The 57,671-nt window shown below is 43.6% G+C and carries 51 protein-coding genes (1 of these 51 cut by a window edge); 42 read left to right on the top strand and 9 right to left on the bottom strand.

From position 1 onward, the window contains the following. Positions 1-66: 66 nt before the first annotated feature. Positions 67-981 carry a LysR family transcriptional regulator gene (locus tag OGM16_02880; protein ID UYJ47239.1) on the bottom strand — a complete coding sequence of 305 codons (915 nt, stop codon included), beginning with the start codon at positions 979-981 and terminating at the stop codon, positions 67-69. 289 nt (positions 982-1,270) lie between these two features. Between OGM16_02880 and OGM16_02875 the strand changes: the two genes are divergently transcribed. From OGM16_02875 to OGM16_02850, 6 genes are all read left to right on the top strand, one after another. Next, the gene (locus tag OGM16_02875) at positions 1,271-1,480 is read left to right on the top strand and encodes a ferrous iron transport protein A (protein UYJ47238.1); all 210 of its coding nucleotides are present in this window, start codon (positions 1,271-1,273) and stop codon (positions 1,478-1,480) included. Positions 1,481-1,549: 69 nt separating this feature from the next. After that, complete coding sequence (locus OGM16_02870) at positions 1,550-1,768, top strand: ferrous iron transport protein A (GenBank protein UYJ47237.1); 219 nt, start codon at positions 1,550-1,552, stop codon at positions 1,766-1,768. A 67-nt stretch (positions 1,769-1,835) separates the two neighbouring features. Next, complete coding sequence (feoB, locus tag OGM16_02865) at positions 1,836-4,022, top strand: ferrous iron transport protein B (GenBank protein ID UYJ47236.1); 2,187 nt, start codon at positions 1,836-1,838, stop codon at positions 4,020-4,022. A gap of 321 nt (positions 4,023-4,343) precedes the next feature. Continuing rightward, complete coding sequence (locus OGM16_02860) at positions 4,344-4,562, top strand: FeoB-associated Cys-rich membrane protein (protein ID UYJ47235.1); 219 nt, start codon at positions 4,344-4,346, stop codon at positions 4,560-4,562. A 103-nt stretch (positions 4,563-4,665) separates the two neighbouring features. Next, positions 4,666-4,812, top strand: coding sequence for a hypothetical protein (locus OGM16_02855; GenBank protein ID UYJ47234.1), 147 nt, complete (start codon positions 4,666-4,668; stop codon positions 4,810-4,812). Between the two features lie 39 nt (positions 4,813-4,851). Then, positions 4,852-5,214, top strand: a complete 363-nt coding sequence (locus OGM16_02850; GenBank protein ID UYJ47233.1) for a heavy-metal-associated domain-containing protein — start codon at positions 4,852-4,854, stop codon at positions 5,212-5,214. 317 nt (positions 5,215-5,531) lie between these two features. On the opposite strand, the gene OGM16_02845 is transcribed toward OGM16_02850, so the two are convergent. Both OGM16_02845 and OGM16_02840 read right to left on the bottom strand, forming a co-directional pair. Further along, the gene (locus tag OGM16_02845; GenBank protein ID UYJ47232.1) at positions 5,532-7,217 is read right to left on the bottom strand and encodes an ABC transporter ATP-binding protein/permease; all 1,686 of its coding nucleotides are present in this window, start codon (positions 7,215-7,217) and stop codon (positions 5,532-5,534) included. Beyond that, a complete protein-coding gene (locus OGM16_02840; protein ID UYJ47231.1) occupies positions 7,214-8,953 on the bottom strand; it encodes an ATP-binding cassette domain-containing protein in 1,740 nt (579 codons plus the stop codon). The genes OGM16_02845 and OGM16_02840 overlap by 4 nt, the downstream gene beginning before the upstream one ends. A 256-nt stretch (positions 8,954-9,209) precedes the next feature. On the opposite strand from OGM16_02840, the gene rfbA reads away from it, so the two are divergent. The 13 genes from rfbA (at position 9,210) to OGM16_02775 (ending at position 26,138) form a co-directional block, all read left to right on the top strand. Then, positions 9,210-10,109, top strand: a complete 900-nt coding sequence (rfbA, locus tag OGM16_02835) for a glucose-1-phosphate thymidylyltransferase RfbA (protein ID UYJ47230.1) — start codon at positions 9,210-9,212, stop codon at positions 10,107-10,109. A gap of 79 nt (positions 10,110-10,188) precedes the next feature. Next, positions 10,189-11,211, top strand: a complete 1,023-nt coding sequence (gene rfbB / locus OGM16_02830) for a dTDP-glucose 4,6-dehydratase (protein ID UYJ47229.1) — start codon at positions 10,189-10,191, stop codon at positions 11,209-11,211. A 137-nt stretch (positions 11,212-11,348) separates the two neighbouring features. After that, a complete protein-coding gene (gene rfbD, locus OGM16_02825; protein ID UYJ47228.1) occupies positions 11,349-12,209 on the top strand; it encodes a dTDP-4-dehydrorhamnose reductase in 861 nt (286 codons plus the stop codon). A gap of 3 nt (positions 12,210-12,212) precedes the next feature. Continuing rightward, a complete protein-coding gene (gene glmM, locus OGM16_02820; GenBank protein ID UYJ47227.1) occupies positions 12,213-13,565 on the top strand; it encodes a phosphoglucosamine mutase in 1,353 nt (450 codons plus the stop codon). 573 nt (positions 13,566-14,138) lie between these two features. Continuing rightward, positions 14,139-15,806 carry a 2-isopropylmalate synthase gene (gene leuA, locus OGM16_02815; protein UYJ47226.1) on the top strand — a complete coding sequence of 556 codons (1,668 nt, stop codon included), beginning with the start codon at positions 14,139-14,141 and terminating at the stop codon, positions 15,804-15,806. A 356-nt stretch (positions 15,807-16,162) separates the two neighbouring features. After that, positions 16,163-16,756, top strand: coding sequence for a biotin transporter BioY (locus tag OGM16_02810; protein UYJ47225.1), 594 nt, complete (start codon positions 16,163-16,165; stop codon positions 16,754-16,756). 59 nt (positions 16,757-16,815) lie between these two features. Beyond that, positions 16,816-17,634 carry a Cof-type HAD-IIB family hydrolase gene (locus OGM16_02805; GenBank protein UYJ47224.1) on the top strand — a complete coding sequence of 273 codons (819 nt, stop codon included), beginning with the start codon at positions 16,816-16,818 and terminating at the stop codon, positions 17,632-17,634. Positions 17,635-17,657: 23 nt separating this feature from the next. Continuing rightward, positions 17,658-18,443, top strand: coding sequence for a conjugal transfer protein TraX (locus OGM16_02800; GenBank protein ID UYJ47223.1), 786 nt, complete (start codon positions 17,658-17,660; stop codon positions 18,441-18,443). A 131-nt stretch (positions 18,444-18,574) separates the two neighbouring features. Then, on the top strand, positions 18,575-19,678 hold the full coding sequence (gene glf, locus OGM16_02795; protein ID UYJ47222.1) for a UDP-galactopyranose mutase: 1,104 nt from the start codon (positions 18,575-18,577) through the stop codon (positions 19,676-19,678). A 446-nt stretch (positions 19,679-20,124) separates the two neighbouring features. Further along, positions 20,125-21,360, top strand: a complete 1,236-nt coding sequence (locus OGM16_02790) for a DUF3798 domain-containing protein (protein UYJ47221.1) — start codon at positions 20,125-20,127, stop codon at positions 21,358-21,360. Between the two features lie 77 nt (positions 21,361-21,437). Next, entirely contained in the window at positions 21,438-23,054 is a 1,617-nt protein-coding gene (locus OGM16_02785) for a sugar ABC transporter ATP-binding protein (GenBank protein UYJ47220.1), read from the top strand. Continuing rightward, complete coding sequence (locus OGM16_02780) at positions 23,051-24,916, top strand: ABC transporter permease (protein UYJ47219.1); 1,866 nt, start codon at positions 23,051-23,053, stop codon at positions 24,914-24,916. Before OGM16_02785 ends, OGM16_02780 begins: the two co-directional genes overlap by 4 nt. Continuing rightward, positions 24,909-26,138, top strand: coding sequence for an ABC transporter permease (locus tag OGM16_02775; protein UYJ47218.1), 1,230 nt, complete (start codon positions 24,909-24,911; stop codon positions 26,136-26,138). The genes OGM16_02780 and OGM16_02775 overlap by 8 nt, the downstream gene beginning before the upstream one ends. A 92-nt stretch (positions 26,139-26,230) precedes the next feature. Here OGM16_02775 and OGM16_02770 read toward each other — a convergent pair whose 3' ends face one another. Continuing rightward, positions 26,231-28,063, bottom strand: a complete 1,833-nt coding sequence (locus OGM16_02770; GenBank protein UYJ47217.1) for an aminotransferase class I/II-fold pyridoxal phosphate-dependent enzyme — start codon at positions 28,061-28,063, stop codon at positions 26,231-26,233. A gap of 82 nt (positions 28,064-28,145) precedes the next feature. After that, positions 28,146-29,105 carry a glycosyltransferase gene (locus OGM16_02765; GenBank protein ID UYJ47216.1) on the bottom strand — a complete coding sequence of 320 codons (960 nt, stop codon included), beginning with the start codon at positions 29,103-29,105 and terminating at the stop codon, positions 28,146-28,148. A 223-nt stretch (positions 29,106-29,328) separates the two neighbouring features. On the opposite strand from OGM16_02765, the gene OGM16_02760 reads away from it, so the two are divergent. Next, entirely contained in the window at positions 29,329-30,216 is an 888-nt protein-coding gene (locus tag OGM16_02760; protein ID UYJ47215.1) for an Rpn family recombination-promoting nuclease/putative transposase, read from the top strand. 238 nt (positions 30,217-30,454) lie between these two features. On the opposite strand, the gene OGM16_02755 is transcribed toward OGM16_02760, so the two are convergent. Then, on the bottom strand, positions 30,455-31,147 hold the full coding sequence (locus OGM16_02755) for a YHYH domain-containing protein (protein ID UYJ47214.1): 693 nt from the start codon (positions 31,145-31,147) through the stop codon (positions 30,455-30,457). Between the two features lie 217 nt (positions 31,148-31,364). Here OGM16_02755 and OGM16_02750 point away from each other — a divergent pair, with 217 nt between their 5' ends. From OGM16_02750 to OGM16_02735, 4 genes are all read left to right on the top strand, one after another. Further along, positions 31,365-32,828, top strand: a complete 1,464-nt coding sequence (locus OGM16_02750; protein UYJ47213.1) for an oligosaccharide flippase family protein — start codon at positions 31,365-31,367, stop codon at positions 32,826-32,828. A 62-nt stretch (positions 32,829-32,890) separates the two neighbouring features. Continuing rightward, positions 32,891-33,772, top strand: coding sequence for a LicD family protein (locus OGM16_02745; GenBank protein ID UYJ47212.1), 882 nt, complete (start codon positions 32,891-32,893; stop codon positions 33,770-33,772). Positions 33,773-33,918: 146 nt separating this feature from the next. Continuing rightward, entirely contained in the window at positions 33,919-34,197 is a 279-nt protein-coding gene (locus OGM16_02740) for a helix-turn-helix transcriptional regulator (GenBank protein ID UYJ47211.1), read from the top strand. Then, complete coding sequence (locus OGM16_02735; GenBank protein UYJ47210.1) at positions 34,184-35,311, top strand: type II toxin-antitoxin system HipA family toxin; 1,128 nt, start codon at positions 34,184-34,186, stop codon at positions 35,309-35,311. Before OGM16_02740 ends, OGM16_02735 begins: the two co-directional genes overlap by 14 nt. Before the next feature lie 55 nt (positions 35,312-35,366). On the opposite strand, the gene OGM16_02730 is transcribed toward OGM16_02735, so the two are convergent. Next, a complete protein-coding gene (locus tag OGM16_02730; protein UYJ47209.1) occupies positions 35,367-37,271 on the bottom strand; it encodes a LysR family transcriptional regulator in 1,905 nt (634 codons plus the stop codon). A 255-nt stretch (positions 37,272-37,526) separates the two neighbouring features. Between OGM16_02730 and OGM16_02725 the strand changes: the two genes are divergently transcribed. The 8 genes from OGM16_02725 to OGM16_02690 all read left to right on the top strand — a co-directional run bounded on the left by OGM16_02725 (position 37,527) and on the right by OGM16_02690 (position 45,627). Then, a complete protein-coding gene (locus tag OGM16_02725) occupies positions 37,527-38,429 on the top strand; it encodes a sugar ABC transporter permease (protein ID UYJ47208.1) in 903 nt (300 codons plus the stop codon). A gap of 5 nt (positions 38,430-38,434) precedes the next feature. Then, positions 38,435-39,283: a carbohydrate ABC transporter permease gene (locus OGM16_02720; GenBank protein UYJ47207.1), complete on the top strand. Its 849-nt coding sequence runs from the start codon at positions 38,435-38,437 to the stop codon at positions 39,281-39,283. After that, positions 39,280-40,203: an amidohydrolase gene (locus OGM16_02715; protein ID UYJ47206.1), complete on the top strand. Its 924-nt coding sequence runs from the start codon at positions 39,280-39,282 to the stop codon at positions 40,201-40,203. The genes OGM16_02720 and OGM16_02715 overlap by 4 nt, the downstream gene beginning before the upstream one ends. A 21-nt stretch (positions 40,204-40,224) precedes the next feature. Further along, positions 40,225-41,601 carry an ABC transporter substrate-binding protein gene (locus tag OGM16_02710; protein UYJ47205.1) on the top strand — a complete coding sequence of 459 codons (1,377 nt, stop codon included), beginning with the start codon at positions 40,225-40,227 and terminating at the stop codon, positions 41,599-41,601. A 156-nt stretch (positions 41,602-41,757) separates the two neighbouring features. Beyond that, on the top strand, positions 41,758-42,903 hold the full coding sequence (locus tag OGM16_02705) for an L-alanine-DL-glutamate epimerase (protein UYJ47204.1): 1,146 nt from the start codon (positions 41,758-41,760) through the stop codon (positions 42,901-42,903). Between the two features lie 46 nt (positions 42,904-42,949). Further along, a complete protein-coding gene (gene garR / locus OGM16_02700; GenBank protein UYJ47203.1) occupies positions 42,950-43,843 on the top strand; it encodes a 2-hydroxy-3-oxopropionate reductase in 894 nt (297 codons plus the stop codon). A gap of 28 nt (positions 43,844-43,871) precedes the next feature. Next, entirely contained in the window at positions 43,872-44,771 is a 900-nt protein-coding gene (locus OGM16_02695) for a dihydrodipicolinate synthase family protein (GenBank protein ID UYJ47202.1), read from the top strand. A gap of 1 nt (position 44,772) precedes the next feature. Next, the gene (locus tag OGM16_02690) at positions 44,773-45,627 is read left to right on the top strand and encodes an aldo/keto reductase (protein UYJ47201.1); all 855 of its coding nucleotides are present in this window, start codon (positions 44,773-44,775) and stop codon (positions 45,625-45,627) included. 65 nt (positions 45,628-45,692) lie between these two features. Here the strand turns inward: OGM16_02690 and OGM16_02685 are convergent, their stop codons facing one another. After that, positions 45,693-47,195, bottom strand: coding sequence for a L,D-transpeptidase family protein (locus OGM16_02685; GenBank protein UYJ47200.1), 1,503 nt, complete (start codon positions 47,193-47,195; stop codon positions 45,693-45,695). A 170-nt stretch (positions 47,196-47,365) separates the two neighbouring features. Between OGM16_02685 and OGM16_02680 the strand changes: the two genes are divergently transcribed. The 10 genes from OGM16_02680 to OGM16_02635 all read left to right on the top strand — a co-directional run bounded on the left by OGM16_02680 (position 47,366) and on the right by OGM16_02635 (position 57,325). Continuing rightward, positions 47,366-48,373, top strand: a complete 1,008-nt coding sequence (locus tag OGM16_02680; protein UYJ47199.1) for a glycosyltransferase family 8 protein — start codon at positions 47,366-47,368, stop codon at positions 48,371-48,373. Positions 48,374-48,381: 8 nt separating this feature from the next. Further along, entirely contained in the window at positions 48,382-49,329 is a 948-nt protein-coding gene (locus OGM16_02675; GenBank protein ID UYJ47198.1) for a glycosyltransferase, read from the top strand. Between the two features lie 127 nt (positions 49,330-49,456). Continuing rightward, a complete protein-coding gene (locus OGM16_02670) occupies positions 49,457-50,143 on the top strand; it encodes a glycosyltransferase family 2 protein (protein UYJ47197.1) in 687 nt (228 codons plus the stop codon). Positions 50,144-50,154: 11 nt separating this feature from the next. After that, entirely contained in the window at positions 50,155-51,471 is a 1,317-nt protein-coding gene (locus tag OGM16_02665) for a lipopolysaccharide biosynthesis protein (protein ID UYJ47196.1), read from the top strand. Next, entirely contained in the window at positions 51,468-52,460 is a 993-nt protein-coding gene (locus tag OGM16_02660) for a glycosyltransferase (protein UYJ47195.1), read from the top strand. Before OGM16_02665 ends, OGM16_02660 begins: the two co-directional genes overlap by 4 nt. Beyond that, positions 52,457-52,855, top strand: a complete 399-nt coding sequence (locus OGM16_02655) for a DUF2304 domain-containing protein (protein UYJ47194.1) — start codon at positions 52,457-52,459, stop codon at positions 52,853-52,855. Before OGM16_02660 ends, OGM16_02655 begins: the two co-directional genes overlap by 4 nt. A 14-nt stretch (positions 52,856-52,869) precedes the next feature. Beyond that, positions 52,870-54,651 (top strand): DUF2142 domain-containing protein, encoded by a 1,782-nt coding sequence (locus OGM16_02650; protein ID UYJ47193.1) that lies wholly within the window; start codon positions 52,870-52,872, stop codon positions 54,649-54,651. Positions 54,652-54,984: 333 nt separating this feature from the next. Then, positions 54,985-55,539 (top strand): dTDP-4-dehydrorhamnose 3,5-epimerase, encoded by a 555-nt coding sequence (rfbC, locus tag OGM16_02645; GenBank protein UYJ47192.1) that lies wholly within the window; start codon positions 54,985-54,987, stop codon positions 55,537-55,539. A gap of 39 nt (positions 55,540-55,578) precedes the next feature. Then, complete coding sequence (locus OGM16_02640; GenBank protein ID UYJ47191.1) at positions 55,579-56,391, top strand: ABC transporter permease; 813 nt, start codon at positions 55,579-55,581, stop codon at positions 56,389-56,391. 334 nt (positions 56,392-56,725) lie between these two features. Next, complete coding sequence (locus OGM16_02635) at positions 56,726-57,325, top strand: M48 family metallopeptidase (GenBank protein ID UYJ47190.1); 600 nt, start codon at positions 56,726-56,728, stop codon at positions 57,323-57,325. Between the two features lie 17 nt (positions 57,326-57,342). Here OGM16_02635 and OGM16_02630 read toward each other — a convergent pair whose 3' ends face one another. Then, positions 57,343-57,671 carry the 3' portion of an Rrf2 family transcriptional regulator gene (locus OGM16_02630; GenBank protein ID UYJ47189.1) on the bottom strand. It continues 109 nt past the right edge of the window, so only the last 329 of its 438 coding nucleotides appear in the window; the start codon falls outside the window, past its right edge; the stop codon is at positions 57,343-57,345.

Below are 57,671 nucleotides of genomic sequence, written 5' to 3'. Positions count from 1 at the left end.
CGTTTTCTGCGAATACGTCAAAAAGCGATGGATTTCCATCGCTTTTTACGAAAACCGGCTTTAAGGTCACAGGACAACTGATTCAATCTGCATTAAAAGATCCACAAAACGGCTGGCTGTATCAGAAAGAGTATATTTTTGGCGTACGATCCATCCTATTTCAAGCCGCCGCCCGTTTTTAATAGGAATAGAAACGATATCGCTGTAGTTATCATCAAACGGCCGATAGCCGCTTCCGACAGCAAATCCCTGACAGTAACGCATAACAGAATAAGAAGCAGCCCGGTCAGAAACCTGGATCACCCTGTTTAACTGATGATAAGGGACGATCAGGTCAGTATAAGCAGAATTCGTATCTGAAGACCGGTCATAGGTGATAAAAGGATACTGGATCAGATCTTCTATGTCGATTTCACGGCTGCCAGCAAGAGGGTGGTTTTGGCATATGTATACATGGGAAGTCTGATAGGTAATATGATTGAAAATGATGCCTCTGTTCCTTAACTCCTGCATCATCTGGCCCTTGCTGTATTCTGTAACAAAAACGATGCCAAGATCATCCAGACCGCGTTCTACCCGGTCCATAACTTCAGATGTGCGGCATTCGTGAAAACCGCAGTGATAAGGTCCGGCACTTGTATTCAGGCTGTTGATGATCGATACAAAAGAATTCATACCGCAGATATGATGCTGGGAGGAAACAGATAAACCTAAAGGACGATTTTTGGAACCATTGAATTTTTCATCCAGATAATCCAGTCGGTTTAATATCCATTTAAATTCGATCAGAAGCTCTTCTCCGCTTCTGGTAAGGCGGACCCCTTTGCTGTCCCTTACAAAAGCAGTGATCCCATAAGTATTTTCCACTTCTTTAATAGCACCGGAAATGCTGGACTGGGCAGTAAAAGATCGTTTAGCGGCTTCGCTGATCGAACCGGATTCAGCAGCACCAATAAAATATCGCATTTGCTGTAATGTCATAGAAGCTCTCCTTTGTGGCTGACGGCAGTTTATTTATGAAGAATTGCGGGAGTGCAAAGCACGTAGCAATTCGGTATCAGAGGGGTCAAAATACCTTTTGCCCCCAACATCTTTATGAATTATACAGCAAAAATAAAAAAAATGCACCTTATTGAGAAATATTATCAGCATATAAATAGTCTGCGTTATTGACAACTAACTTAAATTAGCGTATTCTAACTAAGATAATCGGGGTAGCAATGACTAACCTTGAATAGGAAAAACTAACTTGAAAAAAGGAGTGAAGAAGATGCCTTTAACAATGGCTTCAATCGGAGAAGCAAATACCATCCGCAAAGTAGGCGGAAATGAAGAAACAAAGCGTTTTCTTGAAAACCTGGGATTTGTTGCCGGAGCAGAGATCACAGTTGTATCTGCCATCGGTGGAAATGTTATTGTCAATATTAAGGATTCAAGAGTTGCAATAAATCAGGATATGGCAAGACATATCATGGTTTAAATGGACATGTTGCCTAAGGGTGATATAGCCATAAATGAACATGACAAAGAGAAGAAAGGAGACATAGCAATGACTTTAGGTGATGCAGCAGTTGGAAGCACTGTAGTAGTGACTAAGATCACAGGTGATGGCGCTTACAAACGTCGTATTATGGACATGGGGATCACAAAAGGAAGTGAGCTTTATATTAGAAAAGTTGCTCCTTTAGGAGATCCTGTTGAAATTACAGTAAGAGGTTATGAGCTTTCTGTAAGAAAAAATGATGCTCAGTGTGTAGAAGTAAAATAAACGGACACAACACACCGTGAGAATTAAAAGGAGTCCTTTGCAATGGACTCATGGAGGTAAATGAAAAATGGCAATTAAGATCGCGCTTGCCGGAAACCCAAACTGCGGAAAAACAACTATGTTTAATGCATTAACAGGTGCCAATCAGTATGTTGGTAACTGGCCTGGTGTTACGGTAGAGAAAAAAGAGGGAAAATTAAAAAGCAAGAGCCAGAGCGAAGAAGTGATCGTTACTGACCTTCCGGGTATTTATTCACTGTCTCCTTATACTTTGGAGGAAGTTGTCAGCCGTGATTATCTGTTAAAGGATGATCCGGACGTTATTGTAAACCTGGTTGACGCAACAAACATTGAGCGTAACTTATATCTGACCACCCAGATGATCGAAACTGGTATTCCGGTAGTGATTGCATTAAATATGGCAGATCTGCTTGCCAAGAGAGGTATTAAGATCGACATTGAGCGTCTTTCCATGCTTCTTGACTGTCCGATCGTTGAAACATCTGCATTGAAGCAGACCGGTCTTGATAAGCTGATCGACGAAGCAGTTAAGGTTGCTAAGAAGAAAGAAGCTGATCTTCCTAAGGAGATCTTTTCTAAGGAATTAGAAGCAGCAGTAGCTGAGGTTGAAGGCGTACTGCCGGCAGACATCACTGAGAACAAGAAGAGATGGTATGCTGTTAAGTTTCTTGAAAATGACAGCAAGGTAGTTGAGAGCACCCCTCTTTCTGCTTCCGGCAGGTCTATTGTTGAGAACGCAAGAAAAGCCATCGAAGAAGCTCATGATGACGATATGGAAAGTATTGTAACTGATGAGCGTTACAAATTCATCCAGAAGGTAGTTGGGACTGCTGTTAAGAAGAGCGGCGAGAAGCTGACCGTATCTGATAAGATCGACCAGATCGTTACCAACCGTTTCTTAGGTATTCCGATCTTTATGCTGGTAATGTGGATCGTATATTACATCTCTGTAACTACAATAGGTACATTCGTAACTGACTGGACTAACGATACATTCGTAGGTGCTATTCAGGAAGTTGTAGGCGGATTCCTTGAAAATGCCGGTGCAAGTGACCTGATCTTAAGCCTGGTTGTTGATGGTATCATCGGCGGTCTGGGAGCAGTGCTTGGTTTCGTTCCTCAGATGGCGATCCTGTTCCTGTTCCTTTCCATCCTGGAAGATTGCGGTTACATGGTACGTATCGCATTCGTTATGGACCGTGTATTCCGTCACTTTGGTCTGTCCGGTAAGAGCTTCATCCCGTTACTGATCTCCTCTGGTTGTGGTATCCCAGGTATCATGGCTTCCAAGACCATTGAGCAGGATAACGACAGAAGACTTACAATTATGACAGCAACCTTTATCCCATGTGGTGCTAAACTTCCTGTAATCGCTTTAATGGGCGGCGTTATGGCTGGTTATGTAACTGGCTGGGATGTAGCTGGCATGATGGCTCCTATCATGTACTTTGTAGGTATCGTAGCTGTTCTTGTAGCAGCTATCATGTTAAAGAAAACAAAACCATTCTCCGGAAAACCGGCTCCATTCGTTATGGAGCTTCCACAGTACCATATCCCATCTGCTAAGACTGTTCTGATGCATGTCTGGGAAAGACTGAAAGGCTTCATCATCAAGGCTGGTACTATCCTGTTCCTTGCCTGCGTAGTAATGTGGCTGCTTTCTACTTTTGGATTTGCTGATGGTTCCTTTGGTATTGTTGAAGATTCCGCAGACAGCCTTATGGCTATCATTGGCGGTGCGATCGCGCCTCTCTTTGCTCCTCTTGGCTGGGGCGAGTGGCAGCCGGTTGCAGCTGCGATCTCCGGTTTCAGTGCAAAAGAAGGTATCGTTTCTACCATGGGCGTACTTGCAAATGTTGCCGGTGACGTTGAAGATGCAGAAACCGTTGCAGAAGGTGTTGGAATGTGGTTCCCAACCGCTTTAGCCGGATTCAGCTTCCTGCTGTTTAACCTTCTTGACTCTCCGTGTCTTGCAGCTATTTCGACAATGGCCCAGCAGATGCAGGACAGAAAGTGGTTCTGGTTTGCGATCCTGTTCCAGAATGTATTTGCTTACGCTGTTACTCTTTGTGTATACCAGATCGGCAGCTTCTTATTCTATGGCTCCTTCGGCGCAGGTACAGTTGTGGCATTCGTAGTGCTGCTGTTCATGCTGTACATGCTGTTCCGTCCAGATCCATATAAGGATCAGAAGACCTATTCCAAGCGCTCTGTACAGTCCGCAAGTTTATAAAAGTATCAGTCGGTACATACCGGCATAATGAAAGGGTCCGGGTGATAACATCCGGTCCCTTTTTAAAACTGCTGCATTGTGGTAAAATGGATCTGGCAGATATTTATCGTTTTATGTTTCCGAGAGAACATTAAGATGTACTCTCGGAGTCTTTCATGCACTTGCCTTTGCGGCCGATTTTCCGCCAGTCGCACCCAAATTTTATCAGCGTACGCACCGCGTACGACTCAAAAATTTGGGCACAACTGACAAAAAATCTTCTCGCAAAATCAAGTACAAAAAGATTCCGAGAGTACATCAAGAAGAAAGAAGGGAATATTTATGATAGCAAATGTAATTATATTGCTCCTTATATTTGGCTACTGTGGTCTGGTGATTTACTGGAAACGTACCGGTGCGTTAAAGGACAGCTGCAGCAGCTGTGGAAGCGGAAAAAGTGGCTGTGGCGGTGGCTGCGGCGGCTGCAGCGGACATTGCAGCAGTTGTGGAAGTGTTCATGCACATCATGGGGACGTTCATAAAACGATGAAAAAGCACTGATCCAGTTGCTGTCTGTATTTACACGCAGCAATGGACCTGTATTTATGATGGTGCTATTTTCTGGTGATATGTACGTTATGTATGTTTAGAAAGGAACAGAAAAATGGGAAATTCATCTGGTTCCATGCTTTATATGGTAGTTGCCCTTATTATCATCTATGTAGTGGGAATGGGGATCTACCAGGGAGTAAAATATATCCAGAAAAAGCGGGAACAAGCAAGAGATAAGAAATTCCGCGAAGAAAAGTAGGCAGTACAGACCTGTTACAGAAACGAAAGGGACATAAAAATGGTTAATATAATCGTAATACTTATATTGATCCTAATCGCAGTGTTCGCTGTCAGAGGCACTATCAAACATATGAAAGGCGAAAGCCCGTGCTGTGGCGGCGGCGGAGCCAGCGAGGTGAAAGAAGAGCCAAGTAAACTGGAAGGCCCTGTGGTCGGTGAAAAGATTATGCAGATCTCAGGTATGACCTGTGAGCATTGTGTAAATCGTGTAATGCATGCTTTAAACAAGATAGACGGTGTATCTGCAAATGTCAGCTTAAAGGGAAAAAGAGCTGTTATTTCTTATGACCGTGAGGTTGATGAGAAGGTGCTGAAAAAGGCAGTAGAAGATGCAGGTTATACGGTAAATTCTATTTCATAGGCCAGCATTTTTAAACCTGCACACTCAAATCCGCATTCTACGTGATCAGTACAGTTATTTACGAAACTAGTACAGCGTTTTCGAAATAACTATACCACTCACGTGTCTGCGAATCTGATTGCACAGGTCTAAAAGCCTCAGCGTAGCCCGCTACGCCTGCGTTTTAAGACCTGCACACTCAAATCCGCATCCTACGTGATTCGTACAGTTATTTACGAAACGATGTACTAGATCGCAAAAAAGACCAGGAGTGTCCGGACATATCTGTCTGGTACACAGCTGTTCTTTTTGTTTTGTGGATCACTACTTGCGGATTGCTATTTGCAGATCGTTCTGTAACATTTTAATTCCCCAGCCTGTAATATCCTGCTGCATCCCGTCAGCGTACTGCTTCTGTGGGAGATCAGCAGTAATGTTCTGCCTGCATAAGCTGTCTGCAGTGTATGGAGAAGTTCTTTCTCGTGAAGGGCATCTAAAGCGCTGGAAGGTTCATCCATAAGGCAGATATCTGGATTGCGCAGCAATATTCTTGCAATGCCGATCCGCTGGCGTTCCCCGCCTGAAAGCCTTGCACTCATCTGTCCCATGTCTGTATCATAGCCCTCTGGCAGTGTATCAATAAACTCTGCAATACCGGCTTGTTTTGCGGCATCCTTGATCTCTTCTATGGATGCACCGGGCTTTGCTATCCTGATATTTTCCCCAATAGTCATATCAAACAAATAGGTATCCTGTTCCAGAAATGCGATCCGTTTATGAAGTTCGCTGAAGCTGATCTGTTCTAATGGAATGCCATTTATCAGGATCTGGCCTTCAGAAGGTGCGTAAAACCGCAGTAACAGGCGCAGCAGTGTGGATTTTCCAGCACCAGATTCACCGGCGATACCGATCTGGTCTCCTTTATGGATCACATAGTTAAAGTGTTCCAGGATTTTTCTCTCTGTACCTGGATAAGCGAAAGACACATTTTTAAATTCGATGGTCTGGATCTCGCCGCAGGTGACAGGATGCACAGGTTCTTCTGTTTCAGGCAATGTATCTTCGATCTTAAAAATACGTTCTGCAGCGCCATAAGCTTCCAGAAGACTTGTTACCACAAAGGTAAGGCTGAAAGAAGAGGATAAAGAAGCAGTTGCAGCAAAGGAAATAGCAATGGTCCCTACCGGGTTATCAATCCCCTTTGATGCAAGATATCCGGCGCATACCAGGATCAGTATCCTTGCAAGATAGATGAAAAAGCTGGGAAAAGAAGCAATGGTCTGCCTGTGGAGCGTAAGCCCTAAAGCAGCTTTATTTACCCGGTTGTTTGCCAGCATCACATCATTCATTTTCCGGTTTCCGGCGCCAAAGATCTGGATATCCCGTATGCTGTATACACTTTCCAGTATTTTTGACTTTAAGTCACCAAGCTGTTCCCTGTAGCGAATACCGATTCCACGTCCTGCTATTAATGCACCAAGAGGCAGTACAACGCTGATCATAACGTAAATGGGGATCAGCACCAGTGCATACAGAGGATTTACAAACCATGCTAAAGCAATGGTAGTTACCGGAAGCAAAATAACTGTAAACATGGGTCCGATGGTATGGGCAAAGAAATATTCAAGAGTTTCAATATCCGCTACAGCAATGTTCATAATATCGCCGGTTTCACGTCCGATCATATAAGCAGGTGAGATGCGGTCGATAGCATCAAAAAGATGTACTCTCATTTTCGCAAGAATACCATAAGCACCTAAATGGGAGAATAAACCTTCCAGGTAGCGGCATACTGCGATCAGAACAGCGCAGGCGATGGTAAGGGCTGCATAAGCTATTGTCCCATTGCAAAAACCGGCTGCAGCTAAGAGCCATAAAGCTCCAAAGCCCATAAGTCCCATGTGGGAAAGGGCCCCAAGTACACTGGCTATCGTTGATATGGCAATATATTTTCGGATCGGTCTTCCGATTGCCAGAAGCCGCCGGTTCATTTCTTTCATTGAATAACTGAATTTTCCCTTCATTCTGTCACCTCCATTGTCTGCTGACGCAGGACTAACTGACGGTATAAGCCATCCTGTGCCATTAAAGCTTCATGATCGCCCTGCTGTGCTACCTGACCGTCTTTTAAGACGTAAATGCAGTGGGCACTGCGTACAGATGACATCCGGTGGGAGATGATGATAAGGGTTCGTGTGTGAGCCAGGCGGCTAATGGTATCCCAGATTTCTTTTTCACTTTCCGGGTCAACGCTGGAAGTAGCTTCATCAAAGATCATGTATTCAGCCTTTGATAAAAGGGCTCTTGCGATGCCCATTTTCTGCCTCTGTCCGCCAGAAAGAGAAGCACCTGCATTACCTATATCTGAATCAAGACCATTTTCCAGTGACTGGACAAATTTTAAAAGACCTGCTTCTGTTACGGCTTCCATTAAAGCTTTATCGTCAGCATCCGGGTCAGCAAGGAGCAGATTCTCCCGGATGGTTCCGGAAAACAGGTTTACCTGCTGGGGAACCATTACAATATATTTTCGCAGTTCTTCCGGTTTCATGCTGTGGTAATCTTTGCCTTCCATATAAATATGTCCTGCTGATGCGTCACAAAAACGCATTAAAAGGGATGCAGTAGTGGATTTTCCACAGCCTGAAAGCCCTACAAGAGCAATCACAAAACCTTTGGGAACAGTAAGGGAAAGGTTCTGTAAGGCTTTGGACCGTCCTTTATAACCATAAGACACATTTTCCATTCGGATCCCGTTGAAATGTTCTTTATCTTCCGGCAGTAATGGATCAAAGGGACGGGAAGTATCAGTATCCAGGATCTCTTCTACCTTTCCGGCTGCAGAAATAGCAGTCAGGGCACTGTGGGAAGCGCTCATCAGCTGCTGGGCAGAAGAAAAATAGCTGTAAGAAAGCATTAGAACCACTAATGCCTGTGAAATGGTGATGGTGCCTCTTGTAATACGGATACAGGAGTCTGCCAGGGCAGTCACCAGCGCAGCGTAGATCAGCGCCTCTGTTACCAGAAAAGAGGTAAAATTGATTTTCATAAAGCAGTTGATATTTTTATTCAATATATCTGCTTTTTCTCCAAGGATATGAGAATGTTCTTTATCTCTGTTAAACAGCTTTAAAGTAGTAAGTCCGCGCAGGCTATCCATATAATAACCGGTCATATCATCTAATGAACGCCAGTAGATCTTACGGATATCTTCAATCCTGCTGCGGAATGCATTATTAATGGGAAGAAGAAAAAGTGATACCACCAATAATAAAACAGCCACCGGCATAGAGATGCCCTTTAAGTGAAAGAACAGGTAAACAGGTGCTATGATACTGTAGATCAGGCTTGGAAGATAGGTGCTGAAATAGGTCTGCATCTGTTCTACTGCATCCACAGAAGCTGTGATAGCGGAAACAGGACCGATCTTTTCAATGCCGCCTGCATCCAGTTCCAGTACCTTTGAAAAGATCATTTTCCGCATGCCTTCCCTTGCTTTTGCAGCGGTCCTGTATTCCAGAAGTCCCTTTAAAAGCTGGGCAAGAAAGGTAAATACAGCGGCAGCCAGAGCAGCGCTGACAGCGCCCCAGGCAGTATGCAGGATCTCCTGAGGCTGAAAAAGAGTACCAAGGAAACCGGCAATGATCTCAGCCAGTGCAGTAGTCCCCACCAAGGTAAGAAAGCCCATACCTGCTATGGCAAAGATCCAAAGCCATAGTCCCCGTGCAAGCTTTAAAAGTGTTTTGTTCATTAAAAGCATATGTTTTCCCCCGATTTTTCTGTTCATATGATGTACTAGTACATCATATATAATAAGAAATCCTTTTTCAATCCCTAATCACCAGTTGAAAAAAATCGCTTATTAATTTTTCATGAATTATATCGAAATATTTCCCTGAAGATTTGAAAAATGGAGTATAGTATGGTATATTGAACAAAGAATAACCAGTGGTCCGGCCGTAGTCTGCTTTAAAACAGGAGGCAAGATGGTTATAGGGACCTGCAAGGAGGAAAAAATGAAAGGGATTATACTTGCCGGCGGAAGCGGCACCAGACTTTACCCTTTGACCAAAGTTACATCGAAGCAGCTGCTTCCTATTTATGACAAACCTATGATCTATTACCCATTATCTGTATTGATGAATGCAGGTATCAGGGATATCTTAATCATCTCCACACCAGATGACACCCCTCGATTTGAGGCTCTGTTAGGTGATGGAAAGCAGTTTGGTATTAATTTAAGCTATGCAGTACAGCCAAGTCCAGATGGTCTGGCTCAGGCATTTATCATTGGTGAAGAGTTTATTGCCGGTGATTCAGTTGCTATGGTATTAGGTGATAATATTTTCCACGGACAGGGCTTAAATAAAAGATTAAAGGCTGCTGCCAACAAGGGAAAAGGTGCAACGGTATTTGGCTATTATGTAGACGATCCGGAACGTTTTGGTATTGTTGAATTTGATACAAATGGAAAAGCTATTTCTATCGAAGAAAAGCCTGAAAAACCGAAGTCTAATTACTGTGTAACAGGACTTTACTTCTATGACAACCGTGTTGTAGAATATGCAAAGAACTTAAAGCCATCTGCAAGAGGCGAGTTAGAGATCACAGACCTGAACCGTATCTATCTGGAAAATGGTGATCTGGATGTTATTTTACTGGGACAGGGCTTTACCTGGCTGGATACAGGAACCCATGAGTCTTTAGTAGAGGCGACCAACTTTGTAAAGACTGTAGAAACCCATCAGCACAGAAAGATCGCATGTCTGGAAGAAATCGCATATTTAAACGGCTGGATCACGAAAGAGCAGGTATTAGAGACCTACGAAGTCCTGAAGAAGAACCAGTATGGCAAGTATCTGAAGGACGTTTTAGACGGTAAGTATGTAGATAAGTTACACAATAGAGAGTTCTAATGATCACAGGCGTTCGTCACGGCGTTTACCGTGGCGTAAATGCTCACTTTGAGCTATTTTAGGAGGAAATATTTACATTATGAAGATCATCGTAACCGGCGGTGCCGGATTTATCGGAAGCAACTTTGTACACCATATGGTAAATAAATATCCAGATTATGAGATCATCAACCTGGATCTGCTGACCTATGCAGGAAATCTGGAAAACTTAAAGCTGGTAGAGGACAAGCCAAACTACCGCTTTGTAAAAGGCGATATCGCTGACAGAAAGTTCATCTTTGACTTATTTGAAAAAGAAAAACCAGACGTAGTAGTAAACTTTGCTGCAGAAAGCCATGTAGACCGTTCTATCACCGATCCAGAGGCATTTGTACGCACCAATGTAATGGGAACCACAACTTTACTGGATGCATGCCGTACCTATGGCATTAAGCGTTATCATCAGGTATCTACGGATGAGGTTTACGGAGACCTGCCATTAGACCGTCCGGACCTGTTCTTTACAGAAACAACACCACTGCACACATCCAGCCCATATTCTTCATCCAAGGCAAGTGCAGACCTGTTTGTGCTGGCATACCACAGAACTTACGGAATGCCTGTAACAGTATCCCGCTGCTCCAATAACTACGGCCCATATCACTTCCCGGAGAAGCTGATTCCGCTGATCATCAGCCGTGCTTTAGCAGATGAAGAGCTTCCTGTATACGGAACCGGTGAAAATGTACGTGACTGGCTTCATGTATCCGATCACTGCGAGGCTATCGATCTGATCATCCACAAGGGCCGCGTTGGTGAAGTTTACAATATTGGCGGACACAACGAGAGAACCAATCTGGAAGTTGTAAAGACCATCTTAAAGGCATTAAATAAGCCGGAAAGCCTGATCAAGTTTGTAACAGACCGTCCGGGACATGACCGTCGTTATGCTATCGATCCAACTAAGATCGAGACAGAATTAGGCTGGAAGCCAAAATATAACTTTGATACGGGAATTCAGCAGACCATCCAGTGGTATCTGGATAACCAGGAATGGTGGAAAAACATTTTAAGCGGTGAGTACAGTAATTACTTCGATAAAATGTACGGAAACCGTCTGTAAGTAAACCATAAGCAAAAAGTAACTGTGGCTGACGGAAATTTCCGCCAGCCATTGACATGTATGATGAGGATTGCAGATGTATATTATGCAGTGCGGTCTGATATCAGAAAGCAAGAACAAAAAGTGAGGGATCATTTATGAGAGTTCTGGTAACAGGTGTAAAAGGACAGCTTGGACATGATGTAATGGACGAACTGGCAGCAAAGGGCATCGAAGGGATTGGCGTAGATGTAGAGGAAATGGACATTACAGATGCTGCAGCCTGCGAAAAAGTAATTACAGAGGCAAAACCGGATGCAGTGATACACTGTGCAGCATATACTGCAGTAGATGCTGCAGAAGACAACGTGGAACTGTGCCGTAAGGTAAACGCAGAAGGAACAAGAAACATTGCCAAAGTGTGCAAGTCCTTAGACATAAAAATGATGTACATCAGTACAGACTATGTATTTAACGGCGAAGGACAGCGTCCATGGGAGCCGGATGACCACAGAGAGCCATTAAATGTATATGGACTGACTAAATATGAAGGTGAGATCGCAGTAGAACAGAACCTGGATAAGTACTTTATTGTCCGCATTGCTTGGGTATTTGGTATAAACGGAAAGAACTTTATTAAGACCATGCTCCGCTTAGGCAAAGAAAGAGGCGCTGTCAGCGTTGTAAATGACCAGATCGGTTCTCCAACTTATACCTATGATCTGTCTAAGCTGTTAGTTGCCATGATCCAGACGGATAAATATGGCAGATATCATGCAACCAACGAAGGACTCTGCAGCTGGTATGACTTTGCCTGCGAGATCTTCCGTCAGGCTGGTATGGATGAAGTAAAGGTAACACCGGTAGATTCATCAGCATTTCCGGTTAAAGCAAAACGTCCGTCCAACAGCCGCTTAAACAAAGAAAAACTGACAGAAAAGGGATTTGAGAGACTTCCTGCATGGCAGGACGCTTTAGGACGTTATTTAAAGGAATTAAAAGGACAGGAAGGACTGTAAAAAATGGGAAAATATTTTGGAACAGACGGCTTTCGCGGAGAGGCAAATGTAAACCTGACTGTTGAGCATGCTTTTAAAGTAGGACGTTTCTTAGGCTGGTATTATGGACAGAAAAATCCGGCTGAAAGATGTCGTATTGTTATTGGAAAAGATACCAGACGAAGCAGCTATATGTTTGAGTATTCACTGGTAGCAGGTCTGACTGCTTCTGGTGCAGATGTATTTCTGCTTCATGTAACCACCACACCAAGCGTATCTTATGTAGTGCGTACAGAAGGCTTTAACTGCGGTATCATGATTTCCGCAAGCCATAATCCATACTACGATAATGGTATTAAGGTTATTAATGAAAAAGGCGAAAAGCTGGAAGAATCTGTGATCACAGAGATCGAAAAATACTTAGATGGTGAAATAGAGGAGATCCCTTTTGCCAAGAAAGATAAGATCGGCCGTACCGTAGATTTTGCAGCAGGCAGAAACCGTTATATTGGCTATCTGATCTCCATTGCCACCCGTTCCTTCAAGAACATGAAAGTGGCTTTGGACTGTGCAAACGGAAGCGCTTCTGCTATTGCCAAAAATGTATTTGATGCTCTGGGCGCCCAGACCCATGTGATCAATAATGAACCAAATGGCTTAAATATCAATACAGACTGCGGTTCCACCCACATTGAGCATTTACAGAAGTTTGTAGTAGAAGAAGGCTGTGATGTAGGCTTTGCTTACGACGGGGATGCAGACCGTTGTATCGCTGTAGATGAAAAGGGAAATGTAGTAGACGGCGATGGTATTATGTATATCTGCGGAAAATACATGAAGGAGCAGGGAAGCCTGTTCCACAATACAGTTGTTACTACGGTCATGTCAAACTTCGGCCTGTATAAAGCATTTGACCGTGAAGGCATTTCCTATGAAAAGACTGCGGTAGGCGATAAATATGTTTACGAAAATATGGCAGCTACCGGCAATTGCTTAGGTGGTGAACAGTCCGGCCATATTATTTTCAGTAAGCATGCAACCACCGGTGACGGCATCCTTACTTCCCTGAAGGTAATGGAAGTTATCTTAGAGAAGAAGCAGACACTTGCAAAGCTGGCATCTGAGTATGAAGTTTATCCACAGGTTCTTAAGAACGTAAAGGTAAAAGACAAAAAAGCAGCCCAGGATGATGAAAAAGTCCAGGCAGAAGTTAAAAAAGTAACAGAAAGCCTGGGAAGCGATGGACGGATCTTACTCCGCCAGTCTGGTACAGAACCTGTTGTCCGCGTTATGGTCGAAGCCTCTGATCTTGAAACCTGCGAAAAATATGTTGACCAGGTAATTAAAGTTATGGAAGAACAGGGACACTGCTTATAAGGTAAGCTGATACGTCTGAAAAAGCTGGCTTGGAATATTAACCATAACCAGAACGAATAATAAAATGAAATCTCATTGCTTGTAAGAATAAATGGTATATGGTATACTGTAGCATATACTTTTATTGTATGTTGCAGCAATGAGGCTGGATGCTCCGGAGACAAAGCTGCTCCGGAGCATTTTTATGTAATAGGAAATTCTTTGAAATTTCCTATTACATAAAAAGACACTAACGTGCCAATGATGCGCACTCGCGCGAAGAAGAAACATGTCGCAAGCGACCGCGCTCGGCGCGAGAATGTGCCAAGGCACATTCTATTTGGTAAAGTGCCATTCTGCACATGATTTTATGAGAAAAGGAATGATGAAACGTGGGGCTGAATCAGTAAAAGTACTGCTGTTTATCGTCTGCCGTTACGGTGTGATCGAGCGACTGCCCGGAAGGGCTTGGAATTAAAAGGAAATACAAAGCAGATCCGTTGAAATGCCGGTTGCAGCAATAAATAGAATTGCGAGAGTGCAAAGCATGTAACAGAAAAAGACAGAGATAAACACAAGGAGGAAATAGTTATTATGTTAAATTATGCGAGATATAAAAGCGTACCTGTAGTCCATTTCCCAGAGCGTACCTGGCCGGATAAAGAGATTGAAAAGGCTCCTGTATGGTGCAGCGTTGACCTGCGTGATGGAAACCAGGCACTGGTAGAACCAATGGTAGTAGAAGAAAAGGTAGAAATGTTCAACCTTTTAGTAAAGCTGGGCTTTAAGGAGATAGAGGTTGGCTTCCCTGCAGCATCCCAGATTGAATACGATTTTCTTCGCACCCTGGTTGACCGCAAGCTGATCCCGGATGATGTAGAAGTTCAGGTATTAGTACAGTGCCGTGAGCATCTGATCAAGAGGACTTTTGAGGCATTAAAGGGTATTAAAAAGGCTGTCGTACATATTTACAATTCCACATCTACTCTTCAGAGAGATGTTGTTTTCCACAAAGATATGGACGAGATCAAAGATATCGCTATTGTAGGTACCAAGATGGTACAGAGATATGCAGCAGAATGTGATACGCAGATCCGTCTTGAGTATTCTCCGGAGAGTTTTACCGGCACAGAGCTGGATTTTGCCCTTGATATCTGTACTGCTGTTCAGGAGACCTGGGGAGCTACCAAGGAGAACCCGATCATCATCAACCTTCCATCTACTGTTGAGATGAATACTCCAAATGTATATGCAGACCAGATCGAATGGATGCACACACACTTTAAGAACAGGGAAAGCATTATCTTAAGCGTACATCCGCACAATGACAGAGGAGAAGGCGTTGCAGCTACCGAATTAGCACTTCTTGCAGGTGCTGACCGTGTAGAGGGAACTCTGTTTGGAAATGGCGAGCGTACTGGTAATGTAGATATACTGACCGTTGCTTACAACATGTTCTCCCAGGGTATCAACCCGGAATTAAATATTGAAAATGTGCGTGAGATCGCAGAGGTTTATGAACGCTGTACTAAAATGCAGATCCCGCCAAGACATCCATATGCAGGCAAGCTGGTATTTACCGCATTCTCCGGTTCCCATCAGGATGCCATCAACAAAGGTATGCAGGCTCTCCACGAAAGAAACAGCCAGTACTGGGAAGTTCCGTATCTGCCTATCGATCCAAGCGATATCGGAAGAGAGTACGAGCCGATCGTCCGTATCAATAGCCAGTCCGGAAAGGGCGGCGTAGCCTTTGTTATGGATACTTTCTACGGCTTCAAGCTTCCGAAGGGCATGCACAAGGAGTTTGCCGATGTGATCCAGGCTATTTCCGAGAAGCAGGGTGAGGTTGCTCCGGAGCAGATCATGGAGGAGTTCAAGAAGGATTATCTGGACCGCAAAGAACCAATGCATTTCCGCAAGTGCCGCATTACCGATACAGAGACTGCAGATGGCGAGTTTGCAACACTTGTTAAGCTTACTTATACTGACCATGGCATTGAGAAGCATTTCGATGGCATTGGAAATGGACCGATCGATGCTGTCCAGAGAGGCTTAGAAGAGGCACTGGGCATCCAGATCAAGGTATTAGACTACACCGAACATGCACTTGCATCTGGTTCTGGCGCACAGGCTGCTTCCTATATCCACTTAGTAGACCAGACCACCGGAAAAGCAACCTACGGCGTAGGCATCAGTTCCAATATTACCAGAGCATCTATCCGTGGTATTTTCAGTGCAGTAAACAGACTGTTCTATTAATAAAACTTTCATGCCGGGACCGGCATAAAATAAAAGTAAAGATCAAAAGCGCATTGTCTTTTATGGCAATGCGTTTTTCTGTTATGGAAGTGCTGTCAGGCAGATATAGGTTTGCTCCTTCATTGACTTAGGCTGTGGTCAATGTTACAATGTTTCAAGACATTTATATGTCCTCTCGGAGTCTTTCCTGTATTTGTCTTTGTGGCCGATTTTCCGCCAGTCGCACTCGGATTTCATCACCGTACGCACCGCGTACGCCACAGAAATTTGGGTACAACTGACAAAAAATCTTCTCATAAAATCAGGTACAGAAAGATTCCGAGAGAACATTTATAGATCACGGAGGAAAAATATTCATGCATGAATTAAAAGTGGCCCGTGTCCAGGCGCTTACTACAAGGGAAATGGCTCAGATCGGCCTGTTCACTGCACTTATTGCAGCGGGGGCTTATATTAAGGTCAATATACCGGTTCAGCCGTTTCCCATGCATTTTACTATGCAGTTTTTATTTGTTCTTTTAGCTGGATTTTTACTTGGGGCGAAAAAAGGCGCTATTTGTGTAGGAATCTACCTGGCAGTAGGACTTTCCGGTATTCCGGTATTTGCAGCAGGCGGCGGTCCGGCATATTTGATCCGTCCAACCTTTGGTTTTTTGCTGGGGTTTGTATTTGCAGCATGGATCACAGGAAAATTATCCTCCCTTCGTCAGGGAGCAGGTACTGCCTGGGATCTGTTCAGTGCCTTCTGGGGAATGATGGCTTACTATGTTTCCGGAATGGTGTATTTTTACGTGATCAGTAATTTCGTGATCCATATGCCGGTTTCATGGAAACTGGTGGTGATCAACTGCTTTCTGATCACAGTTATGGAAGATTTTCTTCTCTGCGTTATGGCGGCATTTTTAGCAAAGAGGATCAGGGCACTGGCGGGAGATATGTTCCGTAAGTAGTTGATCAGATGAACAACGATTCCGGGAGAACATCCTTGGAAATATGGAGGTTAAACAGCGTGAAGAAATATAAAATAATCTTTAGTGATATTGATGGAACTCTTTTAAATGATGAAAACCAGGTTCCGAAAGAAACTGTAGAAGAACTGCAAAGTCTGGACAAAAGAGGAATTCCTTTTGTACTGGTATCAGCCCGTATGCCGGAAGGAATGCGTCCGATCCGGGAAGAACTGGGCATTCATGCACCTATGGTGTGCTACAGTGGCGGACTGGTATTGGGAGCGGATAATGAGGAAATCTATAGCTGTCTGATGGATCTTGATCTGGCCTGTGAGATCAAAAAACTGGTTGAAAAAGAATTTCCCCAGGTCGTCTGCGGCACATACGGCGGGGAACACTGGGTAGTAGATGATGGGTCTGATCCTTGGGTACTCCGGGAACAGGAGATTACCCATCTGGTACCTGAAACAGGCGATATAAGGGAAATATTTGGGAAAAACGGAGGTATCCATAAGTTTCTTTTTATGGGAGAACAGAAGTCAGTCATCCAGACAGAAAAGCGGTTGAAAGAGCTTTATCCAGAACTTTCTATAGCAAGATCTAAACCGGTCTATCTGGAAGTGATGAACGGAAACGTGTGCAAATCAGCCGGGGTGAAGATCGTATGTGGGAAATACAACATATCATTAGAACAGGCAATGTCTTTTGGGGACGGACAAAATGATCTGGATATGTTAAATGCAGTAGGGGCAGGTTTTGCCATGGCAAACGCACCGGAAGAGGTGAAGCTGGCGGCGCCGTTTGTGACTCCTGCAGATAACCAGCATCAGGGCCTGCTGGCTGTATTGAGGAAATATTTTGCCACTAACATCTATTGAATATGCACATGGGGGAAAGTGCTTTGGCAGATACAGGAAGAAACTTTGGCTTAAGCGGTGCAGCACTTAAATGGATCGCGATGATCACCATGCTCATTGATCATATTGGGGCAGTGGTGATGGAATATGGTCTCTATTACCAGGGCGGGGCAGAGACTTTTCGCAGGCTTCTGGACAGTGGCAATGGACAGTGGCTGTATACCTTTCAGCGTCTGATGCGTATGGTTGGACGGCCATCCTTTTTGCTGTACAGCTTCCTTCTGGTAGAAGGATTTTTTCATACAAGAAGCAGAAAACGCTATACATTTCAGATGCTTTTATTTGCCCTGATATCAGAAATCCCTTTTGATCTGGCTGCAAGCAATCGCTGGTTTTATCTGGGTTATCAGAATGTTTTTTTTGAGTTTCTCATAGGGCTTACTGTTTTGTGGGGCATGGAACAGGCCGTGATTTTTGGAAAAACACTGCTGACAGTGGAGGCAGGAAAGATATTTGCGGTAGCCTTAGGCTGTATGGCAGCGGTATTTATACAGGCCGATTATGATTATATAGGGATCATTATCATTGCAGCCTTTTACGAATTTCACGCAAGCAGAGCAGGGCGCAGCCTGTCGGCAGCTGTACTGGGCGGGTTGGAGACACTGGATTTAAACTTTGGTATAGGGGCACTGGCAGCAATACCTATCTGGTTTTATAATGGAAAACGTGGAAATCAGAGGTTTAAATACCTGTTTTACTGGTTTTATCCAGTGCATCTAATGATACTGGTGGTGGTCAGAAGCGTTACTTTGGGTATAGTTCCCCGATAGTACATAAGACATTTTTATAAGGGTCTGTACACAGGAGAGAAATCTGTTGATTGTGTGCAGACCATTTTTTTGGTACAATAGAACAAGATATTTGCTTTTTGAGACTTATGAATGAAAAGGAGCGGCATAAAATGAAAAAATACGATTATATACTAGTAGGAAGCGGCCTGTATTCTGGTGTTTTTGCCTGGTATGCAAAGCAGCATGGAAAGTCCTGTCTGGTAGTGGAAAAGAGAGATCATATTGGCGGAAATGTTTACTGTGAGGAGACAGAAGGCATCCACGTACATAAATACGGTGCCCACATTTTTCATACAAGTAATAAAGAAGTATGGCAGTTTGTAAATTCTCTGGCAGAGTTCAACCGTTATACTAACAGCCCGGTTGCCAATTACAAAGGTGAAATGTATAATATGCCGTTTAATATGAATACCTTTAGCAAGATGTGGAATATTTCCACACCGGATCAGGCAAAGGCGATCATTGAGGATCAGAAAAAAGAGGTTACGGGTGAGCCAAGGAATCTGGAAGAACAGGCGATCAGTCTGGTAGGACGCGAGATCTATGAAAAGCTGGTAAAGGGATATACGGAAAAGCAGTGGGGAAGAGACTGTACTGAGCTTCCGGCTTTTATCATTAAGAGACTGCCTGTGCGTTATACCTATGACAACAATTATTTTAATGACTTATATCAGGGAATCCCGATCGGTGGCTACAATGTGATCATCCACCGTCTCTTCGAGGGCTGTGATATTGAAACAGGTGTAGATTATCTGGAAAAGAAGGATTATTACGACAGTTTAGGGGAAAAGATCGTGTATACGGGAACCATTGATGCTTATTATAAGTATCAGTTCGGTAAACTGGAATACCGCAGTCTGCGTTTTGAGTCTGAGATCCTGGATGAGGAGAACTATCAGGGCGTTGCTGTCGTGAATTACACGGACCGTGAAACTTCATATACCCGTATCATCGAGCACAAACACTTTGAATTTGGCACCCAGCCAAAGACTGTTATTACCAGGGAATATCCGGTTACCTGGCAGGAAGGCATGGAACCATATTATCCGGTCAATGATGAAAAGAACCAGGCGTTGTACCAGAAATACGCCAAACTGGCTGAAAAAGAAGAAAATGTTATTTTCGGCGGTCGTTTAGGCGAGTATAAATATTATGACATGGACAAAGTGATTGCTTCTGCCATGGTGCGGGCAAAAGAAATCTTTGGGGCATAAAATTTACAATAAAGTATATGCAGGATCAAAAGGTGATGGCTGCTGCGAAATGGAAAATAACCATTTTGCAGCAGCTTTTTAGTTAATTTATAAATCAGTATCATTTCCATAAATTTCCATATGTATATTTTATAATGCTGCTTTAACACAAAAAAAGTTGTAAAATGACGAATATAAAAGTGACAAGTCGAAAGCTTTTTGTATAATTTTCAGCTTTAAGGAATAAGAATTAGGGTAATCACAAAGAAAAAACAGTAAAAAAATACAAAATAACAACAAAAAAACTTGCATTTTTGACAGGGGTGTGCTACACTTACACACACATGTAGACCGTGGACGTACAAAGAAATATTTGTATGCCACCGGACATGAGAACAGCGTAAAATTATGTTGGAAACATGCAGGGGGATCCGCGAGAACATAACAATGATTAAGGAGGACAAAGTATGAAAATCAAAAAAATGATGGCTCTTGTTACAGCAGCAGCGATGGCATTTGGTCTTGCAGGATGTGGTGGTGGAAATACCGCAGCTACCACAGCAGCACCTACTGAAAAAGCGGAAGGAACTACAGCAGCAGAAGCTGTTACAGAAGCAACAGAGGCTGCGAAAGCAGAAGGCAGTGATAACTGGAAGGTTGCAATTTTAACAGGTACTGTTTCCCAGGGCGAGGAAGAGTTCCGTGCAGCAGAAAAAGCATTAGCTGCATATGGACCGGAGCACATTGTTACAGCCACTTATCCAGATAACTTTATGTCCGAGATGGAGACCACTGTATCACAGATCGTATCTTTTGCATCTGATCCTGATGTAAAAGCTATCGTTATGTGTCAGGCAGTGCCTGGTGCAAAGGCTGGTTTCGATAAGGTCCGTGAGATGGGAAGAGATGATATCCTTCTGATCGCAGGTACTCCACAGGAAGACCCGGCTGTTATTTCCGCAGCTTCAGATCTTGTTTTATATGCAGATGAAGCAGCACAGGGCGATACCATTATGGAAAAATGTGCAGACTGGGGCATTGATGTATTTATTCATTATTCCTTCCCACGTCATATGGCAATGGAGCTGATCGTAGCACGTCACGAACTTCTTAAGAAGAACGCAGATGCACTTGGCATTGAAATGGTAGATGTTACTGCTCCGGACCCGACAGCAGAGGCTGGAGTTTCTGCTTCCCAGCAGTTCATTCTGGAAGATGTTCCACAGCAGCTGAAAAAATATGAAGGCAAGAAAGTTGCTTTCTTCACAACTAACTGTGGTATGCAGCCGTCTTTACAGACCGCTTGCTTAGATGAGCCTAATGCTTATTATCCACAGCCATGCTGCCCAAGTCCATATCACGCATTTCCGGCTACGTTAGGACTGGAACTTGCAATTGGCGGTGATGACGAAGACGCATTAAAGCAGATTGCAGCTAAATTAAAGGAGCATGACGCAGTAGGACGTTACTCTACATGGGCATCCCCGGTTGCTATGACCATTATTGCAGTTGGTGTTGATTATGCAAAGGGATATATCACAGGCGAGATCACAGACCGCAATGATGCTGATAAGCTGGTTGAGATGTTTAACTCTAAAGTTGAAGGGGCAAAGATCAATAATTATACCAATGCAGAAGGTGAAACTTTTGATAATTACTATACCATTCTGCTTGCTCCAGTTGATTTTAATGATTACTTATAAGAAACTTGAAATCGGAGAAAAGGCTCACCCTGTTGATTTCGGGTGGGCCTTTTCAGCTACAGAAAGGGGGAATTTCAATGAACATAGAAAAAGAGTATGTTCTTGAGATGAAAGACATTACCAAACATTATGGTGAAAATACCGTATTAAATGGCGTGTCTCTTTCCGTGAAAAAAGGTGAGATCCATGCACTTTTAGGAGAAAACGGAGCCGGTAAATCCACTTTGATGAATATACTGTTTGGTATGCCAGTCATCCACAGCACAGGGGGCTTTGAAGGAAAAGTCCTTTTAGATGGAGAAGAAACACATATCTATTCTCCTTATGATGCTATGGAAAAGGGAATTGGTATGGTACATCAGGAATTTATGCTCCTTCCAGGATTTACAATTACTGAAAACATCAAATTAAACCGTGAGATCACAAATCCTAATCCGGTGAGCCGCCTTTTTGGAAAGAACCTGGAAAGCCTGGATATGAAGGCAATGGCTTTTGACGCAAGAAAAGCGCTGGATGCTGTAGGAATGAATCTTGATGAAAAAACCCTGGTTCATGGAATGCCCGTTGGCTATATGCAATTTATTGAGATCGCCCGTGAAATCGATAAAACAGGGGTAAAGCTTCTGGTATTTGATGAGCCTACTGCTGTTCTTACGGAAAGTGAGGCAGCCCAGCTTATTTCCGTTATGAAGAAGATCTCTGAAAGCGGTATCGCTATTATCTTTATCACACATCGTCTGGATGAAGTAATGGCAGCTTCCAACAGTATTACGATCCTGCGTGACGGAAAGTTAGCGGCCACCAGAGAGACTGCAAAGACCAGCATCCGCGAGATCGCGGAGCTCATGGTAGGTCGAAAAGGGGAAGCTATGGTAGAAGCAGCCCTAAGACCTGTTCCAGGTGAAAAGGTGGCTATGAGCATCCATGATCTCCATGTAGATATGCCAGGTGAGCAGGTAAATGGCTTATCTGTGGATATTTACGAGGGAGAGATCTTTGGTATCGGCGGTCTGGCAGGCCAGGGAAAACTGGGTATCCCAAATGGTATTATGGGCCTTTATGATGCAGATGGAAAAGTAGAACTGTTTGGACAGGAATTAAACTTTAAAGATACCAAGTCTGTTTTACAGGCGGGCGTTGCCATGGTTTCAGAAGACCGTAAAGGCGTGGGGCTTTTATTAGACCGTTCCATTGAAGATAACATCGTGTTTAATGCTATGCAGATCAAAGGGGAGTATTTGAAGAAATTTGGCCCATTTACCCAGATCGACAGCAAAAAGATCCGGGAAACAGCCCAGGCGTACATAAAAAATCTGGATATCCGCTGTTTTGGACCAACCCAGCATTCAGGTACATTATCCGGCGGCAACCAGCAGAAGGTTTGTATTGCAAAGGCGCTGTGCATGTCCCCTAAATTCCTTTTTGTTTCTGAACCTACCCGTGGTATTGACATTGGTGCAAAAAAGCTGGTGTTAGAGACGCTGGTACGCTTAAACAGAGAGCTGGGAATGACCGTTGTCATAGTTTCCTCAGAACTTCAGGAGCTTAAGAGTGTTTCTGACCGTATTGCCATTGTTTCTGAAGGCAAATTGGTAGATATCTTGTCTCCTCAGGCATCAGATGCAGATTATGGTCTGGCTATGTCCGGCATTAAACCGTCCGAACATACAGAGAAAGGGGGAACAGAAGAATGACGAAAAATAAGATCCAGAGACTCCTTGCCATTCTTTGCGCAGCAGCAGCAGCCTTCTGTATGGTATTAGGATTTATAAATATGCCCAAACAGAACGGAACGGCAGGTCAGGAGATCCTTCGCACTATGCGTATCCAGACACTGCTTAATGCTACCGGTGATAGTGTGGTAGAAAGCTATGTGGCTATTGCAAAGCAGGAGGCCCAGGCAGCAGCCAAGGCATCCGGGGGCGGCATGGCGGCTATCCGTGAAGCAGTAGAAAAAGCAGAAACAGAAACAAGGGAAAAATATGAAAATGGTGCCCAGAATGATCTGTCCGGTATTGATACAACAGGTCTTTTGACAGCCGTTGACGTATATACAGAGGCTGTAAAGGCTTATGCGGAAGCCCAGGCCCAGGCCCGTGCTGCTTATGAAGAGGCACATTATGCAGAAGCAGAGGCAGCTTTAGAGAAGAAACATGAAGAAATGCTGGCAGCAGGAGAGGAAATTCCGGAAGATGAAGAAGTAGTGGTAGATATGTCCGGTTTTGAGGCAACTCCTGAAATGCTTGAGAAACAGGAAGAAGCAAAGGCTATGTATGCAAATGTAGGAGCTGAGCTGAAAAAAATCTATCCGGTGCTGACAGATGAAGCCTTAGAAACACTGGAAGAGACTGTAGAAGGCATTCTTTATCAGTCTGGTGACAGTTTTTCTTCCCAGTATGACCGTTATGTTAAACAGAGCAATATCAAAGAGACAAATGCAGGACGGCTCATCCGCCATGGAGATGACCTGGTTTATTTAGGCTTTGCGCTTCTGGTACTGACTGTGCTGTTATTATTTAACAGCTGGCTTATTGATAAACTGGGTATTCCAAGAGTGATCATTGGAGTGTTCTTTATTTTGCTTTGCTTTATGACCTTATGGTATGATTTATCTCTTTCCACGCTTCTTAGCAATACCATCGTGCGAATGGGTATGAATGCTATCATGGTACTGGCAATGGTTCCTGGTATCCAGTGCGGTATCAGCCTGAACCTGGGTCTTCCTATTGGTCTGGTTGCAGGCCTGATCGGTGGCTTGCTTACCATTGAACTTGGAATTCCAGGATGGGGAGGTTTCCTTTTTGCCATTGTTTCAGGCTCAGCACTGGCAGCTGTGTGCGGTTATCTGTATGCACTTATGCTAAACCGCTTAAAGGGCTCTGAAATGTCTGTTACCACTTACGTTGGTTTTTCTATTGTATCTTTAATGTGTATAGCATGGCTGGTGCTTCCGTTTAAGTCATTAAAGCTTCGCTGGCCATTAGGAACCGGCCTTAGAAATACCATTGGTCTGGACGGGACTAATTTTCGCCATATCTTAAATGATTTTCTGGCATTCCAGATCGGTGATTTTACCATTCCAACAGGACTGCTTTTGTTTATGTTATTTAGCTGCTTTGTTGTATGGATGTTTTCACGAAGCTGTACCGGTCAGGCTATGCAGGCAGTAGGAAACAACCCGCGCTTTGCAGAATCTGTAGGTATCAATGTTGATAAAATGCGTATTATAGGTACTGTATTTTCAACAGTATTAGGTGCAGTGGGAATTCTGGTATATTCCCAGAGTTACGGTTTTATGCAGCTGTACACAGCACCCCGCCAGATGGGTTTTATTGCAGCATCAGCTATCCTTATTGGCGGCGCTTCCACAAGCAGGTGCAAGATCAGCCATGTTCTTATTGGTACGTTTCTGTTTCAGGGCGTTTTAACATTGGGAATGCCGGTTGCAAACGTATTAGTACCTGGTTCTACTATTTCTGAAACATTGCGTATCCTGATCTCCAACGGGATCATTCTGTACGCACTTACAAAGTCAGGAGGTGAGTCTCGTGCGTAGTAAATTAGATATTCGTGAAATACTGCAGAAAAATGCAGTTACAGTCATGTTCGTGGTATTATGTATCATCGGACTCATCTGCTCTGGACAGACAGTTTCTTATGTAATGTATGAATTATTCGGCCGCTTAAGCCGAAATGCATTTATCGTACTGGCACTTATTATTCCTATCGTTGCCGGTATGGGTATCAACTTTGCTATTACCATTGGTGCCATGGCAGCCCAGATCGCAGCTTTGTGGGTGATAGAATGGGGCATCAGCGGACTAACCGGATTCCTGGTTGCCATGCTTATGACCATGCCTATTGCAGCGTTTTTTGGTTATCTTATCGGTAAACTGATGAACAAGATGAAAGGCCAGGAAATGATCGGAGGCCTGATCTTAGGTTACTTTGCAAATGGATTGTATCAGTTATTGTTCTTGTTTATTTTCGGCAATCTGATCCCGTTAAAGGCACCGGGACTGGTGATCAAGGGATCTACCGGTGTTGCCAATACCATCGATCTTTCTACAGACCGTGGTTTTAAATATGCTTTAGATGGCCTGCTGCGTGTTTCCTTCAGCACAGCCGTTCTCGTTATCTGCGGTATTATGGCAGTGGGGGCGTTAGTAATGTTTGCAATGAAGAAAATGGAGAAGAAAAAAGCTTTTACTTATGCCGGTATCTGCGTGGGAGCAATTGCAATGGTACAGCTTCCAGTTGTGAAAAATCTATTTTCCATGGTCAGTGTACCAATGGTCACTTTCTTCGTTGTAGGATTGCTCTGTATATTTAACAATGCACTGATGAAAACAAAGATCGGTCAGCAGTTCCGTGCCGTTGGCCAGAACCGTACGGTTGCCAATGCTTCCGGAATCAATGTAGACCGGGTTCGTGTGATAGCCATTGTGATCTCTACTGTACTGGCTGGCTGGGGACAGCTGATCTTTGTTCAGAACATGGGCTCTTTCCAGACTTACGGTGCCCATGAGCAGGTTGGTCTTTATGCAGGCGCAGCTATCCTGGTAGGCGGTGCATCCATTAAAAAGGCTACTAACGGACAGGCGCTTCTTGGCTGTATCCTGTTCCACTTACTTTTCATCGTAGCCCCATCTGCAGGAAAGAACCTGTTTGGTGATGCTGCCATTGGTGAGTATTTCCGTGTATTTATTTCCTATGGAGTTATCGCTCTGGCACTGGTTATGTATGCATGGGGAGATTATAAAAAGAAAAAGAGTTAATATGTTGCAAATACAATAAAAAGACCGTCTGGCCTGGGAAATAGGTTCAGGCGGTCTTTTACTGTCAGTCCATTAAAAAAGGTTTTATATTGTTACTGCTTAGAGCATTGAGCTAAAATTTCTTTAAGGGCTTTTACCAGTATATTATCTTCTGCCTCGTTCCGGATGGCAATCCGTAAAAACTGGCGGCCGTTTCTGGAAATCTTGGAGGACAGGTCTTTGATAAACAGGTTATAGCGGGTCAAAAGAAGCTCTGTTATCTCTGTGGCGCTGATGCTCTTGCCTGTCAGTTCCACCATCAGGTAATTTGCCTGGGATGGGAAGACGCGGACACCTGGGAGCTTACTTAGTTTTTCTGCAAAACGGGTTCGCTCTCCACGGAGTTTGTCTAAAGCAGAGTCATAGTCTTTTCTGTATTTCTCTTCGATCTGCATATAAAATTCACCGAAGGAATTAATATTCCAGATGGCAACATCTTTTTTTAGCTGTCCGATCAGGTCAGTATCGCCGCTGGCAGCCACTCCCAGACGCAGTCCGGGGATACCATAAGACTTGGAAATACTTTTTACCACGATCATATGTGGATTTTCATCTAACAGTTCTTCCACCAAAAGGGTAGGTTCTGCTTCTTCTGAGAAATCTACAAAGGACTCATCTGCAAGGAAGCGGATGTTTTTTTCTTTTGTCCAGCGGGCCAGCTTTAACATGCCCTTACAGGAGATATAATTGCCGGTAGGATTGTCCGGATTGACAAGTACCAGACAGTCAAGATTTTTACCTTCAAAGAAGTCCATTACATCATTTTCATCATAGGAGAAATCTTCTGTCTGGGGAACGAAGGCAATGACCTTTTCTTTGTCACAACGGTTTGCATATTCTTCAAAAGCAGGACGGATCACACCAAGATTACCCTTTACACGCTCCATAAGGGCTTTGATCAGCTCTGCAGCGCCATTTCCTACAACGATCTGGTTCTGGCGCAGGGAGAAGTTTCTGGCAGCCAGAAGAGAGTTTACAGCCATTCCGGAAGGATACTGTCTTGCAAGGACGTCAAAATTATGTTTGATCTCATCCATCATTTTTTCAGGCGGATAATAACTGTTTACCAGATAGCAGAAATCCAGCATTTTCGGATAACGCCAGTAGCCGCCGAAGCGCTTCTGGATCAGGTGGGTGCGTTCCTTTTCCGGTGCGAAAATGGACTCAGCAATGTTCAGATCCTGGATATCGTCAATTTCATACCAGCGCTGGTTCTCATCCAGACGTTTTGCCTTGATGCCCGAATCATCTAAAGTTACCAGACCCTTTAATACCTGTTCATAGTATTCATTATTTCCCAGTGCTTTTGTATAAGCTTCCAGGAAAGGGACGTAGTGTGTCCTGGAAAATTCACGGCTGAATTTATAAAGATTTACGGTCTTGTAATAATGTTCTGTATCGGAAAAACGGAATTTTTTGCCTGGGATCATGGCTTCGATATCATCCTGATCAGAGAGGACCAGACAGGTTCCATCCATCCAGGACTCGTATTTTGCAGCCAGGGCAAGACTGTCTCTTGGATCATCAGTAAGGCTGTTTAATACAGAGTCTTCAAAGATGATATCGGACTCTAAAAGAAGAGTATCTTCCTTTAACAGATAGTCTTTTGCCAGGAAAAGGGAGTAGATATTGTTAGTGCGGTCATAGACCGGATTGTCGATAAAGACAACAGGTGTTTTGATATGCAGACTTTCAATATGTTCCCGAAGCTTCTGACCTTCATAACCGGTAACAATAACGATCCGGGACAGGTCATGCTGTTCTAGCTGGCTTAAGGTGCGGTTGATCAGAGGAACACCGTTTACCTTTACCATACATTTTGTATTATTCTGTGTCAGCTGCTTTAAACGTTTTCCCATTCCGGCAGCCAGGATGATTGCTTGCATGAGTTTTCTCCTTATAATTAATATGTTCTCACAAAATCAAGTGCAGGAAAGACTCTGAGAGGACATTAATATCTTTTTAAGATCAAATTATTTTGTATTCACTTCCAGGCAGGTAATCCGGGGATTTCCCGTCAGGTGTTTTATGGCGGTTTTTCAGTACATCTTTGTAAATTTTAATACGGTAACGGCGCATTTCTTTCTGGTCTCCAAACAGAAGTCCGAGGGTATCTAAGAAAATGTGAGCCTTGTGGTTCAGCCAGATATATGCCATGTACAGGCGGGGATTCTTGGAATAGGTCTTTCCTATATCAATGGCATTGCGGAAGCCGTAGTAGTTTTTCCAGCTGATGGCCGGGGCAGAACTGGCAGGTGTTGTTTTATGGTTTAAAACAGCTGTGGTCACATTTAAGATACGTGACTGATCATGGAAACGCAGACAGTATTCTGTATCATCAAACCAGATAAAATATTCCGTTTTTGGAAGGCCGATCCTTCGCACCATGTCAGCCTTTACCAACAGACCGCAGAAGGTGCTGATATCGTATTCAAAAGAAGCTTTGGCATATGCTTCTTCCGGTACTGGTCCATAAAGCATCAGCCGGGGACATTTAATGAAACGCCGGTGGGTGGTGTCAATGGATCCGGCAGTGGTTACTGTACCGGAATATGCCAGATAATTTGTCTTTAAGATGGCTTTCTGAAGCTGTTCTATATAATCGGCTGCGATCATGGCATCATCATCAATGATCAGGATCCAGTCACAGTCTGTTTTTCCAAGATTCTCAATACCTTTTGCAAAGCCGCCTGCTCCGCCGATATTTTCCGGAAGATGAAGAATATGAAATTCCGGTTTATTTTTGTCAGAGGAAGCTGTTTGGGTCTCAGCCACCAGCTGGTCCAGATACTTTGAAGTACCGTCTGTACTATTGTTGTCTACTATACAAATATAGGAAAAGGGAACTGTCTGCGACAGAACCTGTTGTACGCATTCTTTTAATAATTCCAGCCGGTTGTACGTAACGATGGTAACTGCGAATTTCACGGGTGTGCTCCTTTGATATATTCGTTATAACGGTATGGAAAAACACCGTTATTTTATAGTATACGCAATTGATCTGGGAAAGTCAAAAAAATCTCTTTGGCAGTTTCAATTTTAGTGTTATATTTACGTAGCTATGATTTGGGTGGGGGAATTTTGTTGCATATACAGAAGAAATGTGATAATCTACCAATATAGGATTCCTCTGTATTACGGAGGAAGAAAAATGAGTAAAAAAACACTGGAAGAACTGGTATTTCATGACGATTTTATGTTTGCGGCTGTTATGATGGATGCAGAAAACTGCAGATGTTTTCTGGAACGTGTATTGGAGATCCGGATTGAAAGAGTTGAGATCAGTACGGAGCATGGCTTCTTTTTTAATCCAGAATGCAAAAGCATTCGCATGGATGTATTTGCAAAAGATGAAAACAGGACACATTATGACATTGAGATGCAGCTGGTAAAAAAAGACAGTCTGGAAAAACGCAGCCGTTATTACCACAGTCAGATGGATGTGGAAATGTTGGAAAAAGGGAAGAGTTATGGAGAACTGGCAGATACATATGTCATTTTTATTTGTAACTTTGATCCACTGGGACAGAAAAAATGCCGTTACACTATCCGGAGATATTGTGAAGAAACAGGAAATGTATTTGGTGACGGGGTCTGTACCGTTTTTCTTAACACAAACGGAGAAAATCGAGAGGAAGTACCGAAGGAACTGACATCATTACTTGATTTTGTTAAGGCTGATCTGATTGGAAGCGAAGCTGATTATGAAGATATATTTGTCAAACAGCTTCAGAATTCCATGCGTCAGATTAAAAGAAGCCGGAAAATGGGGGAACGCTATATGATGTTTGAGCAGTATATGAAAGAGTATGTTCAGGAGCATGCAGATGAGATCCGGGAAGAAGCCTGGGAAGAAGGACTGGCAGAAGGCCGTGCAGAAGGCCGTGCAGAAGGACATGCAGAAGGCCAGGAAGAAGCTACGGTCAGACTGAATAAATTATATTCTTGTCTTCTGACATCAGGGCGTGCAGATGATCTGCAGCGTGCACTGAAAGATCCTGTATATCTGAAACAGTTATTGCAGGAGTTTGGATTTTGATGGTCATAATAAAGAGTGATGATCGTAAATTCTATGAATAACAAAGTCCGGCTCATATCCTATGAGCCGTTTTGCCTGAATGGCAGAATCTAATTTCTATTGAGTATCTTATATCAAAGTCAATTCGACTGAATTTCAAAAGAGGTACAGAGGAATCCTATATGTTTTTATATAAAAATGAAAATTGCCGCAGGGGCATCTGCGTGTAATGCTCCTGCGACAGCCGGTGGTTTGCCTGTTAATATTCGTCTAAATCGTAATCATAGTCGTAGTCATAGTCTGTGTCATCTTCGGCTGTTTCATTTGTGTCATCACCTGGCTCATCTACGGCATCATAATAGGTCTCATCCAGTACACCGTCGGAATCAAAATAGTAATATTTTCCTTCTATGATCTGACCACCGGTCACCATGGCACCGCTTGGGTTGAAATAGTACCAGTGTCCATTTAACTGCTGCCAGCCAGTGAGCATATAGCCGTCACTGTTAAAAAGATAGGTGGAACCATCAATATCAGCTACGCCGTCAGCATAGTAGCTGTCTGCGGAAAGGCGGTACCACCAGCCGTGATCGTCCGTCTGCCAGCCGGTGGAAACTTGCGGGGCTGCGGTTTCTTTTGGAGTCTGGTTTCCAAAAGAAGATTGATTTTTAGAGGAAGAACCGCCGGATGAGCGGGAATTATCGTCAGTGGAACCACCTGCATAAGGGCAGACGCCATTAGGATGCAGGTGAGCTGGATGGCCGCCGCAGTGATAGTGGTAACTTCCAAGGCCGCTTACATTTTTATTATCACGGTGTCCGCCGTTTGCGTCGGTCCGCCCTGGATGTGCTTCTGCTTCTATGACCAGGTTTCCAGAAATTCCGGTAAGCGCAGGTGTAAGGCCTAAGGAAAGACTGCAAGCAGTGATGAGAACAGCCAATGTTTTTTTCATAATATGTATCCCCCTTGTGATCATTTTTAGATCTGTATTTATTACGGTTACATTATAAGTATAGAATAGGCACAAAAAGGGTAATTTGTCAATGATGTTTGAAAGAATTGAGGATGATAAAGACCTTGCTTAAAAAGTCTTCCATGGGTATAATGAGCCAAGAGACAAAAAAGATTTCCAGAGAACATAAATGTAAATGGAGTATAGAGAAGATCTTATGGCAAAAGCACCAAGTGTTCGGAAAAACTATATATACAATTTAATTTACCAGGTGATGACTCTGATCACACCCTTTATCACAACGCCCTATATTTCCCGTGTTCTGGGGGCAGACGGAACGGGAGTGCAGAGTTATACCAATTCTGTAGTCCAGTATTTTGCCATATTGGCGGCACTGGGAACAGCTTCTTATGGGCAGAGAGAGATCGCAAGGCACAGAGATGACATAAAGATGCGCAACCGTCTTTTCTGGGAGATCGAGGCGCTTTGCATGGCAACCACGGCGGCATGCCTTATGATCTGGCTGTTTGTGATTGGTTTTGCCAGAGAATATCGTCCTTATTATATCGTGCTTACCATGACGCTGACTGCTGTTGCCTTTGATATTTCCTGGTTTTTTGGCGGGCTGGAGCAGTATTCTCTCATCGTTTTGCGAAATACGGCAGTAAAGCTTGTGGGTATTGCCATGCTGTTTTTATTTATCCGTAAAAAAGAGGACCTGCTGTTGTATGTGGCGCTGACGGCAGCCACAGGACTTTTGGGAAATATCTCCATGTGGGGGTATTTAAAGGGGCAGGTAGAGCGCCCTGTTTTAAAGGAACTTTGTCCGCTGCGGCATTTAAAAGAAACGCTGGTGTATTTTATCCCCACCATTGCAACTTCTGTGTACACCATTTTAGATAAGACTATGCTTGGCTGGTTCTCTGGGGAAAATAAGTCCCAGAACGGTTATTATGAGTATGCTACCGGCTTTGTGAACATGGCGAAGATACTGATCATGTCTTTTAATGCGGTTATGTCTGCCCGCATGTCTTATTTATTTGGAAATGGGCGTATCGAGGAAGTACATGAGCGTATCCGGGATTCGTTAGATTTCGTGCTTTTAATGGCAATGCCTATTATGCTGGGACTGGCGGGGATCGCAGCCCAGTTTATTCCCTGGTTTTTGGGAAATGGCTATCTGCCGGTTACATTTTTGATGTATGTGTGCAGTCCGCTGGTACTGGTTGTGGGATTAAGCGACTGTATTGGCAGCCAGATCTTAACGCCAGGCGGAAAACGTGCCCAGAGTGGTAAAGTGATCGTGGCAGGAGCCGCAGTCAATGCCTGCTTAAATTTCCTGCTGATCCCTCATTTTGCGGCTTCCGGGGCTGCTGCGGCTTCTGTAGCGGCAGAGTGCTTTATCATATCTCTCTATCTGTGGCTGGGAAGAGATTTTATAAAACCGAAGATGCTGGTGCGCTATGGCTGGAAGCGGCTTGCGGCAGCTGTAGTTATGCTGGGAGCTGTGGTATGGACAGGACAGTTTTTGGAACAGGTCCGTGGACTTGGACCGATCACTACCTTTGTACAGATCGGAGCCGGGGCAGTGGTATATTTCCTGGTGCTTCTGGTTATGCATGATGCGTTCCTGTACCGGTATCTGGGAATCATATACAGACGGCTGACGGGACAGCCATAGCAGGTTTTAACTATATAAAGAAAGATTGTGTTAGACAAAACAGTTTGGAAGGATCATAGGACATGCTGAAAGAAAAGCCGGAATTCTACAAAGAAGAAATACGCTGCGGATATACGGTAGATGAAAAGACAAAACGTGTATGGGCGGTACAGCTGGAAATGTTAGATGAAGTGGAGCGTATCTGCAAAGCCAATGGGCTTAAATATTTTGCAGACAGCGGAACTCTCATTGGCACTATCCGCCATGAAGGATATATTCCCTGGGATGATGATATTGACCTGGTGATGTTAAGGGAAGATTACGATAAATTCGTACAGATCGCTCCGGACTGGCTGAAAGAAGATCTGGTTCTCCAGACTGTATATACAGAAAAAAACTATCTTAGAGGGCATGCCCAGATACGCAACAGTAAGACCTGCGGCTGCAATGAAGAAGATAAAAAAGCAGGTTATAACTGCGGCATTTTCATTGACATTTTCCCATTAGATGGTATGCCAAAGACGGAAAAAGCTAGAAAAAGCTGGGCTAAGAAGATCCAGTTTTACTGGACCGTACTTTATACATGGTATCGGTTTGATTATTATGAAAATGCAACATTTTTCGGAAAGCTCCTTCATGGCGTGGGAAGCATTCTTCATATTCCTATGCGCAAGGCGTATAAGGGTTATGAAAAACTGTGTACTCGTTTTAAAGGAAAAGATACGGAATATGTGTGCGATACGGTTTTTATTCGTTATCTGGAAAAAAACACCTGGAAACGGGAGTGGTTTAAGGAAGCGGTCTACATGCCATTTGAAAACCGCAGGATACCGGTGCCGGTGGGCTATGATGGAAGGTTGACCGCAGAATACGGCGATTATATGAAACCAGCTAAAGCACCAACCATGCACGGCGGTCTGATCCTGGATCCAGATGTGCCTTATACGGAGTATCTGAAAAAATAAATAAAGAAACGGAAACGTTTTTAACGGAAAAGAAAGTTGCGCACTGTGAAAGTAAATGTTAAAATACAAATAGATAAAATATTATCTTTTTTATATAAAAAATGCTGTTTTGGATAAAATATTAGCAGAAAATAAATGAGGCATTTATGGAACAATTTATATGGGAAACAGCGGAAGAACTGGATCAGAATCTTGCGCTTCGTGTACGAAATATCAGAAAACGCCGCTCTATATCACAGGAAAAGTTAGCTTCAATCAGTGGGGTAAGTTATGGATCTATTAAGAGATTTGAAGCTACAGGGCAGATATCATTAATATCCTTAACAAAAATCGCTATGGCACTGGATATGGCAGATGAATTGAGAAATCTTTTTACGCAGGTACCATACAAGGATATACGGGAGGTTATCAATGAAAGAAGATAATGTGCTTCAGGTATATTATGGGGAAAAACTTGTAGGAACACTGGCGTTGACTGCAGATTACAAAGCTGCATTTCAATACGCACAGGAATGGCTGGAAAATGGCTTTTCCATTAGTCCTTTTTCGTTGCCTTTGAAAAACCAGGTATTTGTTCCAACGAAAGATTATTTTTCAGGCCTTTTTGGAGTATTTGCAGATAGTCTTCCAGACAATTGGGGAAGACTTTTGCTGGATCGACTGATTCGTGCACATCAGCAGAATCCAGATGAACTGACGATTTTAGACCGACTGGCGATTGTTGGAAGTTCTGGAATGGGAGCATTGACGTATTATCCGGAAAAGAGTTTTGATGAAGAAACAGGGAAGCTGGATTTAGATGAACTGGCAGAAGAATGTCAGAAAATATTAAATACAGAATATTCGGATAAATTAGATGAACTGTATCATTTGGGAGGTACCAGCGGCGGTGCAAGACCTAAAATTATGACAACAATCCATGGAGAAGAATGGATTATAAAATTTCCTGCACATGTAGATGGGAAAGATACAGGAAAGATGGAGTATGATTACTCCTGCTGCGCAAAGCAATGCCAAATTGCTATGAGTGAAACGAAACTATTTCCATCTGACAGGTGCAAAGGATATTTTGGAACCAAAAGATTTGACAGAAGACCAGGTGGAAAGAGAATCCATATGCTGACAGCGGCAGCTCTTTTAGAATTAGATTTTGAACAGCCGAGTCTGGATTATCATAGTCTGATGAAACTGACGAAAATATTAACAAGGGATAATGAAAAAGATGTGGAAAATATGTTCCGGAGAATGTGTTTTAATGTATTTGCACATAACCGGGATGACCACTCGAAAAATTTCACCTATCTATATAATGAAACAGAAGACAGATGGCATCTGAGCCCGGCCTATGATCTTACCTACAGCAATACTTATTATGGAGAACATACGACCACAGTTGATGGAAATGGAAGAAATCCAGGAAGAAAAGAACTTCTGGCGGTGGGAATGACAGCTAGTATGAAAAGAGCTGCCTGTGAACAGATAATAGATGAAATACAGACATGCGTAACACAGATGCTTGGTGAGTATCTGAAAAAATAAGGAAAAAATAAGAAACAGCTGCCAGTTACAGTCCGACAGCTGTTTTTTTAACCAGCTATGAAAACATCTCATCATAATGCTCAAAATATGTTTCAAATGTATCGTAAAGCAGAGTTTCTAAATCTCTGGTCACCGGAGGCATGGTGCGAATGGGGTGGTGGGCCATGATGAGAAAATATCCCTGGGAAGGTGTGAGAAAGTGACAATCTTCCTGGCTATCTCTCATGATTTTTGACGGCAGTATTGTATTTCCAACACCATTTCTTTCCAGAAAGAGCAGAACGGATGGAACTGCTTCGCAGAACGGACGGGGAACCGTCGGATATAACTGCTTAAACAAACGTTCCTGTTCGTCGCGAAGTGGATTCCCTTTTGGAACAGTCATGGTTTTTGAAAGTTCCGATGGATCAGAAAGAGGAGTGCTTCTGGAACAATATACAAGCTCATCTTCACTGAGGATACGGCTGTCTAAAATGGGGTGTTCCTCTTCGCAGGAAAAATAGACTCCATAGTCGGCAGAGGCATTTAAAAGTGATTCCTGGATCTGCTCACGGCTGTTGGTATTGACATTCAACTGGATATCCGGGTGCTGTTCTTTAAAAACAGGGACAACCTGGGTCTGGATGATGTGGAGCAGACTTGAATCACATTGCAGGTAAATGCTGCCTTCGTGTCCTTGTTGATAGGTTTTGATGTGTTCCGACATTTCCTCTTCAATCTGTAAGATATTGCGGGCAAAGTTTACAAAGACTTTTCCAGCATTTGTGGGACGTAACCGGTTATGCTCCCTTGTAAATAATTTGGTACCCAGCATTTTTTCTATCCCATGGAGGTATCGGGAAAGTGTGGGCTGTGTCAGGTAAAACTTTTCAGCGGCTTTTGTCAGGCTTTTTTCATCTACAATGGCGATCACATACCGGAGTAGCTGAGGATTCAGACTTACTTTAGAAGGAGCTTGTACAGAAGATGCAGTCATATGTCTGTTCGGTGTAGAAACAGAAGAATTTGTACTGCTGACAGCCGGATTGGCAGCCTGGAGAAAGTCATTTACTTCTTTTGAAGGAATGATCTCGAAACGGCGATCTGGATTTGACTGGAAATCACGGATCAGAAGAAAAACAAGGTATTGTTCAGGCTCTGTCAGTTTATGACCCAAGGGGAAACGGATGTGGGTTTCCTGATACACAGGCGGATCCAGTGGGAGAAAAACTAATTCATTGCAGGGAGCAGCATATTTTTTAGATACAAAGCCTGCTCCGGCAGCCTGGTGGAGCATGGAATCCACGATGATCACATTATCAGACTCAAAGGTGATCACAGGCTCAAAACCAGCTTCTTTAAAAAGCCCATCTGCAAGGATGCGGATATTGTGTCGTGGGCCCTGGAGTACAAAAGGAGTGTCTTTCAAATCGGTAAGCCGGACTTTATCTGAAGATGACAGAGGATGAGCAGTAGGAAGGGCTACCAAAAGCTCTTCACGGGCAACGGGGATATCGGTTACTTTATCGGAAGATTTTCCAGAGCCGATAGCGAGATCCACCTGGCCTTTTAGTATGGCATCTGTTTGTTTGCTGGAGTACAGCTCTGTCAGCGACAGAGAAATATCCGGGTAACGCTTCATAAATGGCTGATAGATCCGGCTGTATATCATGGAACCACGATTAGGACCGGTTCCAAGATGGATATAGGTATGATTCATATTGATGATAGGCCGTAGGGATTGGGAAAGCCTGTTTTGTTCACTTACAATCTTATGGGCGTATTCTATGACACAGCGGCCCTCAGAGGTAGGTACCAGATGACGGTGATAACGGAGAAAAATCTGGAAACCAAGGGAGGTTTCGTATTCTGTAAGAAACTTGCTCAGAGCAGGCTGTGAGATCTGTAGTTTCTCAGCCGCAGCTGAAAGATTTCCCATATCTGCTATAACTGTAAGATAATAAAAGTGTCGTGTTGTCATATGAGATCAATCCCCTTTTTAATTTCTATCTTCATTATAAATAAAATCCATGGAATGTCAAAATAATACATTTAGTATAACTAAAATGCCATGATAAGTATAATGAATATGGCTTTGTAAAATAAGAAATACAAGTATATAATACAAAATATAAAGACGTATGACATGAAAATAAGGTCAAAAATGCTAAAAATGTCAACGTCATAGCGCGAAAATATTATATTTAAAATGCTATGAAAAAAGGAGAAGGAGAACATGAAGGAAAAAACGAAATTCAAAACATTCAAGAAAAAGAATGTGGGATTGCTGTTGATCCTGCCATGGTGGATTGGTTTTGCAATTTTTAAATTGTACCCATTTGTATCATCATTGATCTACAGCTTTCATGATTACAATCTTTTCAGGACAGCCACTTTTTCTGGTTTGGACAATTATAAAAAAATACTGGGAGATCCTATGATCATGAAGGCCTTTATACAGACCTTTAAATATGCGTTTCTTACAGTCCCGCTGGAATTAATATTTGCGCTGTTTATTGCTTATATCTTGAATTTTAAGATTAAGGGTGTGAATTTTTTCAGAACAGCCTATTATATTCCTTCCATTTTAGGCGGATCGGTTTCTATCGCAGTATTGTGGAGATTCCTGTTTAAAACAGAGGGACTTGTGAATATGATCGGATCCAGGTTTGGAATCCAGCCATTTAACTGGTTAGGAGATCCAACCGGGGCTTTCTGGGTAATCGTATTTTTGAAGATCTGGCAGTTTGGTTCCCCTATGGTAATCTTTCTTGCTGCTTTAAAGGGTGTGTCAAAGGATCTATATGAGGCGGCATCCATTGACGGAGCCGGAAAATGGAGACAGTTCTTCAGTATCACTATTCCCCTTATTACACCGGTTATTTTTTATAATTTTGTTACTCAGCTGTGCAATAAGTTCCAGGAATTTAACGGACCATTTATTGTAACGCAGGGAGGACCGCTTCGTTCTACTACGTTAGTATCTCTGCTGGTATACAACAATGCGTTTAAGAGCTATGAAATGGGAATGGCAAGTGCCATTGCATGGCTGCTGTTCCTGATCATCATGACCCTGACAGCGGTATCATTCCTGAGCCAGAAGTACTGGGTATATTATTCAGATGAAGATGGGAGGTAAATGTAATGACTCGCGAAACACGCTATAAAGTAAATATGGTCTTACGATATGTCATCCTTTTGGCGGTGGGAGTTGTCATGGTATATCCTCTGATCTGGATGATCGGGGCTTCTTTTATGACCAATGAGCAGATATTTTCAAGTGTAAACTTTATACCAAAGGCACCTACTTTCAGTGGATATCAAAAAGGCTTTGCAGGATACCAGGGAATGACGCTTCTTCATTTCATGGCAAATACATATAAGTTTGTAATACCAAAAGTAATCTTTACGGTAGCTTCAGCAACGCTGACCGCTTATGGATTTGCACGGTTTAATTTTGTTGGCAAACGTTTTTCCTTTGCAATCCTGCTGTCAACCCTTTTCCTGCCTCAGGTAGTACTGAATGTACCTCAGTATATACTGTTTGACCAGGTGGGATGGCTGGATTCTTACCTTCCCATCATAATTCCTTCTCTGTTGGCAGGTGATACCTACTTTGTATACATGCTGATCCAGTTCCTTAGAGGGATACCAAGAGAATTGGAAGAAGCGGCTGAAATTGATGGATGCGGAATCATGCAGAGATTATGGTATGTGATCGTTCCTATGCTGAAACCGTCCATTGTCTCCTGCGCATTGTTCCAGTTTATGTGGGCATCCAACGATTTTATGGGACCACTGATTTATGTTAATACAGTATCCAAATATCCGGTATCTATTTTCCTTCGTATGTCCATGGACGCTGATGTAGGCTTTGAATGGAACAGAGTACTGGCTATGTCACTGATCGCCATCATCCCATCTCTGATCGTATTCTTCGCAGCACAGGATTCCTTTGTAGAAGGAATTGCGGCAGGAGGTGTGAAAGGATGAGAAAAAGCAGGATCATTGACAGCCACGCCCATGTGGTTCAGTATATTGCCGGCACAGGTGCGGGCGGTGAACTGCGCAGCATAGGAAATGGAATGGCCGTTTATGCTAATGGTCAGACTGTGAGGATGATACCTGAGGAATTCGGCGGGGATTGTGTGACGCCGGAGGATCTGCTGAAAGTGATGGATGCAAACGGGGTAGAAAAGGCAGTGCTGCTTCAGGGAAATTTTTACGGATATCAGAATTACTATACCTATCTGGCGGCTAAAAAGTATCCGGACCGATTCGCAGGAGCTGGCGCATATGATCCCTATTCCCGTGACCGGGATGGAATCCGTAGATATCTGTTTGAAGAACTGAATTTTAAGATAGAGAAGTTTGAAGTAAGTACCGGTTCCGGTCTGATGGCCATTCATCCTGAATTTAAGGTGGATGGACCTGTGATGGATGAGGCCTGTTCCTACGCCTGTGATCATGGTCACGTATTCGTAATTGATATCGGAAAATGCAAAAGTGACAGCTGGCAGGTTTTGGGACTTCGAAATCTGGTTAAAAGATATCCGGAAATGAAATTTGTAGCCTGTCATCTGCTGGCTCCATCGGATAAAGATAAGGATAAATTGCGGCAGGCATTAGAAGTGCTGCAGTTTCCGAATTTGTGGTTTGATCTGTCAAGTCTGGTCCATAACTGCAGGCCAGATACCTATCCCTATCTTAAAGCCATTGAGTTTATCCGTTTGGCCAAAGAAATCGTAGGATCAGAAAAACTGATGTTTGGCACAGACATGCCATCGGCGTTAAAAGAGGATGTATATGAGCATTATGTCGGCTATATAGATGAATCCCCTGTGTTCACAGAACAGGAAAAAGAACAGATTTTTTATGAAAATGCTTATGAAGTTTATTTTGCAAATAAATAATGTAGAAGGAGAGAAACGAAAATGAGAAAGAATGTAAGAAAATTAGAAGCTTTACTTCTGGCTGGCGCAATGGCTGTTACGACAGCAGGCTGTATGCCTACGTCAAAATCTCAGGATTCTGCAGGAGGACAGAGTGCCCAGGAAAGCAGTACTGCACAGAACACAGGGGAAACCGCAGCAGCTGCAGACCTTGAGGTGGATACCCAGACACCTATTACTTTGAGATTAAACTGGTGGGGCGGGGATTCCAGAAATCAGGCTACACTGGCAGCTATTGATAAATTTCAGGAGAAATATCCAAATATCACGGTGGCAGCTGAGTACGAGGCATTTAACGGTCATGAGGAAAAGATCGCTTTGGGAATCAAATCTGGTAATGCAGCAGATGTGATGCAGCTGGACTGGAGCTGGGTGTCTACCTACTCACCAAACGGAGATAATTTCTATGATCTGAATAAAGTGTCTAATATCCTGGATCTGGACAATTATACAGATGGAGATAAAAGCGTGTTTACCATCAATGGCAAGTTGAATGCGATCCCTATCAGCAATACAGGAAGAGTTTTCTGCTGGAATAAGACCACCTTTGACAAGATTGGTGTGGAGATTCCTACTACTTTAGATGAATTGCTGGCAGCAGGAAAAGCCTTTGAGGCATATGACGAATCTTACTATCCAATGGTCACGAAGGAATTGGACCGTGCATTCCTTATGGTTTATTACCTGCAGTGTAAGTATGGTAAGGATTGGGTAAAGGATGGCGCTTTGCAGTATAGCCAGGAGGAGATTGCAGAGGGATTTGATTTCCTTAAGAATCTGGAGGATAATCACGTAATTCCTACTCTTCAGAAGGTAGCAGGAGACGGTGCCGATCTGATTGATACAAACGCAAACTGGATCGATGGCCATTATGCAGGTATTTTTCTGTATGATACCTCTGTTGTAAAGCATGCAGAAGCAGTAAAAGACGGTGAGTTTGTGATTGGCGATTACATTAAGATGGGAGATTACCACGGAGGCTTTATTAAGGTAAATCAGGCATTTGGTATCAGCGCAACCACAGAGCATCCTGCAGAGGCAGCTGCGCTGATCCAGTTTTTAGTAGCTGAGGAAGACGGTGTAAAGACTCTGGGAGATACACGTGGTGTTCCGGCCAACAAGGCGGGCTTAGCTATGTTGGATTTAAGTGGAAGCCAGGTAGCAGAGGCAAATGCAAAGGTAATGGAATGGAGCAGCTTCCAGATGGATCCTACCTTTGAAAGAAGCTCTTTTACTGGCGCAGATGGTACATTCTTTAATGCTCTTCAGCTTTCCAGCTATGGAGAAAGTGATTCCATGTCCTGTGCGCAGATCGTAATGGATGGGGTGGCAAAAGAGCTGGCTGCTTCAGGTTCATGAGATCTTTCGTTATGAGATAAAAAGAAAAAAATAAATAATAGGTGTACTCTCGGTTGTAAATGCAGCTGACAGAAATCTTCGTACAAAAGCGTATACAAAGAGATTCCGGGAGTACATAACTGTAATACATAATTTGATGAACGGGAGGCAACGCGGATGTTTACTTTTGATTTTGAGGATAAAATAAAATTTACAAAAGCCGTGTATTATCATTTTCATAAGATTCCCCTTCCAAAGCCTTTTAAAGACGGAACCGGAGGAATGGGAAAGTTCGCTCCTGAGCAGGGATGTATTGAACTGTATGATCAGGAAGGAGCATGTGCTCACCTGACTGTAGGTCCTGGATTTGTTACTGATATCCTTCCTATGGTTTTGAATGGAGAGGAACACAGCTACAATGAGTGGAGAAACAGCCTTTACTGGAAGATAAGAAACGCCGGATTTCAAAGCGAAAAGGCAGTGGAGGTAGGACAGCTGGATCTGATGATGCTGGATATTCTGGCTCAGAGGGCGAAAAAGCCTCTTCACAGATTTATGGGTGCGACTAAGGACTGGGCACAGGCTTACAAGGGAGGCGGTTCCCTTCTTTTAGAAGACAATGAGCTGGTAGAAGATATGGTCCGGTACGTGGAAGAAGGATATACCACTGTTAAATTTAAGGTGGGAAGCAACGACGGCACAGATATGGAACGGGATCTGCGAAGAATCGAGAAGGTCCGCAAGGCAGTGGGAGACAAAATCGGTGTAGCAGTTGACTGCAATCAGAGATGGGATGTGGACAATGCATTCCGGTTTGCAAAAATGTGTGAACCATATCATCTGGCATGGCTGGAGGAACCGATCCATTCCCACAACATGAACGGAATCCGCCGCTTAAAGGAGATGGGGGTGACGATCCCCATTGCTTTTGGAGAGTCCATGAGGATTTATTATGAATATGAAACTTATATTGAAAAAGGCGTGGATCACGTTCAGCCTTCTATTGGCAGAATGACAAGAATGGATGACATCATAAGGATCCGTGACCTGGCCCGTGAAAAGGGAGTTAAATTCACATCTGGCGGAAGAATCTATTTAAATGCTATCTTTGGTTGTTTATACAACGAAAATGAATGGATCGAATATCATGAGCCCATCAGTCGTCCAGTGGGAGCCTACACATTGTTCCAGCCTGAGGAAAAGAACGGTCGTTTCTACTGTCAGCCAGATCTTCCAGGCAATCCACAGCGTTTAGACATTGAGAAATTGGAAAAAGATGGGCTTATGGAAAGCCGGGAAATTTATTATCCGAAAAACTGGTAAATTTTAATTCCGAGAGTAAATTTCAAATAACAGGAGGATTTGATCAATGAAAGTAGGATTTATCGGATTAGGAATTATGGGAAAGCCAATGGCAAAGAATCTTTTAAAGGCAGGTCATCAGGTTTGTGTTAATGACTTCCACAAAGAAGCAGTAGAGGAACTGGTAGCAGCAGGCGCTACAGCAGGTGCAAATAACGCAGAAGTAGCAAAGGGCGTAGACGTAGTCATCACCATGGTGCCAAATTCTCCGAATGTAAGAGCTGCTCTGTTAGGTGAAAATGGTGTTGCAGAGGGCGCAGATAAGGATACAGTCGTTATCGACATGTCCTCTATCGACCCAGTAGAGTCCAAAAAGATCGCTGCTGAATTAAAAGCAAGAACCGGCATGGAAATGTTAGACTGCCCGGTATCCGGTGGAGAGCCAAAGGCAATCGACGGAACCTTATCTATCATGTGTGGTGGTAAGAAAGAGGTATTTGACAGATTTACAGATCTGTTAAAGGCAATGGGAAGCTCTGTAGTATATGTAGGCGAGATTGGTTCCGGAAACGTAGCAAAACTGGCAAACCAGATGGTAGTAGCAGCCAATATCGGCATCTGCGCAGAGGCAATGACCTTCGCAAAGAAGATGGGAACCGATCCGGAGCTGGTATATCAGGCGATCCGCGGCGGCCTTGCTGGTTCTACGGTTATGGACGCAAAGGTCCCAATGATGTTAGCTGGAAATTATAAGCCTGGATTTAGGATTGACCTGCACATCAAGGATTTAAACAATGCGTTAAACGCTTCCCACGCTATTAACATGCCAGTACCAATGACTGCCCATCTGATGGAAGTAATGCAGGAATTAAAGAACCATGACGAAGGCAGCTGTGATCATGATGACATCATCCGTTACTATGAGAGAATGACAGGTGTTTCTATTGTAAAAGAGAAATAATTCTTTGCTGATCTGAGAGGGAAATATTATGAATACAGATTTTATCAAGGGCGTTATCGTTCCTATTATTACAGTCATTGATGAGGATGAAAAGATCGATGAAGCAGCCATGCGTGCGCAGGTAGACTATGTTATTAATGGCGGTCTTCACGGGATCCTTGCTTTTGGTTCCAACGGCGAGTTTTACCAGATCGAAGAAGAGGAAATGGAGCGCGGATTTAAGATCATGGTAGACCAGGCTGCTGGAAGAGTTCCGGTTTACTTTGGTATCGGCGCTATCAATACAAAGAAATGTGTCCGCCTGGCAAAAATGGCAGTGGCAAATGGCGCAGCAGGCATTTCCATTTTACAGCCAATGTTTTTAAAACCGAATTTTAATGAACTGTTCCTGCATTTTAAAACGATCGCAGAGGCAGTTCCGGAAACACCGGTTCTGCTGTATAATAACCCTGGAAGAGTTGGTTATACCTTAAGCGCAGATCTGGTGGAAAAACTGGCCCATGAGGTGGAAAACATCGTTGGTATGAAAGATACCTCCGGTGATATCAACCAGACAGAGGAATTTATCCGAAGAAATGCAGATGTAGGCTTTAAGGTATTTGGCGGAAAGGACACACTGTTATATGCCAGCCTGTGTATCGGAGCTGTAGGCGGCGTGTGTACAGCCGGAAACTTTATGCCGGAGCTGATCGTAGATATTTACAATAAATATGTAGCCGGAGACATCCAAGGTTCCCTGGCAGCCCAGTATAAGTTAAATCCGGTGCGTCTGGCTATGGACGGAGCCAGCTTCCCGGTAGCAGCAAAAGATATGGCAATCATGCGTGGACTGGCAGCTGGAAAACCATATTTACCAAATCTTCCAACACCGGAAGGTGCGTCTTATGATAAGATGAAGAAAGAAATGGAAAAAGCAGGTCTGATCTAATATGAAACATACAGTTACATTAAGAAATGGAGTGCAGGTTCCGGCCTTAGGGCTTGGAACCTGGTTCCTTGGAGAGAATAAGTCCGCCAGAGAGCGGGAACAGGAAAGTCTGCGTGCAGGTGTTGCAGCAGGCATGACGCTGATCGATACAGCGGAAATGTATGGAAATGGAAAAGCGGAAAGTCTTATAAAAGAGGTCATTTCTGATAAAAAACGGGATGATCTTTTTCTGGTATCCAAAGTTCTGCCAAACAATGCGGGAAAGCACCGCCTGGAGCGGGCGTTAGATGACTCTATGAAGCGCATGGGTGTAGAATATCTGGATCTTTATCTGTACCACTGGAGGGGGAGCTATCCTCTGGAAGAAACCGTAGCAGAGCTGGAACGGGTGAAAAAGGCAGGAAAAATCAGAGAATGGGGCGTTTCCAACTTCGATATTGATGATATGGAAGAATTATGGATGATCTCGGAAGGCCGAAACTGTCTGGTAAACCAGGTCCTTTATCATACCGGATCCAGAGGGATTGAATATAGCCTTCTGCCATGGATGAGAAAGCATGATGTGGCGTTAATGTCCTATTGCCCACTGGCACAGGCGGGGACTTTGAGAAGGGGCATTTTAAATAACCCGGTTTTAAAAGAAATCGCCCAAAAGCATAATGCCACCGTAGAGCAGATCATGCTGGCCTGGAATATTCGGGACGGACACACCATTGCAATTCCAAGGAGCGGCAAGGCAGAACATACACTTCTTAATGCTGGGGCAGATGAGATACAGTTGACGGAACAAGATTACAAAGCCATAGATCAGGCTTATCCGCCGCCAACTAAAAAAGAATATCTGGATATACAATAAAAAATACCTCCTGACTCAGATGATAGGAACATCACCTGGTCAGGAGGTATTTTATAGGTCAAGTACTACTGTAATCCATTTTCCGGTACATTTGCATCGGTAGGATCATAGGTCTGTGTATCCGGGATCATGGTCTTGATGACCGGACGGTCAAATGGACCTGGAATCGGGGATTCGTATACAGTGATGGAAGTTCCAAGTGCGCAGTGCTCGTAGATCCAACGGGAATCTGCGGTAGTCAGACGGATGCATCCGTGAGATTTGGTAGCGCCTAAATAGTTGTAAGTAAATGCTTTTAAGGTATACGGATCTGGTCTCTCATAAATAACAGAGTGAAGAAGGATCGGGATACCTGCATCCAGACGGGTCAGGTACTGGCAGTATTCATCGGTGTTCATCAGTCTCCAGCGGTATTTTTCAGGAGTCTTGTGTTCACCTAATGGGGTGTCATCACCAGTAGAACACAGGAAGGATTTGTATGGGATGATATAGCCATTGTCCCCATCTGGAATATAAATAGTCAGGCAGTTCATCTGCTTGTTGATCTTGATCTTAAACTGCCCCTGATAATTTAAGTAAGGTTCCAGATCAGTAACCAGCCTGCCGTCGCCTTCAAAATAATACTTATATCCATCTATGTACTGCCATCCGGTTACAATGGAATTGTCTACCACATAATAACGGTCTCTGTCATTCCATACCCATCCGGTAAAGTTATCGCCGGTACCATTGCTAAATACAGGCGTGCCATTTACGAACTGAATGCCGTCAGGAGCAGCAGATACTAATGGCTTGTCCATCTTATAAGCTGCGCCTTCTGTGCCTTTGCCCCACATGGAGAAGCGCATACCTGTAATAATGCGGCCGCAGGCCATAGCACCGTTGGTGCCGCCATTTCTGGACCAGTCGCATTCTGTTCCGTCAGAAAGATCAGAACGGTAATAAACATCAAAACGGTCACCGAAAATACCATTTAAACGGATCTGTACAGCTTCAATTGGATTACCGGCTGCCCAATCTGTATGTCCGCCGTTCATCGCCCAGTTGCTCCAGCCCCGTGCGCTGCTGTAAGTACGGTAGAGGACATCACCAGGAAGATTGTTCGCATAGATACACATGCTTAAAAAGCCGGATTCACCTACAGAAAGAACAGAGTCATCATGGACCGGATCGCTCCATGTTGTATCAGAAGCACGAAGAAGCTGTACCTGTAAAAATGCCTGATTGGCCGGAACCTGGGCAGAAGTGTCTTCCGTAACAGTTTCTGCTGCAGTTGTGTTTTCTGTTGTGGTGTTAGAAGCGTTTTCTGTGGTCTGGGAAGTTTCAGACTGGGAATTGCCTGCAGGCTGGGAAGAATCTTCTGTAATGGCAGTCTGGGAATCATTATTTCCAGATGCCTGGGAATTGTCACTGGTATCGCTAGGTGCCTGTAAAGACACTTCGTTGGTCTTTGCGGCGCCAGGACCATTGTTTGAATCATTTTTGAATGCGAAAGCAGTGGTAGCCTGCCCTGCGATGAGTGCAGAGGCAAGAGCTGTCATTGCCAGATATTTAAAACTTTTGTGCATAATAAAAACCTCCTGAGGTTAGTTACATGTTATTGTTTATATAACAATAATCATACTTCTACTAATTTATCATAATCAGGGGAAAAATGCCATATAGGATTTACATTTTAAAAGTGGTATTGTAAAATCGTAAATAAAATGACCACGGAATGTAAGAAATGGAAGGTATTATGAAAGAAAACGAACAGGCGGTCCATGTGATCTATGCTTCCAATGACGGTTATGCCGGACATCTGGCGGCATCATTATGCTCATTGCTGGACAATAACCGCCATATAAATGATCTGGATATTTATGTGCTTTCAGCCCAGATGTGCGAAGCGTTTAAGGAACGGCTTAAAAATCTGGCAGCTGGTTTTGGACGCAGGCTTTATGCAGTAGAACTGGGAGACCTGAAGGAAAGATTTCCTTATAAAATAGATACCAGGGGCTTTGATATCAGTGCCATGGGGCGGCTTTTTGCGCCGGAGGTATTGCCGGAGACTGTGGATAAGGCGTTGTACCTGGACTGTGATACCATTGTCTGCGCTTCCATTGAAAAGATGTACAGGACACATTTAGGAGGCTGTCTGGCGGGTATGATCATGGAACCGACTGTGTATAAAGAAATGAAAGAGTCCATTCATATGGAAAAGGATGATGCCTATTTTAATTCCGGCGTGATCTTAATGGATCTTGCAGGCTGGCGCAGGGAAAATGTGCTGAAAAAGTTACTGGATTTTTACGGGGATCATGCAGGAAGCCTTTTTGCCTGTGACCAGGACACTATTAACGGGACATTAAAAGGGCGTATTTTACCTCTGTCTCCAAGGTACAACTTCTTTACCAATTACCGGTATTTCAGGTATAATACACTGGTACAGCTTTGCGATGCTTACCGGGCGGTAGGCAAAAAGGAGTTTGCAGCAGCAAAGAGAAAGCCGGTGATCATCCATTTTCTGGGAGATGAACGTCCCTGGATCAGGGGAAACCACAACCATTATGGAAAATGGTACAGGAAATATCTGGCTATGACCCCATGGAAGGATATGTCCATGCAGAAGGGAAAATTCTGGTATATGCAGCTTTGGTGGTGTTTTAACCAGATCACAAGAATATGTCCGGAATTTCGCCTTGCGATCAGCAGGCGGCTGGGAATGAAGGTCATTGATGATCGCAAAAAACGTCAGGGAAAGTGAAAGGGATTATGGACGCAGACACGAATATATGTGCCGTAATATTAAATTATAATGATGCACAGACAACCATGAAACTTACAGAAAGCTGGAAAGACAGCAAAGTAATCCGCAATATCATTATCGTGGACAACTGTTCGACGGATGACTCATGGGAAAGATTGGGAGAATTTAAAGAAGAATTTGCTTCTGACCATACAGATAATTCGGATAATTTGGATAAAGTGCAGCTGCACCTGTTTAGAACTGCAAAAAACGGAGGTTATGGAAGCGGAAACCAGGCGGGGATCGATTATGCAGTCCAGTATCTGGAGCCGGATTATATTATGATCGCAAATCCTGACGTACAGGTAAGCGATGCCTGTATCCTGCGGGTGGCAGATGCTTTAGAAAAGCAGGAGGACGGAGCGGTGGCTTCTGCCATGGTGACAGATGTAAATGGACAGCCATCCTTTAGCTACTGGGATCTGCAGTCTATGTGGCTGGATCTTTTAGATACCGGGCTAGTGACCAGGCGGCTGTTCCGGGCATTTTTAAAAACACCGTTAGATAAGCTTTTGCTGGCAGCAGATGGAACCAGCCGTATAGTGGGAGCTCTTCCAGGCTCCTTTTTCATGGTAAAAACAGGCTGTTTCACACCTGGAGATCTAAAAGAGCTGTTTGATAAACACGTATTTCTCTATTATGAGGAGAAAATATTAGGACAGAAATTAAAGAAAATGGGATTAAAAGAGCTTTTAGTGACAGATGCTTCCTATGTTCATGCACATTCTGTAAGCATTGATAAAAGCTATAATAAGATAAGTGATAAACAGAAGCTCCTTCATAAGAGCAAGTTATATTACTACCAACATTACCTGAAACTGGGAAAAATGGAACTGGCTGTGGCAAAAGCATTTCTGGCGGTGGTCCTGGGAGAAGTAAAATTTCTCACAGGTGTCTTGAAGATGCGCTGGTAATGGGGGATAATAGTGTAACAGGATAAGAAGAAAGTGTTATTGTTCAGCCATGAGATTTTCTTGTTTCCATATTCATGAAAACAAGAAGCTTGGTGGAACTGTAACAGGGTATAGAGGAATAGAAACAATGGATAAGGTACTTTTGGTCATACCGGCCTATAATGAAGAAAAAAACATTGAGAGAGTGGTAGACCATATTAAAAACGATTTTCCGGAACTGGATTATGTGGTGGTCAATGATGGCTCAAAAGATGATACGGCTGCCATTTGCCGGAGACGGGGATATAATTTTATTGATCTTCCGGTAAATTTAGGACTGGCTGGCTGTTTCCAGACCGGTATGAAATATGCATGGCAGAAGGGCTATAGCTACGCTGTACAGTTTGACGGTGACGGACAGCACCGACCGGAATATATTAAGTCCATGAAAGAAAAAATGGATGAAGGTTATGACATTGTTATTGGTTCACGCTTTGTAACAGAGAAGAAAAGCTGGTCCATGAGGATGCTTGGAAGCCGGCTGATCGGAACGGCGATCTGGCTGACTACAGGAGCAAAGATCAAAGATCCTACCTCAGGCATGCGTCTTTTCAGCAGGAAGATGATAGGGGAATTTGCCTGGAATTTAAATTACGGACCGGAGCCAGATACCGTATCCTTCCTTATCCGTCAGGGAGCAAAGATCGCAGAAGTGCAGGTTACTATTGATGACCGGACAGCTGGGGAAAGCTATTTGAAACCATTGACAGCAGTAAGCTATATGGTGCGTATGCTGTTATCCATACTGGTCATCCAGAATTTCAGAAAGCGTTAAGCAGGTTAAATATGAAAAATCTTACGAAGCGGTTATTATATAAGGGAGATAATGTTGCAAGAGCCAATGTAATATGGAATATTGCAGGCAGCTTTGTATATGCCTTTGCAAGCATGGTACTCTCTTTTCTGGTCATACGTATGGCAGGAGAGGAAAAGGGAGGCATATTCTCCTTTGGATATTCTACATTGGGTCAGCAGCTGTTTTTAGTGGCTTATTTTGGAATAAGACCTTTCCAGATCACAGACGGAAAAGGTGAGTATTCTTTTGGGGAATACAGGGAACATAGAAATATGACCTGTATGCTTGCATTGGTTGCAGGTGCTTTGTTTCTGACTGCAAGGACCATAGCTTTCCGAAATGGGATCGGGGATTATACAGCAGGGAAATGCATGATCCTGCTTCTTCTTGTGATCTATAAGGTCATTGACGGATATGCAGATGTATATGAGTCAGAATTTCAGCGCCAGGGATGCTTATATCTTACAGGAAAGTCAAACTTTTTCAGGACTATTTTTTCTGTAGCTGTATTTACAGTGATCCTGGGGGCATTTAACCATCTGCTGTTTGCCTGCCTCATGGCAGTGGCTGCCCAGGCAATGGGTGTTTTTTTGTTTGACCTGGATGTGATCCATGCATTAGATCATGTAGACTGGACGATTACAAAGGGAAAAGTGGCGAAGCTGTTTAAAAATACAGGATTTTTGTTTGTTTCCGTATTTCTGGATTTTTATATTTTCTCTTCTGCGAAATATGCTATTGATGCTCATATGAACAATGCGGCATCAGGATATTTCAACTTGATTTTTATGCCTACCTCTGTTATTTATATGGTAGCCAATTTTGTGATACGTCCTTACCTGACAACTCTTACAGATCTTTGGACAGAAGAAAAGATCACTGAGTTTAAGAAGACACTGGTGCGTATCGCAGCGGTTATTTTAGGGCTTACTGTACTTGCAGTGGCAGGTACGCTTGTTTTAGGAAAATGGGCACTTTCCATTATGGAGCTTCTTATGGGAGGCGAAAAGGGAACACTGACCGTTTATTTTTGGGCATTTGCAGGAATCGTTCTTGGAGGCGGTTTTTATGCCCTGGCTAATCTGATGTATTACGCACTGGTTATCATGCGGAAGCAGAAAACCGTGTTTTTTGTATATGCATCGGCAGCAGCAGCAGCGTTTTTCCTGTCAGGAAATCTTGTCGGGATTTTGGGCATTGACGGGGCGGCGCTTTGTTATCTGCTGCTGATGGCAGGAGAAACGGCGGGTTTTGGTCTTTGTACCGTAAAGTCCTGCAGAAGTGAGGAAAAGGAGATAAGACAATGACAGAGGAAAGAAAGAGTGAAAATGCTCTTCGTAAACCACGGGTGGATGTGGTGATTCCTACCTATAAACCAGGTAAGAAATTTTCCAGACTTTTAAAAATGCTGGAAAAGCAGACCTATCCCGTAGGGAAGATCATTGTAATGAATACAGAAAAGGCGTTCTGGAATGAAAAGGGCTTTGAAGGGATCGGCAATCTTCATGTCCACCACCTGACGAAAGCGGAATTTGACCATGGCGCTACAAGAAACAGGGGAATGCGGTTCAGCAGGGCAGACATTGTAGTGTTCATGACCGATGATGCGGTTCCGGCTGATGAATTTTTAATTGAAAAACTGGTAGGGGCATTTGAACAGAGAGGTCCGGAAGGAGAAGCTGTGATCATGGCTTATGCAAGGCAGCTTCCTGACAAGGACTGCCCGCTGGCGGAACGTTATACCCGTTCTTTTAATTACCCGGAGAAAAGCTGCTTAAAGACAAAGGCAGATCTAAAGCGGCTGGGGATAAAGACCTTCTTTGCTTCCAATGTATGCTGTGCCTATGACCGGGAGAAGTTTTGGTTTCAGGGGGGATTTATTCAAAATGCCATATTTAATGAAGATATGATCTTTGCAGGAAAGGCGGTCATGGAAGATGATTATGCCATTGCCTATGTGGCTGATGCAAAGGTGATCCATTCCCATAACTACAACTGCACCCAGCAGTTTAAACGGAATTTTGATCTGGCAGTATCCCAGGCAGATCATCCGGAGGTATTTGGCGGTATCCATTCGGAAAGCGAAGGGATCCGTCTGGTAAAGCAGACGGCTAGGTATCTGTCGCAGCAGCACAGACCATGGCTGATCCCGGGAATGTTTGTAAAAAGCGGTTTTAAGTATATGGGATACCGCATGGGAAAGGTATATTCCATGCTTCCACGGTGGCTGATCTTAAAATGCACCATGAACCGGGAATACTGGCTGGAGAAAAAAGAAGGCGGTGACAGACGATGATGACAATGATGCTTCGTGTGATACTGATTGTAGTTTCTGTTATTACCATGACATTTATGATGCGTAAGATACGTCAGGCGAAAGTTCAGATCGAAGCTGCCATGTTCTGGGTGATCATGGCGCTGCTCCTTGTAATATTTGCAGTGGTGCCGGGAGTGGCTGATCTTTGTGCAAGGCTTTTAGGTATTTACTCTACCCCGAATTTTTTATTCCTGTTTATGATCTTTTTGCTCATCATAAAAGCATTTGGCATGACGATCCAGATATCCCAGCTTGAAAGCAAGCAGAGGGAGCTGATCCAGAAAATGGCGCTGGAACAGAAAGAGATAGAAGAAAAAGAGACAGTATTGGAAGAAAGGGAAGCTGCTCTGGAAACATGCAGGAAAGGTGAATAAAAAGGAAAGAAAAGATGAAAAAGAAATTATCTGTGTGGCTTTTATGGCCTTTCACTGTGTTTCTTCTGGGAGTCTGGCATCTTCTGGATGTGCAGGCATCTGTAACAGAGACAGGCCACTGCTGGCTGTATGGCTGGTATGGGGGCCTGTTTTTCGTGAGTCTGGCAATGCTGATAGGAATGGGAACACTGTTATTTGGAAAAAAATGGGAAAAATCTGGTGATATTTCCGGTGAACCAGGGGAAAAAATGGTTTCAGGAAAAGAAAATCGGAAACTTCCAGGTTTGTTCTTTGGAACTGTCATGTGTCTTGGCATTTTATATATGATGGTTCTGGCTCCGCTTTCGGCACCTGATGAAGTAAGCCACTATATCAGTGCTTATAAGCTTTCCAACTGCTTTTTAGGACTGCCGGCAGCTGATGAAGATGGTTATATCTATGTCCGGGCAGAAGATGACTGGCTGGAGGATGTGAACCAGGAGTTCCGGGACTGGAAAGAAAAAAGCAGACAGGAAGCGTTGGACGGGGAAAGTGGAGAGAATGATGCAGGAAAGCCCATTATCCTTGGACAGACCTTAAAAGAAGAAACTTACGTGGCGATCCATAATAGGAGAGCGGTCAGTGAACAGAGTGCGGAACCGTCTGCAGACAGTGAAAGCACAAAGGAGAGTACAAGTACAGGAGACAGTATAGGTATGGACAGCAGTGTGAAAACAGCTGGTCTGCGTGTCTCCCGCCAGCCCTCTGTGCGTACCACGCCGTTAGCTTATATGCCACAGGCACTGGGATTTACTCTGGCAAGAATATTGGGGCTTAATAGCATTGCCCTTTTATATCTGGGCCGGTTTTTTAATCTCCTGCTTTTTGCGGCAGTTGGTGCATTGACTATAAAACGGCTGCCTTTTGGCAAAAATGTATTTTTTGGTGTATCCATTTTACCAATGAGTCTTCATCTGGCGGCCTCTTTATCTTATGATGTGGTTATACTGGCATTTACAGGTTATTTTACGGCAGTGTGCCTGGATCTGGCTTATAAGGCAGAAACAGTGAAGGTAGGGGATGTGATCGTCCTGGCTGTGGTCATGGCAGTTATGGGGCCCTGTAAAATGGTATATGGTGCCATTGCAGGCTTCTGCCTGCTGGTCCCGGTAAGAAAGTTTGGAAATTTTGGGAAATGGATGCTTTCAGCGGCTGCTGTCCTTGGAAGTTTTTTAGCAGCTATGGCAGTGGTGAATTTAAGGACAGTTGCCATGTATACACAGGAAAGTGACAGCTATGTTGCCTGGGCTGAAGAAGCAGGGTATTCCTTTGCAGAGCTGATCCACCAGCCGGTCCGGGTATTACAGCTTTTCTATAATACAGTATCGTGGCAGGGAGAAAGCCTGTATTCGGGAATATTAGGAGAGTCCTTAGGCAACCGGGATCCGGTGTTAAATACGCCTTATGTTATCATTTTAGTGCTTACTGCATGTCTGGTACTGCTGGCACTTAAAAAGCCGGGAGAAGAGATTTTTATGAAAATAAAAGACCGGTTGTGGATCTGGTTTATCTGCCTGGTGATCTTTGGAGCGCTGATGTTTTCTATGCTTCTTGCATGGACTCCGAAAAGCTCCAATATGGTCCAGGGAGTCCAGGGAAGATATATGCTTCCCCTGCTTCCTGTTTTCCTGTTTACCCTTAAAAACCAAAAGGTGGTACGGACAGGAACAGATGACAGGCTGATCCTGTATACTATGATGGCAGCGGATGTGTATGTGATCCTCCGCATTTTCGCAGTGGTGTGCTTAAGGCTGTAGTGTTTTTGTGTTAGTACATGCCGGGAACATGGTGACAATGTGGGGATAAACAGTTGCAGACTTGTTTATAACGTGGTAAAATTTCCAGATGAATGTGGAAAATATATCATTATTAAGTTATAGCCGATAAACAAAAAACTAGTATAATCCACGATAATTACCGATCCATTACACGCAGGATAAATTTTCATGTGCAAGGAAGCTGAATGAGGCGATGCCGGTAGCATTGTCGATTGAAGCTGACGCGGCAGATGGAAATTTAGACAAGTGAAATGGGCGGATAATTATTGTGGATTATACTAGGAATCAGAAGAAAAATAAAGGAGAAGCATTATGGGAAAGATTAAAGTAACAACCTGTGATATTGAAGGACTTTATGTGATCGAGCCTACTGTATTTAAAGATGAAAGAGGCTATTTCATGGAAACTTACAACCAGAACGATTTCAAGGAAGCGGGTCTGGACATGACTTTCGTCCAGGATAATCAGTCCATGTCAGTAAAAGGTGTTTTAAGAGGGCTTCATTTCCAGAAGCAGTATCCTCAGGGAAAATTAGTACGTGCTGTTCGCGGAACTGTATTTGACGTAGCAGTAGATCTGCGTTCTGACTCCAAAACGTATGGAAAGTGGTTTGGTGTAACCTTATCTGCTGAGAATAAAAAGCAGTTCTATATTCCGGAAGGCTTTGCACATGGTTTCTTAGTTCTGTCTGATGAAGCAGAGTTTGCTTATAAGTGTACTGATTTCTATCATCCAGGTGATGAAGGCGGTCTGTTATGGAGCGATCCTGAGATCGGCGTAGACTGGCCTATCGAACCGGGTATGGAACTGATCATCTCTGATAAGGACAAAAAGTGGAGCGGTTTAAAGGATACTTTTAAGTTCTAAGACAGTTCTGCCAGGAAAAAAGTATAAGGAAACGAATTTATGAATTATGCGCTGTCTCTTTTAAAAGAGATCATTAAAAAAAGAAAACTGGTATGGGATCTGGGAAAAGCAGATTTTCGCAAGCGTTTTGTAGGATCCTATTTTGGTATTGTGTGGATGTTCATCCAGCCGGTAGTTACCATTGTGATCTATGCGGTTATCTTTGGCATAGGCTTTAAATCACCGCCTCCGGTTCCGGGAGTCAGTTATGTGATCTGGCTGGTTCCGGGTATTGTCCCCTGGTTTTTCTTCGGGGAAGCTTTAAATGGGATCACGGGCTGTCTGCAGGAATACAGCTATCTGGTCAAGAAAGTAGTATTTAAAGTAGAGATACTGCCTATGATCAAGCTGATATCCTGTTTGCTGGTACATGGTTTTTTCGTTCTTATTATGATGATCATGTATCTGGTAGCAGGAAGAACGCCAATGCTTTCCTGGATCCAGGTGATCTACTATAGCTTTGCAGCATCTATGCTGGCTCTGGGACTGGGATATTTTACTTCCTCTGTGAATGTATTTTTCAAGGATATGTCCCAGATCGTAGGAATCTGCCTTCAGTTTGGTATCTGGATGGCGCCCATCATGTACCATGAGTCCATGTTTACCAACCGTTTACCCTGGATCGAACCATTATTTAAGATCAATCCATTTTATTACATTGTAACCGGTTATAAGGACAGTATGATCACAGGTAACTGGTTCTGGGAAAGACCGAAACTGACCATTTATTACTGGGGCTTCACTCTTTTTGTATTTGGAGTGGGACTTAAGATGTTTAAGAAGCTGCGGCCTCATTTTTCAGATGTGCTGTAGGCTGTGATCGGCTAATGTGCCTAGTACATCGTTTTCGAAATAACTATACCACTCACTTGTCTGCGAATCTGATTGCACAGGCTTAAAAGCCTCAGCGTAGCCCGCTACGCCTGCGTTTTTAGACCTGCACACTCAAATCCGCATCCTACGTGATTAGTACAGTTATTTACGAAACGATGTACTAGGCGACAGACAGATAAAAGAAGATGATATACCCTCAGTACAAAAAGGAAAAATGTTCGTTTTTGTGCCGGGGGTATTTTTGAAAATAAAAATTTTGCAGCGTGATCTGCTTTCGTGCAATATATCTACAGGACAGGAATGAGGTGATAAGATGGTAAGCAGGATTGAAGTTGGATGGCGTCAGGGAGAAAAAGAAGGAACGATCCCGGTAGATGTAGTATATTCCAAACGGCGTACCATTGGGCTGGAGGTACAGGCAGATGGTAAAGTGCTGATCCGGGTCCCAAAAGGTATCACTAAAAAGGTGCTGATGGATTTTGTAAATGACCGGCAGGAATGGATCGTGGAAAAATGGTTCCTCATAGAAAAACACCGCCGCAAAAAGGCAGAAGCTCCAAAGCCGGATTATGAAGGACATCCGGAGATAGAAGCTTTTTACCGCCGGGCTGCCAGAAAAAAGATCATAGAGCGCACTGCCTGGTATGCAAAGCTCATGGGTGTCACCTACGGCCGGATCAGCATCCGGGCTGCCAAAACGCGCTGGGGAAGCTGCAGTGGGGAAGGCAATTTAAACTTTCACTGGAAACTGATCCTTATGCCGCCGGAAATATTAGACTACGTAGTAGTCCACGAACTTGCCCACAGAAAACAGATGAACCATTCGCCCCTTTTCTGGGCAGAGGTAGAAAAAGTGCTGCCGGATTATAAGGCGAGACGGGCGTGGCTGAAGGAAAACGGGAGAGATTATTAAACATGCTAACGATATATTTACTTAGCAGTATCTTTTTCAGCTTTGTCTGATGTCGGCTGTATCAGGTCTGCCAGTGTGATCCCGTCAAAAAATTCATTGATCATATGATCCAGTTTCTGCCATACAGGATGGGATGGACAGATTTCTTTCCTTGGACAGTCATGTTCTCCTTCTTCTGTGCAGGCCACAGGAGCCAGTGAACCTTCGGTAAGCCGGAGAATTTCGCCCAGAGTGTAATCTTCGGGCACTTTTGTCAGGCGGTAGCCGCCGCCACGTCCACGGAGTCCTGTAAGGAGTTTGTCCTGTACAAGTACCTTTAATATACTTTCCAGATATTTTTCAGAAA

This window comes from Lachnospiraceae bacterium, from assembly GCA_025758065.1.
Lineage (GTDB): Bacteria > Bacillota > Clostridia > Lachnospirales > Lachnospiraceae > Enterocloster.
This window is presented reverse-complemented; position numbering and strand designations above follow the sequence as displayed.

Excerpts from the sequence above, each read along its gene's own strand:
- OGM16_02880 (UYJ47239.1), bottom strand. The coding sequence starts at position 981 with ATGACATTACAGCAAATGCGATATTTTATTGGTGCTGCTGAATCCGGT.
- OGM16_02875 (UYJ47238.1), top strand. The coding sequence starts at position 1,271 with ATGCCTTTAACAATGGCTTCAATCGGAGAAGCAAATACCATCCGCAAA.
- OGM16_02870 (UYJ47237.1), top strand. The coding sequence starts at position 1,550 with ATGACTTTAGGTGATGCAGCAGTTGGAAGCACTGTAGTAGTGACTAAG.
- feoB (UYJ47236.1), top strand. The coding sequence starts at position 1,836 with ATGGCAATTAAGATCGCGCTTGCCGGAAACCCAAACTGCGGAAAAACA.
- OGM16_02860 (UYJ47235.1), top strand. The coding sequence starts at position 4,344 with ATGATAGCAAATGTAATTATATTGCTCCTTATATTTGGCTACTGTGGT.
- OGM16_02855 (UYJ47234.1), top strand. The coding sequence starts at position 4,666 with ATGGGAAATTCATCTGGTTCCATGCTTTATATGGTAGTTGCCCTTATT.
- OGM16_02850 (UYJ47233.1), top strand. The coding sequence starts at position 4,852 with ATGGTTAATATAATCGTAATACTTATATTGATCCTAATCGCAGTGTTC.
- OGM16_02845 (UYJ47232.1), bottom strand. The coding sequence starts at position 7,217 with ATGAAGGGAAAATTCAGTTATTCAATGAAAGAAATGAACCGGCGGCTT.
- OGM16_02840 (UYJ47231.1), bottom strand. The coding sequence starts at position 8,953 with ATGCTTTTAATGAACAAAACACTTTTAAAGCTTGCACGGGGACTATGG.
- rfbA (UYJ47230.1), top strand. The coding sequence starts at position 9,210 with ATGAAAGGGATTATACTTGCCGGCGGAAGCGGCACCAGACTTTACCCT.
- rfbB (UYJ47229.1), top strand. The coding sequence starts at position 10,189 with ATGAAGATCATCGTAACCGGCGGTGCCGGATTTATCGGAAGCAACTTT.
- rfbD (UYJ47228.1), top strand. The coding sequence starts at position 11,349 with ATGAGAGTTCTGGTAACAGGTGTAAAAGGACAGCTTGGACATGATGTA.
- glmM (UYJ47227.1), top strand. The coding sequence starts at position 12,213 with ATGGGAAAATATTTTGGAACAGACGGCTTTCGCGGAGAGGCAAATGTA.
- leuA (UYJ47226.1), top strand. The coding sequence starts at position 14,139 with ATGTTAAATTATGCGAGATATAAAAGCGTACCTGTAGTCCATTTCCCA.
- OGM16_02810 (UYJ47225.1), top strand. The coding sequence starts at position 16,163 with ATGCATGAATTAAAAGTGGCCCGTGTCCAGGCGCTTACTACAAGGGAA.
- glf (UYJ47222.1), top strand. The coding sequence starts at position 18,575 with ATGAAAAAATACGATTATATACTAGTAGGAAGCGGCCTGTATTCTGGT.
- OGM16_02790 (UYJ47221.1), top strand. The coding sequence starts at position 20,125 with ATGAAAATCAAAAAAATGATGGCTCTTGTTACAGCAGCAGCGATGGCA.
- OGM16_02785 (UYJ47220.1), top strand. The coding sequence starts at position 21,438 with ATGAACATAGAAAAAGAGTATGTTCTTGAGATGAAAGACATTACCAAA.
- OGM16_02780 (UYJ47219.1), top strand. The coding sequence starts at position 23,051 with ATGACGAAAAATAAGATCCAGAGACTCCTTGCCATTCTTTGCGCAGCA.
- OGM16_02770 (UYJ47217.1), bottom strand. The coding sequence starts at position 28,063 with ATGCAAGCAATCATCCTGGCTGCCGGAATGGGAAAACGTTTAAAGCAG.
- OGM16_02760 (UYJ47215.1), top strand. The coding sequence starts at position 29,329 with ATGAGTAAAAAAACACTGGAAGAACTGGTATTTCATGACGATTTTATG.
- OGM16_02755 (UYJ47214.1), bottom strand. The coding sequence starts at position 31,147 with ATGAAAAAAACATTGGCTGTTCTCATCACTGCTTGCAGTCTTTCCTTA.
- OGM16_02750 (UYJ47213.1), top strand. The coding sequence starts at position 31,365 with ATGGCAAAAGCACCAAGTGTTCGGAAAAACTATATATACAATTTAATT.
- OGM16_02745 (UYJ47212.1), top strand. The coding sequence starts at position 32,891 with ATGCTGAAAGAAAAGCCGGAATTCTACAAAGAAGAAATACGCTGCGGA.
- OGM16_02740 (UYJ47211.1), top strand. The coding sequence starts at position 33,919 with ATGGAACAATTTATATGGGAAACAGCGGAAGAACTGGATCAGAATCTT.
- OGM16_02735 (UYJ47210.1), top strand. The coding sequence starts at position 34,184 with ATGAAAGAAGATAATGTGCTTCAGGTATATTATGGGGAAAAACTTGTA.
- OGM16_02730 (UYJ47209.1), bottom strand. The coding sequence starts at position 37,271 with ATGACAACACGACACTTTTATTATCTTACAGTTATAGCAGATATGGGA.
- OGM16_02725 (UYJ47208.1), top strand. The coding sequence starts at position 37,527 with ATGAAGGAAAAAACGAAATTCAAAACATTCAAGAAAAAGAATGTGGGA.
- OGM16_02720 (UYJ47207.1), top strand. The coding sequence starts at position 38,435 with ATGACTCGCGAAACACGCTATAAAGTAAATATGGTCTTACGATATGTC.
- OGM16_02715 (UYJ47206.1), top strand. The coding sequence starts at position 39,280 with ATGAGAAAAAGCAGGATCATTGACAGCCACGCCCATGTGGTTCAGTAT.
- OGM16_02710 (UYJ47205.1), top strand. The coding sequence starts at position 40,225 with ATGAGAAAGAATGTAAGAAAATTAGAAGCTTTACTTCTGGCTGGCGCA.
- OGM16_02705 (UYJ47204.1), top strand. The coding sequence starts at position 41,758 with ATGTTTACTTTTGATTTTGAGGATAAAATAAAATTTACAAAAGCCGTG.
- garR (UYJ47203.1), top strand. The coding sequence starts at position 42,950 with ATGAAAGTAGGATTTATCGGATTAGGAATTATGGGAAAGCCAATGGCA.
- OGM16_02695 (UYJ47202.1), top strand. The coding sequence starts at position 43,872 with ATGAATACAGATTTTATCAAGGGCGTTATCGTTCCTATTATTACAGTC.
- OGM16_02690 (UYJ47201.1), top strand. The coding sequence starts at position 44,773 with ATGAAACATACAGTTACATTAAGAAATGGAGTGCAGGTTCCGGCCTTA.
- OGM16_02685 (UYJ47200.1), bottom strand. The coding sequence starts at position 47,195 with ATGCACAAAAGTTTTAAATATCTGGCAATGACAGCTCTTGCCTCTGCA.
- OGM16_02680 (UYJ47199.1), top strand. The coding sequence starts at position 47,366 with ATGAAAGAAAACGAACAGGCGGTCCATGTGATCTATGCTTCCAATGAC.
- OGM16_02675 (UYJ47198.1), top strand. The coding sequence starts at position 48,382 with ATGGACGCAGACACGAATATATGTGCCGTAATATTAAATTATAATGAT.
- OGM16_02670 (UYJ47197.1), top strand. The coding sequence starts at position 49,457 with ATGGATAAGGTACTTTTGGTCATACCGGCCTATAATGAAGAAAAAAAC.
- OGM16_02665 (UYJ47196.1), top strand. The coding sequence starts at position 50,155 with ATGAAAAATCTTACGAAGCGGTTATTATATAAGGGAGATAATGTTGCA.
- OGM16_02660 (UYJ47195.1), top strand. The coding sequence starts at position 51,468 with ATGACAGAGGAAAGAAAGAGTGAAAATGCTCTTCGTAAACCACGGGTG.
- OGM16_02655 (UYJ47194.1), top strand. The coding sequence starts at position 52,457 with ATGATGACAATGATGCTTCGTGTGATACTGATTGTAGTTTCTGTTATT.
- OGM16_02650 (UYJ47193.1), top strand. The coding sequence starts at position 52,870 with ATGAAAAAGAAATTATCTGTGTGGCTTTTATGGCCTTTCACTGTGTTT.
- rfbC (UYJ47192.1), top strand. The coding sequence starts at position 54,985 with ATGGGAAAGATTAAAGTAACAACCTGTGATATTGAAGGACTTTATGTG.
- OGM16_02640 (UYJ47191.1), top strand. The coding sequence starts at position 55,579 with ATGAATTATGCGCTGTCTCTTTTAAAAGAGATCATTAAAAAAAGAAAA.
- OGM16_02635 (UYJ47190.1), top strand. The coding sequence starts at position 56,726 with ATGGTAAGCAGGATTGAAGTTGGATGGCGTCAGGGAGAAAAAGAAGGA.